Source organism: Alteromonas ponticola (assembly GCF_012911815.1).
Classification (GTDB): Bacteria; Pseudomonadota; Gammaproteobacteria; order Enterobacterales; family Alteromonadaceae; genus Alteromonas; species Alteromonas ponticola.
On sequence record NZ_JAATNW010000002.1, the window covers coordinates 1 to 57,671 of the forward strand.

Consider the following 57,671-nt stretch of genomic DNA (forward strand, 5'->3'; position numbering starts at 1 on the left):
GTCCCAGTGTGGCTGATCTTCCTCTCAGAACAGCTAGAGATCGTCGCCTTGGTGAGCCTTTACCTCACCAACTAGCTAATCTCACTTGGGCCTCTCTTTGCGCCGGAGCCTAAGCCCCGTTTGGTCCGAAAACATTATGCGGTATTAGCAGTCGTTTCCAACTGTTATCCCCCTCGCAAAGGCAAGTTCCCAAGCATTACTCACCCGTCCGCCACTCGTCAGCGATGTGCAAGCACATCCTGCTACCGTTCGACTTGCATGTGTTAGGCCTGCCGCCAGCGTTCAATCTGAGCCATGATCAAACTCTTCAATTAAAATCGAAAAACTATATATATGAATCGTCGGTTGACACTCTTAACGAGTGCCCACACAGATTGTCTTGTTATAAATTGTTAAAGAGCAATTTTGTCAATCGGACTTGCCGATTGGCACGCTTTTCAGCTTTTCAAAAAATATTTTGCAAAGCAAAATATTTTCTGGTCTCACTGACTACCCGCTGGTCTCAGTGAGTGCTTCAGTTCTTTGAAGCTTTAGAAGACCTATATAAGGTTTTCCTAATTTCGCTCAAGACCTTGTCTCAAGCGGGATGCGTATGATACTTTGCATCCATTTTTTGTCAACCATTTTTTGAAAGTTTTTTAAATTTTCTGCTTTGGTTGCTCCCTCAGACAAGCAACTTTTGTTTGGTCTCTGTCTGAGGAGGCGCGCATTTTACGCAGATAAATGTGAACGTCAACTCTTTTTCAGAAAATCTTTTAATTATCTTTTATGTCGTTCGTGTTTGAGGCTTTCATCGTTGCATCAGCGTTATCTGATTCAGTTTCAACGTCAGCGGCTTTATCAGATTCCTTGAAGTCTGCATCTTCTTCATGATCTCCAACCACATCTTCGAGTGTGACCTTATCAACCGTTCTAAAGGTATTGATTGGACCGGCTAACGCATACAACGCAAACACAATAAACAATACTAAAGCGGGTTCGGTTGCAACAATAACAAATACAAACATCACTATAAGGATGGCAACGAAAGGTACTTTGCCGTGCCAATTCACTTCTTTGAATGAATTGTACTTAAAGTTGCTGACCATTAATAAACCAGCAAGACTGGTAACGATTGCAACAATAAACCCGTAATCGTCACCGTTAACCTCGTACTCGACTCCGACCCACACCAGTCCAGCTACCAGTGCTGCTGCGGCAGGGCTTGCTAAACCCTGAAAAAACCGTTTATCAGCAATTCCCACCTGCGTGTTAAATCTGGCGAGGCGCAACGCGGCACCTGCTACATATATAAAGGCAGCCAGCCAACCTAATTTACCTAGGTCACTAAGACCCCAGTTGTATGCGACCAATGCGGGTGCAACACCAAATGAGACCATATCAGCCATGGAATCATACTCTGCACCGAAATCACTCTGTGTATTGGTGATCCGCGCAACTCGTCCGTCTAAGCCATCAAAGATCATGGCGACGAAGATGGCAATAGCGGCAGCTTCAAACCGCCCATTCATCGACGAAACAACAGCAAAAAAGCCGGAGAAAAGTCCGGCAGTAGTCAGCAGGTTGGGTAAAAGGTAAATTCCCTTACGTTTATTGTCAGGCATAAAACCTCAGTTTCGAAAAATTTGCGCCATTATTTCATAAGCTACTGGTTTAAAACAGCAGTCAGACTAAAAAGCTATTCAAGTATTAAACTCAATACACTTATAAGCGCTGACATACGATACGGATTGATGAATTTGATAAAATTTGACCAACTCAGTTTTAGCTTTTGCTCAAATGAGACAGGCAATTACTATTAAAATGAAAAGAATTAATGAGTTACATCATTATTTGATCGGCGAGGAAAAATTCATGAAGTCTGGCAAATTAGCTTTAGTGTTGTGCTCCCTATGTTTTGGACAAGCTGTATTCGCGGAGGATACAACCTGGAACTTTGCTGATGTAGCTGACACAGGTAACTATTATGGAAATCAAATCAACGTTTCCCAAAGTGGCCAGAATTTAACGGTATCAGCATGGGCTGACAGCGGCGTTACCTGGGGTAACGATGGATACGGACGACTCAATGGCACCATAGAATCTGCGCGTGTCGACGCAAACTCATGGGGCCTGCTCAACTATAATAGACTGCACGACTATTATCATGATGGTAAAAAGGCCGACGGTCACATGATAGACAACAGCCTTGGTACAGACATGCTGTTGTTTTCATTTGACGAGGCAGTGTCCGTTACCAACTTAAATCTTGGATGGGCCCAGGATAGTAATAAACGTGGCTATTCAGATATATCTATAGCAGCCTTTAGCGAACTTCCGTCGCTGAATGGCAGTAACTGGAGTGATGTCGTTAACAGCACAACACTGACCTTTTCTTCAACCTTCGCTAACGTATCAACCGGGGGTTACGATCTCTCCAGCATTGCCACTGAAGCGAGATATTGGCTGATCGGTGCATACAATTCAGTTTTTGGAACTGCTGACAAAGCCGGCAAAGGAAACGACGGGTTTAAGTTGCTAGCGTTGACTACGCATGCGAAGCAACCGACTAGTGATGTACCCGCTCCTGCAACTGGTGCCCTTATGGCAGCGGTGTGTGCATTAGTTATATATCGAAGACGAAAGCAATAATATTTCCTCGTGGTTCTTTTATACCCCACGCAAGCAGGTCTGCGTTCTGTGGGGTATCTTCACCAAAACAACGCTACCTTAACTGACATCCTTTTATCGTTGACAATTTTTACACCGCAATTACGCTACCAAAGCTCTATTAGCAGAATCTTAGAACATTTTTTTTCCTCAAGTTCCGATTTTATAAGACATTTAATTAAAATTTTTTAATTAAATCTTAATTGGCACACGAATAAAGCTGTCAGTTTTCTTTACATATATTCGTGAAATATTTACAGCCAACAAACGCAACCATTTGTAAAACATAAATTTAAAATGAATGGCACAATATATGCTTATAAATTACTTGCATGGTTAAGGAGCAGGATATGAAATTGGGTAAAGGCTTTTTTGCAGTAATTACATTGTGTTTAGGTTGTGCACAAAATGCATTCGCAGACGATACAACTTGGAATTTTAGAACTTCTGGACAAAGTTATGGTTCGGGAAATTATCACGGTAACAATATTTCGCAAACACAAGGCGGATTATCTGTTTCAGTAACAGCATGGGCAGATACAGGATTTAACTGGGGGTCTTATACCTTTACAGATAAAGTTGAGACTGCGACAGTGGCATCTAACTCAAATGGGTTATTAAATTACAACAGGGCGTATACCTATGGTCACGACGGACATGCTGTTGATAACGAAACCCGCACCGACATGCTGCTCTTCTCCTTTAGTGAAGCAGTTTCTCTTACCAGTTTAGATCTCGGCTGGACAAGGGATGGTAGCAGTCATGACCATGCTGACCTATCTATTGCTGCATTTAGTGAACTTCCAACGTTTAGCGGAAATAGTTGGAACGACATTGTAAGCGACTCACTTAACGTTTATTCAGGCAGTTTCGGAAACGTAACCAAAGGTGGCTATAGCCTCACAGGTATTGCTGCAGAAGCCAAATATTGGCTGATCGGTGCCTACAACTCAGTGTTTGGCCTTGCCGATGGTGCAGGTACAAGCCACATCGACCAATTCAAAATTGCTGCACTGACCACCCATTCGCGTGAGCCTGATGGGGATGTCCCTACCCCAGCAACTGGCGTACTGATGGCACTTGTACTGGCCGCATTTGCCTATCGTAGACGCTCAGCGTAATTCATAAATATTCATAGTTAGCAAAGCCCCGTCTCCACGGGGCTTTTTTATTTCAAGTAACTTTATTACACTCTTTAAATTATATTGAGGCTTTCATTAGGAGTTGACGTGAAAAAGGCCCTTTCTATTGTATGGCTGTCTACCATGTTATTGGTAAATAGTGTCCACGCTACGGTGGCAGAATCTTATGACAAAGCATTACAGGCCTTTTCTGAGGGGGAGGTGCAAGACGCTTACATTCTTCTTAAAAACGTCTTACAGCAAGACCCTTCACATTTACCATCAAAGCTACTCATGGGACGTATTTTACTGATTGACGGACATATCCGGGATGCGATCATTGAATTTGAGGAGGTACTGGATGCCGGGGCGGATGAAAATCTCGTTTTAGCGCCACTTTCTCGTGCGTATTTGTTTTCAGGAAATTACGATAAAATCTATGAAATGTTGCGCAATCAAAACATTCAGGGTGAAACCAAACTCGCTGTCATCCTGATTGCAGGTAACGCGCATGTGCGTGAGAACGACAGGGACGAAGCTATCGCGCTGTATGAGAAGCATTTGCCACAATTCAGCACCTCTGTTCCTCTATTAACCAGCCTGGCTACTCTTTACATTGATAATGACCGTTTAATAGAAGCGGAAAACCTGCTGACACAGGCACAACAGATTCAGGCGCGCGATCCGGACATGCTATTAGTTCAGGCAAAATTAAAAGAAAAACGAGAACAGTTTGATAGCGGCATGGCGCTTTACCGACAGGCCTATGCTATTGCTCCGGACAATCCCTCGGTTATGCGCGCTTTAGCCAGTGCGCTAGCTCAGCGAGGGGAATATGCAGAAGCAAGTAAGTTGGTCACTGAAATCGAAAAACAGACGCCTGGAGATATCCAAAATAAACTGTTAAAAGCCAGAATTCTGGCGTTAACTGAAAATCAATTGGAAGCGGATAAAATTTTAACTGAACTGAGTGAGCAACTCAGTCTTCTCACTGACCAGCAACTAAACCAAAAACTAGAGTTAAGCCTGATTGCGGGTGTGGTTGCTTATATAAATGGAAATTTTGATTTAGCCAGTACTTCACTCTCACGTTATTTGTCAGACAGAGATGCAACGCCTGAGTTGTTAGGCATGTTAATCGATTCGTTGCTCAGAGTGGGTTACGTAAAAGATGCATTAAATATTCTGAAAAAGCACGAAAGCGTAGTGGTAAAAAATGTTCACGTGGCAAGTCTGGCGTGTGAGTTATATCTGACTATTCGCAGAAGGTTCAAGTGCGAACAATTGTTGCCTGCGATAGAAGCAAATTTTCCCGACACACCAGAACTGGCAATTTTGCGAGCAAAAATGTTGCTAAGTAAGGGTGAGCGTGAGCAAGCATTGGCATTACTTGACAGCAAATTGGCGGATTCTGAAAGAGAAGAAGTATTGCAATTGAAGACGGTCCTGTTAAGTCAGCAAGATTCGTTTGAGAGTGCACTTACCTATGCACAAAAACTTACTGAACGCGAACCCGATAACACCGGATATCAGGTGCTTTTGGCTGAGGTGCTTATCCGTCTGGGACAAGTTGACCAAGCCAGTGAAATTATTGATGCGGTGCTAAAAACCAACCCCACCATGATTGGCGCAGTGATTGGTAAGGCGCGCATAGATTTTGCCAATGGCAACGTTGAACGTGCCAATGCAGGGATCAGAAAGGCATTGGACATTGACAAAAACAACGTCTCTGCCCTTTTATTAGCCGGCCAACTGAACATACTTCAGAAACAATTTGAACAGGCGATTGAATATTTAGTCTCAGCCAAGGCGATCAGTAAAAATGACGTGCGTCCTCGAGAGCTGCTTGTCTCTGTATATCAACAGCAAAAAGATTACCGAAACGCGCTAAGCGAGATAAATCAGCTGTTGGCCATCGAGCGCCTCTCCGCTACTTATACCCTCAGAAAAGCTGAAATACTGATTGAGCTAGGCAGAAAGTCTGACGCGCAGAAACAACTGGATATCGTATTTGCTCACTGGGCAACACAGCCTCAGCAACTAATTCAACTAAGTAAGTACCAAGTCTCTGCAGATGATCTACCAGGAGCAGAGAAATCCCTACAAGCCGCCGTTGAACATAGTAAAGATGAGATTATTCCATATCTGGAGCTGGCCAGATTTTACATCCAGCAAAATGAGCTAGCCAAGGCTGAGTCGCAGGTAAATAAAGCTGTTGAAATCTTTGGTAACACACCAAACACTGCGTTAATTCAAGGTGAACTTAACCAGGAAAAGGGGCAGTTTGCACAGGCGTTTGCATTCTACAAGTCCGCACACCAAACCAATCCCAATTTTAGTCTGGCGATGATCCGCATGTATGAAATGGCACAGCAGGGCCACCAGCGGGATGATACCACCGCGTATTTGAGTGAATTTATTCAGCATCAGCCGCAAAACTATTTTGCCCAACATTTGCTCGCTGATATTTACTACATGGATAGAAACTTTGCCGAAGCAGCGCCGCTATATGAGGCGCTGTTGAAAGTAGATGGCTTAGCCAATCGACATTTTGTGCTGAATAACCTTGCCAATATTTATGCAGGAAAAGATCTAAAACGCGCACATGATTTCATTGATAGGGCATTGGAAGTCACCCCCGACTCAGCATCATTGATAGATACTAAGGGCTGGTTGCTTGCACTATCTGGTGAACATAAAGCAGCGCTGGATAAACTTCGACAATCCTATACGCTTAATTCCTCTAGCCCAACGCTTCATTACCATCTGGCTTACACGCTGGCTAAACTTGGTCGAAATGACGAAGCGCTTACGGTTTTTGCGGATAACAAGACCTTCGAGAAAACCTTCCCGGAAAAGGAAAAAGCCAAAGCGCTGCAAGAGTCTTTACAATAAAACTCTATTTGTCTAACTGATTCACCCGGCATGATTTAACCATGCATGCAGCGGCTAGTGCCGCTGCACATCAGACTGACACAACCAACCTATCGTTATTTGCATCAATTCTAATGGTGGTATCGGGTAGCATGTCTCCTGACAACAACTTTTGGGCGAGCGGATTTTCAATTTGCGTCTGAATTGCTCTTTTTAATGGTCTGGCTCCAAATACTGGATCAAATCCCGCTTCCGCAAGTTTATCCATGGCCTGAGCCGAGAGCTCAAGTTTAAAGCCTTTATCAGCCAGTCGTTGACGTAGTGACGCCAACTGAATTTTCGCAATGGCTTTGATTTGTTCTTTACCCAGAGGATGAAAAACGACAATGTCGTCGACGCGGTTAATAAATTCTGGCCTGAAATGCTGACTGACAACGTTCATAACCGCCGCTTTCATTTCTTCGTACTGACTGTCATCACTCTTATCCTGGATGACATCCGAGCCTAAGTTCGAAGTCATGATTACCACAGTATTCTTAAAGTCGACGGTACGGCCCTGACCATCGGTCAAGCGACCATCATCAAGTACTTGCAGTAAGATGTTGAAGACATCTGGATGTGCCTTCTCTACTTCGTCCAACAGGATCACCGAGTATGGTTTTCGTCTCACTGCCTCGGTCAGATAGCCGCCTTCTTCGTACCCCACGTAGCCCGGAGGCGCGCCAACCAGTCTGGCCACCGAATGCTTTTCCATAAACTCGGACATGTCGATTCTGACCATTGCTTCCTCAGTGTCAAACATAAACCCAGCCAATGCTTTACACAGTTCGGTTTTCCCTACCCCTGTCGGCCCAAGGAACAAAAACGATCCTATCGGTCTATCAGGATCAGCCAGTCCGGCCCTGGAGCGCCGAATCGCATTGGACACCGCGGTAACGGCTTCGCCTTGCCCGACTACCCGCTTATGTAGCACTTCCTCCATGCGCAATAGCTTTTCGCGCTCCCCTTCAAGCATTTTCGCTACTGGAATTCCGGTCCATCTGGAAAGTACATAGGCGATTTCTGCATCAGTGACTTTATTTTTTAAAAGACTGGTTTCCCGAGTCTCGTTTTCAGCTGCTTTTTCCAGTTTCATTTCCAATTCGGGAATGCGGCCGTATTGCAATTCTGACATCCGACTTAAATCAGACGCCCGCCGCGCAATCTCCAGATCAAGTTTAGCTTGTTCCAATTCAGACTTAATGGTTTGCGTGCCTTGCATGGCCTCTTTTTCTTCTTTCCAGACGGTCTCCAGCTCGGCGTACTTATTTTCCGCCTGTTCTCGCTCCAACTCAATTATTTCAAGGCGCTTATGGCTGGCTTCATCGGTTTCCTTAGCCAGCGCCTGTTCTTCCAGTTTTAACTGAATAATCCGACGTTCCAAACGGTCCATCTCTTCAGGTTTTGAGTCAATTTGCAATCGGATACTTGAGGCTGCTTCATCGATTAAATCAATTGCTTTATCGGGAAGCTGACGATCACTGATGTAACGATGAGATAAGCTGGCAGCGGCTACAATCGCAGGATCGGTAATATCGACTGAATGGTGTAATTCATACCGCTCTTTTAATCCACGTAAAATTGCAATGGTGTCTTCTACTGAGGGCTCGTTGACAAGCACTTTTTGAAAGCGTCGTTCCAGTGCCGCATCTTTTTCGATAAACTGACGGTACTCATTTAACGTAGTCGCGCCAACGCAATGTAGTTCACCTCGGGCCAAAGCAGGCTTAAGCATGTTGCCTGCATCCATAGCACCCTCACCTTTCCCTGCTCCCACCATCGTATGCAACTCATCGATAAACAGGATCACACGGCCTTCTTCTTTAGATAACTCGTTCAAGACCGCTTTAAGTCGTTCTTCAAATTCACCACGGTATTTAGCGCCCGCTACCAATGCGCCCATGTCTAATGCTAAGACCCGTTTATTTTTTAAACCCTCTGGTACTTCACCGTTGATAATTCGTTGGGCCAGACCTTCCACAATCGCCGTCTTACCCACACCCGGCTCCCCGATTAATACAGGATTATTTTTGGTGCGACGTTGCAGTACTTGAACGGTACGACGAATCTCTTCATCACGGCCAATAACAGGGTCGAGTTTGCCCTGTTCAGCCCGCTCGGTTAAGTCTGTGGTAAATTTCTCAAGTGCCTGGCGGACATCTTCTGCGTTAGGATCGGTAACTTTTTGGCCTCCCCGCATGCTGTCGATGGCGCTTTCGATTTTTTCTCTGGTGGCCCCTAACTCTTTTAAAATTTCTCCGAGGCGACCTTTATCCTGAAGTGCTGCTAACACAAAGATTTCCGAGGTAATGTATTCGTCTTTGCGTTGCTGAGCAATTTTGTCACACAAATTCAGCAACATTCCGCTGTCTTTGCTAAGCTGAATGTCACCCCCAATTCCTTCTACCCGAGGAATTCGTTCTATGGCCTGACTCAACGCTGAACGAAAGCCATTCACATTCAATTTTGCCTGATCCAGTAGTGGCCTGACAGAGCCCCCTTGCTGATTCAGCATAGCGGTCATTAAATGGACAGGCTCAATAAATTGATGATCACGCCCTAATGCCAACGATTGGGCATCTGAAATTGCAAGCTGAAATTTGCTGGTAAATCTGTCAAGTCTCATAGCAGATCTCTGTTAATTTACGACAATTAATTTATGGGTATTCAGAATGTTGCTTTCAAGAGAGTAGTCGAAAATTACGTATTACGACTCAGCATTTGTTAATGCCAATTACCGAAACCATGCGGCCCGTTGCCTGATGTCCTTGATGCTGCGAACGACGATGAGAAAAAAACAGCGATTCGTTTTCGTAAGTACATAGCGAAGACAGGGTGACATTTGTAAGACCGAGTGAATGCAACTGGCAGCGTGCAATTTCAGGCAAATCAATGTAAGCCTTTTCTAATGATCTTGCTTCAATGGTATGTGGCCATTGAGTGAATTGGCCGGAAAAATCAGCATCAACCTCAAAACAGTTTTTACATATAGCTGGGCCTATCCAGGCCAGACAGTCTTTAGGGTTCGAATCCATTGAGTGAAGTGTGTTTTTAATAATACCATTGGTCAAACCCTGCCACCCCGCATGAATAGCAGCGACTTCGGTGCCCGACGAGTTGGTGATGAGTATTGGAACGCAGTCTGCCGTCATGATCGCACACCAGTATCTGCGACTTGTGCTGATTGATGCATCTGCAGTGTCGGAAAGGTATGGCAAGGTCACACAAACATTACTGTGAGTTTGATTTAACCAGCACAAGCGATTTGAAAAAGGTAACAGCGATCTGTTGTGCAAAACCCTGTCAGGGTCATCGTCAACGTGTAAGGCAATATTATTTTCGGAGTAGGGTTCACCGTGAACTGCAAAGCCGCTGTTATTTAACCGGGTGGAAACATAGGCCGTGATGTTATCCGGCCTATCCCATTCAGGTGAAAACCACGCGTAATTAATAGTCATCTAACGGATTTATTTTGGTGTCCTCGCGCACAGTGTTAATTAATGCAACCATGTCTTGCGGAAGGGGCGCCTGCCACGTCATCCACTCCTCAGTTTCTGGATGGTGCAAAGAGAGTTGTGCAGCATGCAGAGCCTGGCGTTTAAAATTACGCAGTGTATTAACAAATTCTTCAGAGGCTCCTTTCGGCAATCTTGGGCGTCCACCGTAGGTGATATCGCCTACCAGGGGATGTTTGATATGCGCCATATGTACACGAATTTGGTGGGTACGTCCGGTTTCCAATTTCAGTCTCACGTGGGTATGTGCGCGGAATTTTTCAATCACGCGATAATGAGTTACTGCTGGTTTGCCAGTTTCGCGCACAGCCATATGCGTCCGCTTTGTTGCATGCCTGCCAATCGGCGCATCGACTAAACCACCCGCTACCATAGTACCCAACGCCAAGGCCTCGTATTCTCTGCTCATCGTACGTTGTTGTAACTGTTCGACCAGATGTGTTTGCGCAGTGACTGTTTTAGCCACCACCATCAAGCCGGTCGTGTCTTTATCAAGACGATGCACAATCCCCGCCCTGGGCACTTTATCGATATTGGGTACATGCGCTAACAACGCATTAAGCAAGGTTCCATCCTGATTACCAGCGCCAGGATGAACAACCATATCAGCCGGTTTATTAATGATTAAGATGTGCTCATCTTCATAAACGATATCCAGCTTGATGTCCTGTGGCTTACTGGTCAACTGAACTTCAAGTTCTGCATTAAGTTCGATTAATTCGTGACCATTTACCTTTTGCCGAGGAGTATTGATAACTTCACCATCAACAACCAGTTTTCCTGCCTGTATCCAGCTTTTTAACTTCGAACGAGAATATTCCGGGAACAAATCCGCAACAACCTGATCTAATCTCTGTCCGAAGTGGCGAGATTCTGCTTCAGCCTGAAGGGAAATGATGTTTACATCGGTATGGTTTTGACTCATAACACCTGAGTATTTGCTAAAACCATTATTATAACAAGATTTGTTTCAGATCGCGGCAAACTTTATTGCTTTTATGTGGTGCTTTAAAGTCTGATTGCGTTAGAATGCTCTCAATCAAATATGTCGCAATAGACATAATTAAATAAAATAGCAGGAATGTAATACGCTATGAGATCGATACGATTTATTATGCCCGTGCTATTGGGCGCGGCAATTAGCTTATCTGGGTGCAGTTCATCCACAGACGAAGAAAAGCTGGCAATGGCTAACATGGGTGCGCAGCAGCTTTATGAAAGAGCGAAACAAAGCATGGCAGCCGGAAATTTTAGTAATGCTGCAGAGACATTAAGCACACTTGATTCGCGTTACCCTTTCGGACCATTATCGCATCAGGTCCAGTTAGATTTGATTTACAGCTACTATAAGGCAAGTAAAACGGACGAGACTCTCGCCACGATTGACCGTTTTTTACGCTTGAATCCGAACCATTCAGACGTTGATTATGTTCGTTACATGCGCGGACTAACCAATATGGATGCAGAAAATAATCTGTTTCAGGATTTAATGGGGATTGACCGCGCTGATCGAGATCCGGAAAAATCACGTGAAGCATTTAATGATTTTAGAAAATTAATTGAAGAGCACCCTGACAGCAAATACGCTGCGGATGCGCAAAAACGCATGGTTTTTATTAAAGATCGTCTGGCACGTTATGAAATTGCTATTGCACGTTTTTATATGCGCAGACAGGCCTATGTAGCTGCAGCGAACCGCGGACGTTATGTGATTGAGCATTACCCAAACTCAGATCAAGTCCAGCAGGCATTAGAAATTATGGTTTCAAGCTACACCGAACTGGGATTGGAAGAACTAAAGCAAAATGCAATGAAAACCTTGAAACTTAATTATCCTGATAGTGATTTCATCAGTTAATTATAGTTAAAAGTAAAGGTGGCTGGAGGGGTTGAGTAAGTTTGTCAATCCCGTTGAAAATACCACCGGCTTCTCAAGTACGGTAAAAACCAAACACCCCTGCTCTGCATTGCAAACTGGGGTCTTGGAGGCCTCCTCCTTAATTGCTACGAAGTCCCCTTTTTTGTGTACTTTTCTCCCTTCGGAGAGTTCACCATCAATAATTAACCAATACGCTTTTCCCACGTACTGGTGTTCCGGAATGTGCCCGCCTTTCTCCAGATACATAAAACTAGCCTGCCAGCTACTATTAAAATCGATGGCTGTTTGCCACGTTTTGCCGGCTAGATAGGACCAACCTCCCGCCTTGAGTGCATATTTTCTCAAAGTTCGAGGTAGCTGAAAGCGCATACCGTCGAGATGGATGTATTGACTATGTTGAGAGTATGGAAGAGAGGATTGAGTAAAGTACGCACTTGAGGAAGTAATCCCCTCAAACATTGAATCAAGTTTGTGCTGACGCAATACAGGCTCATTCAAATGAAACACCTTTGCCGCCAACAATTCGGTTTTTTGCTGAAGCTCGTCCCTGCACCACTCGCACATATCAACGTGTGCAGAAACCAATACTGATTCTTCAGGTGACAACGCCCCTTCTGCGAACAAAGTTAATTGTTCGCCAGTGGGGTGAAAATTAATCATCGTCGTTAAGCATACCTTTCAAACGTTGTAACGCTAAGCGAGTACGGGATTTCACCGTCCCAAGTGGAATTACAAGTTCATCTGCCACTTCCTGCTGTGATTTACCATCAATGTAAATGGCTTCAATCACTGCCTGCTGTTTAGGTGGAAGAGATTCAAACATAAAACCAATCTGTTCCAGCGTAATTTGTTCATCCAGCGATGCTTCTTTAAGATCTGCTGTTTGTTCACATAAGACTGGCCACAGGTCATCTGAGCACACATCTTCTTTACGGTTCTGCAATTTACGCAACATATCGAAACGGATGTTTCGTGCAATGGTGAATATCCAGGTGGATGGCGAGCCTTTTTCCGCGTTAAACAAGTGGGCCTTTTGCCAGACGTTAGACATAGTGTCTTGCACAAGCTCCATCGCCAGCGCCTCATTGCCCATTTGCTTAAGTGCGTAGGAGCGCAGACGGGGTGCAAAATAACTAAAAACTCGGCCAAATGAGGCTTTACATCGAGTCTCGGCTACTGCAACGATATAATCAGACATCTCGCTTGCACAATCTCTCGGTTTAATGACACTGTTGCTTTGTTCCAAAGGAATTCCAACTAACATATAGGTTCATCCGCGTTTTCTGAAATGATTGTCAGATCCTAAGCACAAAGATTTAAAGTGTTATCCCACCACAAGTGACCTCAACTCACGACACTCGGGTAACCTCATCTGCCATCACTGCGTGCAATGCAGATAAATAACTTAACAACGGTTTTGCGTCTTTTTGTACTAAAAACTGTTGTTTTTTTTCTGCGTCAATTGGTAGTAACTCTAACCACCTAAACAAAACCCAATTTGCTTCATGGTATTTAAGCTCATCATATTGTTGAGCTAAATCCTTAAATTGCGCAAAAACTTCCTTTAAATATTCGTCCATAGGAGCGATCTGTTGAGCAGGTTGCTGTGAATGCCAAATCTGAACTTTTTCGCAATTTGCAAATTGTAGCCCGTCAGATTCAGTCACCACATCGGTCACCTCAACACAATAGTGTCCAGCAACCTTTATGCCAAGTAGACCATCCGGTAACGTATTAAAGTCAACCACACGGACAGCGGTACCTATAGGAAGAACGCGCTCATCTCCAGCTTGGCTAACACGTGCATTATGCATGCAAATTACAAACATCGAATCTGTCGCGCACGCATGCTTAACCATACGCATGTAGCGGGGCTCAAAGATACGCAACGACATTCTACCACCCGGTAAAATGTGCGCAGACAAGGGAAAAATTGGCAGCTTTTCCGCTTTCATTAACACCGTAAAAGATTTGCAGAATTTGCCTAGCTACGCTATCGACTAATATTTGGATCGTTATAGTAACCCTTGTTTAATAAGGGCTGGCAAAGTGATCTGGTTAAATAGAAACTATGTATTGAAAACTAAATAAATTTTTATCAATTCATGAATCCCGTTGACGCATTTTGTAAACATTTTGAGCAGTTCCACCGAAGTTCCCCCTCTGACTTGCGAAAATTCTACACAGAAGATGTAGAGTTTATAGACCCGGTAAATCACCTGCATGGTTTAAACAATTTAGCCACTTACCTGTCAGCACTTCGCGACAAGGTTGAGGAATGTACATTTTGCATCCACTCCATCAGTGAAAGCGTAGATAGTGATATAAAAGTGTGTTTTGTAAGCTGGACCATGATGATGAAATTATCCTCATTACCTACTAAGCCAATTGAAGTAGAGGGCGTTTCACACTTAAAAGTGAAGGCTGACGGAATTTTCTTTCACCGCGATTACTTTGATGTAGGTCAGCTGGTCTACGAAAATATTCCATTATTAAAGTGGGTCATCAAAGCCATTAAATCTAGATTAAGGGAAGCGTAATGTCACACTTACCTAAGCAACAACAACGTTTACTTGTTACTGGTGCCACGTCAGGAATAGGGTTGGAATTGGTCAAACAGGCTGTTCAACAGGGCTGGTCAGTTACTGCATGCGGTCGAAATCAGGAAAAATTACAAACTTTAGAAACCTCGTTAGGGGTGAAGACGCTTCAATTTGATGTAAGTAAGGAAGAGGAAACGGCCCAGATATTAGCCGACGTTGACTGGGATATTGCCGTACTCAATGCGGGTACCTGTGAGTATGTCGATATAGATCAGTTTGAACCAGCGATGTTTCAGCGGGTATTTAGTGCAAATTTCTTTGGTGTGGTGAATTGTGTAGCAGCCCTGCTTCCCACTGGTAAACCAGGCAAGTCTTTTGTCATCGTAGATAGCATGGCCCGCTTGTTTCCCTTTACCCGGGCAGAAGCCTACGGCGCGAGTAAAGCCGCGCTGCACTACTTCTCACAAAGCCTGAAGGTTGATTTAGACGCAAAAAACATCAAGGTGCAAACCGTATCGCCTGGTTTTGTTGAAACCCCCCTCACTGACAAAAACGACTTTGAGATGCCGATGATTATTTCGGTAGAAAAAGCCGCGAAAGCATTGCTTAAAGGTATCGAAGATAAAAAAGACGAGATCACGTTCCCTACCCGCTTTAGTGTGATAATGAAGACATTGAATATGCTACCGTCATCTTTACAACATTTTCTTGCAAAAAAAATGCGCAGTAATATGTGAGTTCACCAATGACAAAACGAAGAATTGCCGTAGTTGGCACAGGTATCGCTGGTCTTACTTCAGCGTATCTTTTGAGCCGGCGCAATGATGTCACCGTTTTTGAAGCGAATGATTACATTGGAGGACATACCGCCACCAAAACAGTTTCAGTAGATAAGCAACAGTATCAAATTGATACCGGCTTCATCGTCTATAACGATTGGACGTATCCTAACTTCATTCGTCTACTGGAAAGATTAGATGTGCGCAGCCAACCTACCGAAATGAGTTTTTCCGTCCATTGTGAAACCAGCAAGCTTGAATACAATGGCAATAATCTCAATTCACTGTTTGCGCAGCGTCGCAATCTTTTTAAGCCTCGTTTCTGGAGGCTGGTAAAAGATATCGTTGCTTTCAATAAGGCATGTAAGCAACTTATTGCCAATAAAGAAGACGTCAGCGGTCGTACGTTATCTTCGTTAATTGAAGAGTTGAAACTAAGCCCGTTATTCTCCACGCATTATATTCTTCCTATGTGCGCGGCAATCTGGTCGTCCAGTCTGGCACAGGCAGAGAAATTTCCGCTGCAGTTTTTCCTGCAGTTTTTCAATAATCACGGATTACTCAACATCAATCACCGCCCCCAGTGGCGCACCATTGCTGGCGGCTCTTCTCAGTATATTGAACCGTTAATAAAGCCTTTTGCAGACAACATAAAATTATCCACCGCCATAGCGCAGGTGGAGACCACAAATGAGGGCGTTATTCTGATTGATGATGCGAGAAACCAATATCAGTTCGATGATGTTGTTTTAGCATGTCACAGTGACCAGGCTCTTTCCATGTTGAAAAATAACAATGCTGCTTATCAGGACATATTAGGCAGTATGCAATATGCAAATAACGATGTGGTATTGCATACTGACACCAGCTTATTGCCAGATAGAAAACTAGCCTGGGCAAGTTGGAACTACCGCCTTAAACAGAATGAAAATCGGGTTAGTTCAGCGCCTGCATCAGTGACTTACAACATGAATATTTTGCAGCGTTTAGATACAAGTAAAACATTTTGCGTGACGCTTAATGATAGTGCTTCGATCAAGCCAGAAACGATCTTGGGCAGTTACTGCTATTCACATCCGCAGTTTAGTCAAAAGATGATCCAAGCGCAGCTTCGTAAAGAAGAAATATGCGGAAAACAAAATATTTATTTCTGCGGAGCATACTGGTACAACGGTTTCCATGAAGATGGTGTCAGAAGCGCGTTAGACGTGTGTAAGAAGTTTGGGGAAGACATGTAATGCAAAGCGCAATTTATCATGGAAACGTTTTTCATCAACGATTCCGCCCCACCCGACACGCCTTTAACTACAGTATGTTCCTGTTCTGGCTAAAGCTAGATGAAATTGATCAAATTTGCTCAAGCGTGAAGTATATTTCTACCTCCCGACTTTCACTTGTTCAGTTCAGACGACAGGACTATCTGGGTGATGCTGAAGAATCACTGGCGGTGGCCGTTCGTAAAAAAATGTCAACGTTGCACGGGTCGCCGTTAGTCGGCGATGTTTTTTTGCTTGGTCAATTACGTACACTGGGTTTTTATTTCAGCCCAGTAAACTTCTATTTTTTGCGCAATATTCATGGCACTTTCACTCATATGTTAGCTGAAGTCAGCAATACGCCGTGGCATGAAACACACTGTTATTTGGTCGATTTAGACAAACAGGAAGACAGCCCAAAAGCATTTCATGTTTCTCCGTTCAACCCCATGGATATGGTTTACAAATGGCGAGTATCAGCGCCAGATGAAAAACTGTCTATTGCACTGGATTGTCATCAACAGAAGAAAGACTTCACGGCTGGATTAACGCTACAGCGTCAGCCTTTGACAACGCAAAACCTTAGAAAATGTTTGTTTAAAATACCTGGTATGTCGATTAAAACCGTCGTTGGAATCTACTACCAGGCACTAAAATTATGGCTGAAGGGTACCCCTTTTTACCCTTATGCTTCAGAAAAACATGGGGCTACACATGGCGACAAGTGAAAATATCATTACTTCCACACAAACACTGACGCTCGCGCAAAAAACGTATCGGCGGATATTTTTTAAAGCGCTCAGCCAGATAAAGTTTGGCAAAATTACGATAGAGGAACGAGGAGAAGAAGTTGTCAGCTTCGGTCAACCAGATCGCGGCTTACACGCCCATGTAAATATACTGTGTCCTACTGCCTATCGACATTTGCTGCTGGGAGGCAGTGTGGCGTCAGGTGAAACTTACATGAACGGATTATGGACCACACGAGATTTAACTGCGGTCATACGCATTTTTGCCCGAAACTTACCCATGCTTGATCAGTGGGAACAAAAGTTCAGATGGCTCACTATGCCGTATTGGAAAATCCAGCATTTCCTTAACCGAAACTCGCTCGGTCAGGCGAAGCGCAACATTGAAGCGCACTATGATCTGGGTAACAGGCTTTATCGAACTTTCCTTGATGACAGTATGATGTACTCATCTGCTATTTATCCAGATCCCAACGCATCGCTTGCTGAAGCACAGCAACATAAGTTACATACTATCTGTGAAAAACTTCAGTTAAACGAAGACGATCATCTGTTGGAAATCGGCACGGGCTGGGGCGGTTTAGCTATCTATGCGGCAAAGCATTTTGGTGCAAAAGTGACCACAACGACGATTTCCGAAGAGCAGCATGCCTATGCAGCCAATTGGATTGAAAAAGAAGGCCTTAATCACAAGATTACCTTGTTGAAACAGGACTACCGAGATTTAACAGGTACCTATACCAAGTTAGTATCGGTGGAAATGATTGAGGCAGTAGGTCATCGATATCTGGATACTTTTATTAATAAATGCAATTCTCTACTTAAGGGTGATGCACTTATGCTGTTGCAATGCATCACAATCGACGACAGACGATTTGAAAATTACGCAAACAGCGTAGACTTTATCCAGAAATACATTTTCCCTGGAGGGTTCTTACCCTCGATTGAGGTACTGAATACGCACTTTAAGCGCAGCAGCAACCTGGTCATCCGGGACTTGCATGATATAGGTTTAGATTACGCCAAAACGCTGAACGATTGGTATCACCGTTTTATCCAATCGAAGGATGAGTTGACTCAGGCCGGTTATGATGAGCAGTTTCATCGCTTGTGGACGTACTACCTAAAGTATTGTGAAGGCGGCTTTTTAGAAAGAACGATCAGTACCGTGCAAATCGTGCTATCGAAGCCCGGTTTTCACCAGGCTATTAAGCGAGTGTAATCACTCGCCCTCTTCAATAACGGATATGGGCTTAGACAGCATAGGCTTACCCTGATTAATATTGATTTCGACACGTCGGTTGCGTGCTCTCTCAAGTGGGGTACTTGCCTCATCAATCAGCGGTTCTGTGCTGGCTTTTCCGACAACGCGCATACGCGCTTCATCAAACCCCGGTGCACGGCGAACTTCTTCTGCCACCGCAACGGCGCGTTGAGCGGATAAGTCCCAGTTCGAGCGGTATAGCTCGTTAGAGATATTCTGCCCATCGCTGTGTCCGGAAATTTCTATTTCGCCTGGTACATCGGCAAGGATCAATCCTATTTTCCGTAGGATTGGAATAAACTGAGGTTGTAAAAATGCTGAACCTGCTGAAAACGACCCATTCTCACGAATACGAATCGTAATTTGTTGCCCCAGCGACTCCATTTCAATTGACCCGTCCAGGATTTGCTTTTGCAGCTGTTGCGCCACCTTTTTCATGAGTTCGTTAGATTGGTCTTTACTTTCGCTTTGCTGAGCTGATGAAGACTGATCTGTCGCGGTTTGCTGAGACTGACCACCACGCTGAGTACCCCGTTGTTTCTGACGGCCTCCAGCGTTGTCTTCGTCACCCGCTTGAAATTCCAGCATTTGCTGGGTCATTTCGATTGTCTGTTGCTGAATATTTTCTATTGGCGTAGGGTCTGGACGCCCCGGACGAAATTCCATCGCGATAACACTGGTACCTTTGGGAATATCTTTCACTTCAATTTTATTCTGCACCCCGAATGCAAACTTCATTGAGCCCGCTATCTGTTTAAACTTAAGCACATCCATTTCTGAGAAAGCCAGAAGCAAAACGAAAAAGCACATTAACAGAGACATCAGATCAGCAAATGTCCCCATCCACGGGGGCAGTCCCTCAGGAGGACATTTTGGACATTCTTTCTCTTCAGCCATGCTCGGTTACTCTTCTTCCACGCCAACACCACGCTTGCTGGCGGCAAGGTAGTTTTTCAAAATTCCTTCAATAACACGCGGGTTCTGGCCATCGGCAATACCGACAATTCCGTCAAGGATGAGGCTTTGATTTAGCTTTTCTTCCAGTGCCCGATTATTCAGCTTTTTTGCAATCGGAATACACACCACGTTGGCAAGAAAAGCGCCATACAGTGTTGTTAGCAGAGCCACAGCCATGGCAGGCCCTATTGCTTTTGGGTCATCCATATTGGATAACATCGCGACCAGACCGATAAGCGTGCCGATCATGCCCATCGCCGGTGCAACATCGCCCATGCCCTTGAAAATTGAAATACCAAAATCGTGTCGCTCGCTGGTCATCATCACATCCTTATACAACGTAGCGCGAACCACATCGATATCGTGACCATCTACCAACATGTCGACGCCTTTCTGCATGAATGGGTTACCGATTTCAGCCTCTTCAAGAGCCAGGAATCCCCCTTTTCGGGCCGCGTCAGCCATTTCGACAATTTTTTCAATCAGCTCTTCAGGTGTGTCAATTTTGAACATGAAGGCTTTTCCGGCAACCTTACCTGCGCCGAAAAACTGCCCTAAGGTGAATTGGGAAAGGGTAACAAATAAGGTTCCGCCAAACACGATTAATACGGAAGGGACATCGGCAAACATGCCTAAATCTCCACCCATCACCATGGCCATGACGACGAAGCCGATGGCACCTAATATGCCTATGACGGTTGCTAAATCCACCTAATCCTTCCTCATTTTTCGTGCAAACAATAATTTGGTACTGACTGAACGTATAGATTTACTAAACAAAAAAGTCGTTCGAAACAAACTTTGCCAGCTATTCTATCGGCAATATAGAGAATTTCTATAACCTAATTAATGATTTCTGGGGAATTTTCACTCGCGTCAACCAAATTAGCATAAAATCAAGCGTTGGCAGGGTGAGCATGACAAACCATTTGACCCACAGATGCCCCTCGTTTATTGTGCGCGTTCCCGATATTATCAATGACGGATGACGCAACGTGGCTGAAAAGAAAAACCCGCCTTCATTTGAAGAGACGCTCGCACAACTGGACTCCATTGTAAATGAGATGGAATCAGGAGATTTGCCTTTGCAGGATGCGTTAGAAAAATTTGAACAGGGCATCAAGTTGTCCAGAATGAGTCAAAAAGCATTGGAAGAAGCGGAACAAAAAGTTCACATCCTACTGAATGAACAGCAACAGGAAACGCTACAGAAATTCACCCCAGACGACACTGATGCTTAATCTGTTGCGCAGCAATAACGAAACAGTAGAAGTAAGATAAGTAATAAGTAACAAGTAAAAAGTACGTGTCCTAATTTATGATATTCACCGAATTACATTCTCAAGTCCGTTATAAAACTGACCATGGCCTGCGCAATATCATCGATATTTTGCCCAATCATGCTGCCTCGCTAAAATCAGCAATGCATTACGCATTGCTTGCGGGAGGAAAGCGAACCCGGCCTCTGCTGGTGTACTTAATGGGTGAAACGATAGCGGCAGAGGAAGCCGATATGCTGACTATCAGTATGGCAATTGAATGTATCCATGCGTATTCATTAGTACACGACGATTTGCCAGCCATGGATGATGATGATTTAAGAAGAGGTAAACCCACCTGCCATATGGCGTATGATGAGGCTACCGCGATATTGGCCGGTGATGCATTGCAATCACTAGCGTTCACGTTACTGGCTGACCATCCTATGTCGTCTTTTGGAAATGAAAACCGGATTAAACTGGTTTCAATCTTAGCCAAATCAGCTGGCTACCTAGGCATGTGTGGAGGCCAGGCGATTGATCTTCAATCGACCGGACGCGCTATCTCATTGGCTGAACTTACGCAACTTCATCAGCTAAAAACGGGTGCCCTGTTGTGTGCATGCGCAGAAATGGTTACCACTGTTTCGCCAGGCTTATCACATATACATGCCAATGCATTTGTTGATTACGCACGACTCATCGGACTCATCTTCCAAATTCAGGACGATATTTTAGACGTCGAAGGCCACTCTGATGTCATTGGCAAACCGCAAGGTTCAGATCTTGAACAGGGTAAAAATACCTTTCCTGCTCTGCTTGGTCTACACTCTGCCAAAGAAGAATTAGCTAAACTTCATCAACAAGCACTTCAAGCATTGGCTGGTTTGCCTTACAATACTGAAGCTCTTTCCGCGTTTACCGATTTTGTGGTCAAACGGGACCACTAAAATTCAAAAAGTACAGAACAATTCCATGACGCTAGATTTGACTCAATACCCTCTTCTCGCGCTTGCGCAAACGCCAGCCGAACTGAGAAAACTTTCTCAGGAAAAACTTCCCGAATTAGCCGATGAGTTGCGTCAGTTCCTGCTGGCTTCGGTGAGTCAAACCAGCGGGCATTTCGCGTCCGGTTTAGGCACCGTCGAGCTGACTGTCGCGCTCCATTATGTCTACAACACGCCGTTTGACCGCTTAATATGGGATGTGGGTCATCAAGCCTATCCACATAAAATTCTCACTGGCCGGGCTGACAGAATGTCTACCATCCGTCAAAAAAATGGATTGCATCCATTTCCATGGCCTGCTGAAAGTGAATTTGATACGTTCGCCGTCGGACATTCCTCGACCTCGATCAGTGCTGCACTGGGTATGGCGGTTGCAGCAGAAAAAGAAGGTCAGAATCGTAAAGTGGTTGCGGTTATCGGTGATGGTGCGATGACGGCAGGTATGGCATTTGAAGCCATGAATCATGCAGGCGATATCAAAAAAGACATGGTCGTTGTGCTCAATGATAATGAAATGTCGATCTCAGAAAACGTAGGCGCTCTGAACAGCCACCTCGCTCGATTACTAACGGGTAATTTGTTTAACAAAATTCGAGATGGTGGTAAAAAACTGTTAAGTAACGTACCACCCATCAAGGAGTTTGCCAGCCGGGCTGAAGAGCACCTAAAAGGTATGGTAGTCCCGGGCACCATCTTTGAGGAGTTGGGCTTTAACTATATCGGCCCGATTGATGGGCATGATGTCAATGCTGTTGTGGATACGTTACGTAATATGCGTAAATTCAAGGGTCCTCAACTGTTGCACGTGGTTACCCGCAAAGGTAAAGGCTACCCAGTGGCAGAGCAGGATCCTATTAAGTTCCATGCGGTCCCTAAGTTCAATCCTGCAGAAAATGCACTGCCCAAGACGGCTGCGTCAGCGCCTACCTTTTCTGCCATCTTTGGCAGTTGGTTGTGTGATATGGCGGAGCAGGACCCTAAGCTAATGGCGATAACTCCAGCCATGCGCGAAGGCAGCGGTATGGTGCAATTCTCACAGCGATTCCCACAGCAGTATTTTGATGCTGCCATTGCAGAACAACACGCGGTGACCTTTGCGGCGGGTCTGGCACGAGAAGGCCAGAATGCTGTCGTTGCGATTTACTCCACTTTTTTACAGCGTGCGTACGATCAACTGATTCATGATGTAGCCCTGCAAAATTTGCCCGTGCTCTTCGCCATTGATCGAGCGGGCATCGTAGGTGCTGATGGGCCTACCCATCAGGGTGCATTCGATATTGCCTTTCTACGCTGCATTCCTAACATGATTGTGATGGTTCCCAGTGATGAAAATGAGTGCAGACAAATGCTTTATACGGGTCATTTAGCCGATAAACCGGCGGCGGTACGTTATCCTCGCGGTGCTGGCAAAAAGGTGTCGGTTAGTAGTCAGATGACGGCGCTCACTATCGGCCAGTCAGCGATGGTGCGTCGAGGCCATAAAGTAGCAATTCTCAATTTCGGAACCCTGTTGCCGTTTGCAGAAGACGCCGCAGAATCACTCGACGCTACCCTGGTCGATATGCGCTTTGTAAAGCCACTGGATGAAGATGCTGTGACGAAAGCCACTGAGCATCACGATTTGATCGTGACGCTGGAGGATGGCTGCATCATGGGCGGTGCGGGTAGCGCTGTCTCCGAATTCATTCATCAGCAGAGCCTGGCAACGAAAGTGCTGCATATAGGGTTACCTGACGCATTTATCTTACAGGGCACCCAACAGGAAATGTATGCTGAGCTGGGACTGGATAGCAATGGGATTATCGCTAAAATCACCCAGGCGCTATCGAGCCAATAAGCTTGAGGCGCTGAGTTTCAAAAAATGGAATTTACCTGTCAGGCTTAACCAAAAGTGGAGCTCGAAACATACTAATGAAGCGGACCTGATGGCCGACTCACACTTTCTTTTATCAGTAGCCTTTGACACCACTTAGAATACAGCAGGCCATATCCAGTTTATGGCCTGTAAACTCAAACAAGCCATCGCACCGGCAATCAAATCGTCCAACATAATGCCTGTACCGCCGTGTAATCGCTTATCGATTATGTCTATTGGCCAGGGCTTAAGGATATCGAAAAGTCGAAATAAGACGAAGCCCACCACGATATTGGGCAGCGTTAATGGAATAAATAGAAACGTTACAAACATTCCCGCTACTTCGTCCCACACGATAGAGCCGTGATCGTGAACCTGCATGTCGTTTGCAGTTTTACCACAAATATATATGCCGACAAAACTCACTAAAAACGTGAGTGATGAAAACTGCCATATATCCAGCTCAAGACAAAGAAACAATAACGGTATCGCGGCCAGCGACCCAAACGTACCAGGCATCATTGGAATAAGGCCGCTGCCGAATCCCAACGCAAAGAAGTGAACTGGATTTAGTAGAGAAACGCGCTGACGATATTCAGGCTGCATCGTCTCTACTACATATTTCCTTAAAACTCATGCAAATATCCACCCTTCTCAGGCACCGCAAAGGGAACATCATTAAGTTTTAATTCTAATTTATTCGCTTGCCCGGTTATCTGACCAATACAGGTTGCTTTAACATTTGTACTGGAGAGGGAGGTTTCTAAAATACCCTTGTGTTCTTCATTGACAGTAAATAACAATTCATAATCATCACCTGCGGTCAATGCATACTGAATAGCCTGTTCACGCCCTACACAAGACACCAAAGCCTCTGATAAGGGTAACTTGTCAACATGCACCATGGCACCACACTTGGATGCTCGCAAGATATGCTGTAAATCGGCCACTAAACCATCGGAAACATCGATACAGGCATTGGCAATCCGTCGAATTGCGGTTCCAGCAGCGACTCTGGGGCTAGGAAAAAGGTGCTTGTTAACTAAAAAATCACGTTGCGTGAAATCAGCGTTCAACTTACCTTGCAGTATATCCAGACCAGCCCCCGCATCTCCGAGTGAGCCTGTAGCATAAATCCAGTCTCCGGGTTTTGCTGCACTACGCGTCAGCGCGTTGTTCGGGGGAATGAATCCCTGAGCCGTGATAGTTAGCGAGAGCGGCCCTTTTACCGTATCACCACCAATGAGTTGAACCGAATAATACTGAGTAAGTTCGTACAAACCGGCGGCAAATTCTTCGAGCCAGGCATCATTGAATTCAGGCAAAGAAAGGGAAAGAGAGATCCACGCAGGTTCTGCGCCCATCGCCGCCAAATCACTTAAATTTACTGCTACTGCTTTATAGGCCACTGAGCGTGCGGGCGTATCTTCAAGAAAGTGAACCCCCGAAATCAGGGTATCAGTGGTGATGGCAAGTTGCTGGTTTGGCGCTAATGATGTGACAGCACAGTCATCACCGATACCGATGATGACGTCTTTGCGCTGATGCCCTCCATCGGCAAAATAGCGCCCAATTAAATCAAATTCTTTCACAGGGAATAACCGCGTATGTTTTTTTTGGTTAGAATACGCCCACAAGCACGACTGTGATCAGTTGCGCTCATGCTCACGTAATTTACGGACTGCTTTATCAAGTGCGCCGTTAATAAACTTGTGGCTTTCTTCTGCACCAAAGTCTTTTGCCAGTTCAATCGCCTCATTAATAATAACGCGATAAGGTACGTCCATGCGATGAACCAGCTCGTAGGTTGCCAGACGAAGTACCGCTTTCTCTACAGGATCCAGCTCTTCAGGCAAGCGGCCTAGATAGGGACGGATGGCAAGATCAAGTTCATCAGCATGTGCCACGACACCGCGTAGCAGTGCCTGAAAGTATGCCATATCGACTTTTTGCATATCGTTACTTGTAGCTAATGCAAGTTCAACTTGCTCAACTGGATTCTTGCTCATTTGCCATGAATAGATGCCTTGCAAGGCAATTTCACGGGCTTTATGTCGTGCAGAAACTTTCACTCAATTCGCCTTAAAGATCGTTTATAGAAGCCAGTACATTTACCATTTCAAGCGCACTTAGCGCGGCTTCAGATCCTTTGTTACCCGCTTTCGTTCCAGCGCGTTCAATTGCCTGCTCGATAGAATCTGTGGTGATTACACCAAAGGCTACCGGTACGCCTGATTCCATCGCAACCTGAGCCAGGCCCTTGTTACATTCACCTGCGACAAAATCGAAATGAGGGGTACCACCACGAATGACAGCGCCCAACGCAATGATTGCGTCAAACTGACCTTTTTCAGCCAGCTTTTTTGCCGCTACAGGTAACTCGTAAGCGCCAGGCACGCGCACCAGCGTGATATCATCATCGCCCACCTCGCCTTGCCGCTCTAGCGTATCCAGCGCACCTTCAAGTAGGCTTTCAACAATAAAACTATTAAAGCGTGAAACAACGATTGCGAATTTTTTGCCAGTGGCTCTGAAGTTGCCTTCGATTACCTGCATGATTTCATTCCTATAAAAAAACGGCGCGCAGTATAGCACAGTTTATCGGCAGAGATACGAAATGATCCCTAAGTTTAATCGTGGATATATTCTACAACTTCCAGACCAAATCCGGACAATGCGTGATATTTAATTGGCTTACTTAATAACCGCATTTTCTTAACACCCAGTGTAGCAAGGATTTGGCTACCCACTCCAACTGTACGGGACGAACCTTTCCACTCTGCTCCGGCATCCTGCTCACCGCGATCGACCGCAGCAAAACGCTTAACCTGACTTTCCAGATTTTCTTCTTTCCCTAACACCACCAGAATGCCACCCTCATCGCCAATTCGCGTCATGGCCTGCGGCAGTGTCATCGAACGGTTGATTGCACGCGTGGAACCCAGCAAGTCGCTCAGAGTGTTGTGTAAATGAACTCTCACCAACGTCGGCTCGTCTTCACTAATCGGCCCTTTTTTCAACGCAAAATGAATCTGGTTGTCAATGACGTCTTTAAATGTGTGAAGCTCGAACTCACCATATGCTGTGGGCAGTTTACATTCTGCGACCTTCTCAATGGTGGTTTCATTTAAATTGCGATACTCAATCAGATCGGCAATCGTACCAATCTTTAAATTATGTTTTTGCGCAAACTTTTCTAATTCTGGTCGACGGGCCATGGTGCCGTCTTCATTTAGAATTTCAACAATAACAGCTGCGGGCTCACACCCTGCCAGTCGCGCTAAATCGACGCCCGCTTCAGTGTGCCCTGCTCGGTTTAAAACGCCGCCCTCTTTGGCGATAAGCGGGAAAATATGGCCTGGTTGCACGATATCGGTTGATTCTGCACGAGGGTGAACTGCTGCCAGAATGGTGGTAGCACGATCCGCTGCGGAAATTCCCGTTGAAACCCCACGTGCCGCTTCAATGGACACGGTAAAATTGGTGGTAAACTGAGCTTCATTTTTGTCGACCATCAGCGGTAACTTCAGACGTTTGCACCGTTCTGTGGTCATAGGCAAGCAGACTAATCCACGTGCATGCGTGACCATGAAGTTGATCGCTTCTGCATTAACGTATTCAGCAGCCATGATAAGATCGCCTTCGTTTTCCCGATCTTCGTCATCCATCAGGATAACCATCTTACCCTGTCTGATATCATCTATTATTTCTGCGGTTGTATTTAAAGCCATAAATTTACTTTTCGTTATCTTCTATCTTTGTAATGTGTAGGGTACTTTTTACTTTTCACTTTTCACTTTTTACTTTTTACTTTTTACTTTTTATTACTTGTTACTTCTTCAAGAAGCCATGTTCAGCGAGGAAGGTCATACTGATCCCCTCCTCCTTCGGTTGCGCCGCCTTCTCACCAAGCAGTAAGCGCTCCAGGTAGCGCGCGACCAAGTCCACTTCCAGATTCACTTTCGAGCCGACGCGATACTCGCCAATTACCGTTTCTTTGAGGGTATGCGGGATTATCCAAAGCATAAACTCCGCGCCATTAACCTCATTCACCGTTAAGCTGACGCCATCAACAGTAATACTGCCTTTGTGCGCAATATATTTAGCCAACTCATCAGGTGCTTTTACCCATATTTCAATATAGTCTTTGTGCTCATTTATTTTGCTGACATGGCCCACACCATCAACGTGGCCGGATACAATATGCCCACCAAAACGGTCCATCGGTCGCATTGCCAGTTCAAGATTAACGCGAGACCCTGCTTTGTATTCAGCAAATCCGGTATGTTTGATGGTTTCAGCGGATACATCAGCCTGATAACTGATGTCATCAAAATTAACCACCGTGAGACATACGCCGTTGGTTGCGATGCTATCGCCCAATTTAACATCGGTCATTTGCAGTCCGGCTGACTTTACCGTCAAACGGATATCTGAACCTTTATTTTCCAACGCACTAATGGTTCCAAGTGCCTGAATTATTCCAGTAAACATATTCTTCGCTTTAGTCGTGAAGTTAATTAAGCTTTTACGCTGAACGTCATTTTGGTATCACTGCCCACTTGCCGCGATTGTGCTAGCGTCAGCGAATATGCCTGACTCAAGTCACTGAAATCAGGCAAGGTCATCATCGAAACCGCTTTATCTCCCAAAATGAGGGGCGCCTGGTATACAATCAGCTCATCCACCAGACCCGCTTGCAGTAGCGCGCCCGCTAAGCCGGGACCCGCTTCCACCCAAACATGGTTCATTTGTCGCTTGCCCAGCTCATTAACTAATGTTGCCAGACAGACTTTTTCGTTGTAGGCCGGTAGGCGCATTATTTCATTGCCATCGAGCTGTAACGCTTGATTGGTGGTCGCAATGACAGTTGTGTGGCTGTCATTCAGTAGCTGCGAATCTACCGGTATTACGCCCTTAGAATCTATCACCACACGCACAGGCTGTCGCACGTTTGGCAAGGGATATTGTTGAATTTTGGCTTCTTCCGGGCGCACCAGCAAGCTTGGATCGTCATTAATTACGGTACCCGACCCGGTCAGCACCGCGCAGCTTTGGGCGCGATGACGATGTACATCACTTCTGGCTTCGGGCCCGGTAATCCACTGGCTTTTGCCATTGGCAAGCGCAACCTTGCCGTCCAGACTTACGGCGAGTTTTACAGTAATAAAAGGCTTGCCTTGCACCATCCGCTTTATGAAGCCTTTATTAAGTTCTGCCGCCTGAGCGGCCATTACATCCGATACAACTTCAATACCTGCCTGCTGTAGTTTTGCAATGCCATTGCCACTAACCAGCGGGTTGGGATCGGTCATGGCGATGACCACTTTTTTTATGCCGGCGTTTATCAACGCATCTGCGCAGGGCGGGGTTTTACCAAAATGGCTGCAAGGCTCTAACGTAACGTAAGCGGTGGCCCCGTGCGCCTTTTCTGCTGCCTGTTCGAGCGCATGTACTTCGGCGTGCGGCGCACCTGCTTTGAGATGATAGCCACTGCCAACACACGCTTGTTTATCATCGACAATAACACAACCTACGTTAGGATTTGGGGAAGTGGTAAATCTGCCCTTGCGCGCCAGATTGATCGCTTGCCCCATCCAGAAATAGTCTTGCGAAAGGGTGGAATCAGCAGCGAGTTTCATGATACTAGTCATTCAGCTTGGCAATTTCTTCACCAAACTCTTTAATATCTTCAAACGAACGATACACCGAGGCGAACCTGACGTACGCCACCTTATCCAGTTCTTTAAGTGCATTCATGATCAGGTTACCTAAAAACTGACTGGAAACCTCTCGCTCCCCGGTCGCTCTAAGCTGCGATTTAATTGATAAAATACATTGTTCGACTTTCTCCGTGCTGACCGGGCGCTTTTCCAGTGCACGTTGCAAACCCGCACGTAGCTTATCTTCGTTGAAGGGTTCCCGTGAACCATCACGTTTTATCACTCTTGGCATGACCAGCTCTGCATTTTCAAACGTAGTGAAACGTTCATGGCAATCGAGACATTCGCGACGACGTCGAACCTGCTGACCTTCGGCCACCAGTCTGGAATCGATTACTTTGGTTTCTTGAGCAGAACAGAATGGGCAAAACATAATGGATCTCGAAAAATGCTACCTCAGCTTGAGGTAGCATCTAATTAATAATTCAGGCTAAGCGTAAACAGGGTGCGCTTTACACAGCTTAACAACATCTTGCTTAATGCGCTCAATCACAGATTCATCACCCATGTTATCCAACACATCGCACATCCAGTTAGCCACCTGCTTTGATTCTTCTTCTTTAAAACCTCGACGGGTGATCGCTGGACTTCCAATGCGCAAGCCACTGGTCACGAAAGGTGATCGTGGATCGTTAGGTACAGAGTTCTTGTTAACTGTGATGTTCGCACGTCCCAGCGCAGCATCTGCATCTTTACCAGTGATATCTTTATCAATCAGGTCAAGTAAGAACAGATGGTTCTGCGTCCCATTGGAAACAATTTTATAACCACGTTGCTGCATGACCTCGACCATGGATTTGGCATTTTTCACAACCTGCTGCTGATACTCTTTAAACTCAGGTTGTAGCGCTTCTTTAAATGCCACCGCTTTGGCCGCAATAACATGGCATAAGGGTCCGCCTTGATTGCCAGGAAACACAGAGCTGTTTAACTTCTTATAAATTGTCTCATCACCACATGCAGACAGGATCAAGCCACTACGCGGACCTGCTAATGTTTTGTGTGTGGTAGTAGTAACAACGTGCGCGTGGGGTAACGGGTTAGGATAAACCCCTGCCGCAATCAAACCTGCCACGTGCGCCATGTCAACCAACAAGTAGGCACCCACGCTGTCGGCAATTTCGCGAAAACGCTGCCAGTTAACGACCCCCGAATAGGCAGAGAAGCCACCGATGATCATTTTTGGCTTGTGCTCATTCGCCAGCGCCTGAACCTGCTCGTAATCGATTTCGCCAGTGGCATGGTCCAGGCCATACTGCACAGCATTGTACGTTTTACCGGAAAAATTGACATGAGAGCCATGAGTTAAATGGCCGCCTTCAGAGAGGCTCATGCCCAATACCGTGTCACCTGCATCCAGCAATGCCATAAATGCCGCAGAGTTGGCTTGCGAGCCTGAGTGCGGCTGCACATTTGCGTATTCGGCACCAAATAATTGTTTTGCTCGGTCAATTGCCAGTTGCTCAACCACATCCACGTGCTCGCAACCGCCATAATAACGTTTGCCAGGATAACCTTCGGCATACTTGTTTGTCAGTTGTGAACCCTGCGCTTCCATTACACGAGGACTGCAATAGTTTTCTGATGCGATAAGCTCGATATGATGTTCCTGACGCTCATTTTCTTTAGCAATGGCGTCTGCCAATTCAGGATCGAAATCAGCAATAGTCAGTTCACGACGTAACATGACGACTCCTTAATACGTTAGAAGGCATAAATTGAACGCCTATTCTATTCATTTTACCCCGCATGTATACCGATTTGTGGTCGAATCAGGGGATCCGTTGCGAATTGCTTATGAGTTTTCACGATAAGCTATTTATCTGTCTCTGGATTACGTTGGCTTTCCAGCTTTTTAACGCGGTCAAACAGCGTATCAATCTGGCGCATTCTGACTGTCGTCTTGCGCCAATCGCGATTCGCCATGGCTGGCTGCCCCGAGGAGTATACGCCAGGTTCGGTGATATCACTGACCACCATCGAGAATCCCGTGATCTGCACATTGTCGCAGATAGAAATATGGCCATTAATGCCAACACCACCGCCGATCACAACCCCTTTGCCCACCAATACACTTCCCGCCAGCGCACTCGTGCCACAAATACAGCTATTGTCACCCACGATACAGTTATGACCAATATGCACTTGATCATCAATGATTACATTCTGTCCAATCACAGTATTTTCCAGCGCACCCCGGTCAATAGTCACCGATGCCCCTATCTGGGTGTCATCGCCAATCTCAACCGAACCAGTTTGCGGTATGGCTAACCATTTACCTTTATCGTTGGCATAACCAAAACCATCTGCGCCAATCACTGTTTGACTATGCACAACCACGCGCTCTCCCAGCGTGACACTATGGTAAAGGGTGACATTAGGGTGTAGAACGCCTTCTGCTCCAATACTGACAGCTTCTCCTACTACCGTATTCGCCCCAATAACCACGTTATCACCAATAACGGCGTGCTTGCCGATAACTACATTAGGACCCATCGCAACATTCGCACCAATGGTGGCACTTTCATCGATATGGGCAGAAGCATGAATGTTGGTAGCGAGTTTGGGCGTAGTATCAAAAACCTGTGCAATTTTAGCGAAAGCGGCATGGGGATTTGGGTGCACAATGGCGGGTAAGTCTGCCACATCGATAAATTTTTCCGGAAGAATAACCGCCCCGGCATTGGTGGTTGCCAGCTGTGATTTATATTTTACGTTGGTTAAAAACGAGATGTCTCTGGCAGTCGCTCCCTCTAATGTTCCGACTCCAAAAATCATAACGTCAGCGTGCCCTTTTACTTGCCCACCGGCAATATCGGCAAGTTCAGATAATGAATAACTTTTTTTGGTCTGAGACATCAAGCAACTTCCTTCTGTTTATTAAGTGCCATATGGTACTGCAATTCCCTTCAGTCGTCCCGTTTTGTTACTAAAAAACGACGCTTCATCAGGGTTAAGGTTAAAATTTAACCAGTTGGTCAGGTTAATCGGGGATCCCTCTGGAAGCTAACCGGTATAACCTATTACAATGCACCTTTATTTTGGCAAGGACACCTTATGTCACAATACGTTTATTCAATGCACCGGGTCGGGAAAATTGTTCCGCCTAATCGACATATTCTTAAAGATATATCACTGAGTTTCTTTCCTGGCGCCAAAATTGGCGTATTAGGCTTAAACGGCGCGGGTAAATCTACCCTGCTCCGCATCATGGCTGGCGTGGATACTGATATTGAGGGTGAAGCACGTGCCCAACCCGGTATCAATATAGGCTACCTGCCGCAGGAACCTAAACTGGACGAATCGAAAGATGTGCGCGGAAATATTGAAGAGGCGGTTGCTGATGTAGCCCATGCACTGAAGCGTCTTGATGAGGTTTATGCTGCTTATGCCGAGGCCGATGCCGACTTTGACGCGCTGGCAAAAGAGCAAGGTGAACTGGAAGCCATTATTCAAGCGAAAGATGGCCATAATCTGGAAAACGCATTAGAACGCGCAGCCGATGCATTGCGTCTGCCGCCATGGGATGCAGACGTCAGTAAGCTTTCAGGGGGTGAGCGACGTCGCGTTGCTTTATGTCGCCTGCTTTTGGAAAAGCCGGATATGTTGCTGTTGGACGAACCAACCAACCATTTGGATGCCGAGTCTGTCGCCTGGTTGGAGCGATTTTTACATGACTACGAAGGCACAGTCGTGGCCATTACCCACGACCGTTATTTTCTGGATAACGTTGCAGGCTGGATTTTAGAACTTGACCGTGGGCATGGTATTCCCTGGGAAGGCAACTATTCTTCCTGGCTGGAGCAAAAAGAAAAACGACTTGAGCAGGAAGAAAAAACCGAAACTGCGCGTCAGAAATCGATCAAGCAGGAACTTGAATGGGTTCGCACTAATCCCAAGGGGCGTCAGGCCAAAAGCAAAGCGCGGATGTCGCGTTTTGAAGAAATGTCTACGGGTGACTATCAGAAGCGTAATGAAACCAATGAGTTATTTATTCCGCCAGGTGAACGATTGGGCGATAAAGTCATTGACATTGAAGGCTTGAAAAAATCGTACGGTGATCGCGTGCTTATTGATGATATGACCTTTTCAGTGCCAAAAGGCGCTATAGTCGGCATTATAGGTCCAAACGGTGCCGGTAAATCGACCTTGTTTAGAATGCTCACCGATCAGGAGCAACCCGATGCCGGTAGTATCGACGTAGGTGAAACAGTGCAAATCGCTAGTGTCGACCAGTTCCGCGACCATATGAACGGCAAAAATACCGTTTGGAAAGAAATATCTGATGATCAGGATATTATTCGCATCGGCAATTTCGAAATTAATAGTCGCGCCTATTGCAGTCGTTTTAACTTCAAGGGTACTGACCAGCAGAAATTTATCAAAGACTTGTCAGGGGGAGAGCGCAATCGTGTCCACCTGGCGAAACTGCTTAAGGCTGGCGGCAATGTACTGTTACTGGATGAGCCCACCAACGACCTGGACGTGGAAACATTACGTGCGTTGGAAAATGCGTTATTAGAATTTCCTGGCTGCGCCATGGTTATTTCGCACGACCGCTGGTTCCTCGACCGCGTTGCCACGCATATCTTAGATTATCGCGATGAAGGTAAAATCAATTTCTTCGAAGGTAACTACAACGACTATGAAAGCTGGCTTAAAGCAACTTATGGGCAGGATGTAGTTGAGCCTCACCGCTTGAAATACAAGCGCATGAGTAAGTAGCGAATGAGACTATTCGCCGCGTTTAAATAAGAAAGAACGCCGAGACGTGCCTACGTCCCGGCGTTTTTTTATTCGTTACCCGAGGTTTGATGCCTGACCATTTCTTCCAACGCCACACCAGGGTCCTCTTCGCCGCAGACAGAAGAGTCTTCAGGACTGGAGGCTTCCGCATCCTGATCAGATAATATGTCGTGTTCCTCTTCAGCTGTTGGCGACTGTTTTTTTGAACTCATAACCACCCCATTAACTCTAATGTAAAAATTAGTACGTGTGAGTACCTAATTAGGTTGATTTTCAATTATCTGTTGTAATACAAATGACAGTGGATGGAAAAATCGGGTAAGCAAATGACAGATAAACGTCAATATCAACGAATTACGCTGGGGGCATCAGGAAGTCTCAGTCATCAAAATGTAAGTGTACCCGTTGAAGTAATGGATATTTCATTGCAGGGTTTACGCTTGAAAGTTAACGAAAAAACGATAGAAGCGTTACCTTTCGATAGCCATGAACCTTACATTATTAAGTTCCACGCTAACAACGACAGTCCACCAATATGTGCACATCTGCAGCAACTTTATCGCTTTAATCATCCTCGAATTGGAGACACGTTGATTGGCTGCAAGCTGGATCATATTGATATTGAAGATCTCGCTGCCCTGAGACGATTAATTCAATTAAACAGTGAAGATAATCGACTCAGCGAACAAGATCTGGATGCGCTGATAGAGGGTATCCTTACTAAACCCTAGAGTGGCATTACATAATTGCTTCTAGCGCATCTGTGAGCTGTGCAGCGGCAATAACGGTCATTCCAGCAATTGGCTGTTTCGGTGCATTGGCTTTTGGCACAATCGCACGTTTAAAGCCATGCTTAGCCGCTTCACTGATCCGCTCTGTACCATTAGGCACGGGTCGAATCTCCCCGGCAAGACCAACTTCCCCAAAAATGATCATGTCACGCGGCAACGGACGATTACGAAAACTTGAAATAATCGCCAGCAGCAAGGCAAGATCGGCACTGGTTTCGGCCACCTTAACCCCACCAACAACGTTAACAAACACATCCTGATCGTTCATTTGTACATCACCGTGGCGGTGTAATACGGCGAGCAACATCGATAACCGGTTTTGCTCAAGCCCTACCGCAACCCGCCTGGGGTTGGCCATTTGGGAATAGTCTACCAGCGCCTGAATTTCGACCAGCAAAGGACGCGTGCCTTCCCAGACCACCATGACGCTGGAGCCGGGCGACTGATTTTCTCCCCGACTCAAAAATATCGCAGAAGGATTATTCACTTCTCTCAGACCTTTTTCGGTCATACCGAAAACGCCAAGTTCATTGACCGCCCCGAAGCGGTTTTTATTGCTTCGCAAGGTGCGAAAGCGTCCGTCACTTTCGCCCTCCAGCATCATTGAGCAGTCAATACAGTGTTCCAGTACTTTCGGCCCTGCCAGATTACCATCCTTAGTGACATGCCCTACGATGAACATGGCGATATGGTGCTGCTTGGCAAAGCGCGTCAGGTAAGCAGCCGACTCTCTGACTTGCGAGACACTGCCGGGTGCTGACTGGACATCGCTGACGTGCATGACCTGAATTGAGTCAATTACCATGATGGCAGGATTATGCGCCCTGGCCAGCTCACAAATGGTCTCAACATTGGTTTCTGCCAGCATCATTAATTTATCATCCGGCAAAGCTAGCCGTTTCGCACGCATTGCAACTTGTTGCAATGATTCCTCACCGGTGACATAAAGCGCGCTTTTTTCTTTCGCCAGATGACACATCACCTGAAGTAACAAGGTACTTTTACCCGCCCCCGGCGAACCGCCTATCAATATGGCGGAACCTGGCACAATGCCCCCCCCCAATACGCGGTCCAGTTCGCGAAAGCCGGAGGCAAAGCGGGGCAAGGCTTCAAGGTCAATGGTATTTAATAACTCGACCTTTGCCTGGGTTTGTCCTGCATAGCCAGACGTGGCACCACGCACGGCAGTTTTTGCGGAACTCACAACAAATTCGCTGATCGTGTTCCACGCTTTACATTCATTGCACTGGCCCTGCCAGCGAGGGAACTCTGCACCACACTCGGTGCATACGTAAGCGGTTTTGCGTTTTGCCATAAACGGGTTTTCAGTTTGTGAATTTCGGAGTATTCTACATGTTTGGGATTATCGGTGTACACTGGACAGTCGATAGGCGATTGATAAGTGAACTTTTTTCACCCAGTAATGAATAGATCAATATCAGATAAATCGTTGTTTTGCCGATAAGAGTTTATCTTTAATAATAATTACTAAAGTAAGTGGTATCTTATGAGTCAAGACCTGCAACAGTACGCAGATATAATCGAACAACTTAAGCCGATGGTGAACAGCCCTCAGTTCGATCAGGTGTTGCAGGAACTTACTTCTTCTCTTCCCCGAGAAAAGCGCTTCATCATCAAAATGGAACTAAAGCGACTGGCACGAAAGTGTGTCCGTTCTATTGATCTCAGAGGTCAGGTCTCGGGCGAGTGTCAGCTCTACGAACACGGCGGAATTAAGCATTATCTGGATGATGTTGCGATTGAAACTTTCGAACGTCACCTGAGGGTATTTGGTGAGTATTGTTTTGGCGTGTATGAAGCCGTCCAACAGACCGACAATAACTTCAAAGTGATGCGAGGACGGGCTGAGTCAGGTGAAATTGCCGACGCTTCAAACGATAGCGAAAATAGACTGGCGTCCTCAATGGAGCGATACAATGTGCCGGTGGTAAACCTGCTCACTTATGCGCAACGCCAGCACGAACGGATGAATTACGCAGTCGCTATCGAAGTAGTAAAGGAAGATTTCACTCAGTACCGGGGCAACAGTGTTGATATCTCAGCGGATGGTATACGGGTAAAGTTGAGTAAAGAAACCCAATTAGTTAAGGGCGATCGCGTAAGCGTCCATTTTCGCGGACTTGAAGAGGAGTTTGCGTTAGATAAGAGAAACGGAATAGTTTACAACGTCCTCACTACTGCGAAAAAAAAGGACAACGTTTATGTGGCCTTACGACGGGCGAAAGAGTTTCCCAATGCAGCCTTTGATAAGTTTTTAGAGAATTTTATTCACGGTAACAAACGCCGTTATAAAGTGAATTTAAACAATACCATTGAAGCGGTACAGAACAAGTCACTAGAGCAATACTTTTCGCCGCGTAGCCCCGCACTACCGGTTTTTCTGGATGTTGTTGAAAATAGAATTATTCCCCGTTTTGCCATGCTCAATGAAGTTAATCGGGAAATTATCGATTACTGGAGTGACGAGCAAGATGCGCTAAAACTCGGTTATCTGATTAACAGCAGCCGACTGGAAAATTTGCTGCAAAAACCAAAAAATCAGCGCGAAATGTTCGTGTATAGCTTCACTCATTTACAGAACGATAAAGTTTACTATTATTCTGCCTCAACCGGTGAATTGGCAGCAAAAGACGTGCTGAAAAATGCGTTCCTGGGTTTTGGTTCCCGCAAAGCCAGTTGGCGGGTGTTTAAGTTATCATTGTGCGATATGTCTCCAGACCAGGCTCATGCACCTCTCTCTATCCCTGATAGTGTCGGCACCAAAATTAAGAAACAGAATAATCCGCCGTCTGCTCGGTTAATGTCACGGTTGAAAAATCTTCGCCATATTGTTCACGTTACGGATGTAACCTCAGAAGATGGTCAACAGGTTTACAACAAATACAAATTCAATCGCAATAGTTTAAGTCATCTCCGCGTGTTTGGGCACGCGCGTAATAAACCCATGGCGGAAATAAAAGGGTTTCGCTATCGATTTCACGAGCAGCGTCTGGAATCCAGATTTTTGTTGCGCTCAAATATTCGTTTGAGAAGCAAAATTGATGAACAGGAACTCACCGGGGTTAGCGAAGATATTTCAGTACATGGACTGAGAATTGAACTTAATGAAGAGTTTTCCGGTGAAATTGAGCATCAGGTAGAAATAGGTTTTCCTAAATTGCAGGAAAAGACAGCTAAGCATAACGTCATGGCGCTGCAATATCAGGTAGTGCATTACAACCTTGAGAAGAATATCCTGCATTTAAAAGCCGTCCCCGGTGAACCCGGTCAGGGCGCGCGTGCGTTTTTTGACGAATTGATTAAGAGCAACCGTTCATCACTTAAAAGTTATCCTGAAGAAGAAGAGGTTCCTGGAATTGGTCATGCACTGCGGTGTATAAACGCACGTAATGCCCCCTCTTTCGCATTTGTATTAAGCAAAGAGGGCGTGCGCTACGAGCCTGAGGGTGCCATCATCGGACATCAGGACAATCGCATTACCCAGTTAGCCTGTCACTTTGCAGAAAAAGACCAGGTTAATCTTGAGTTTATGTTTCGGGATCGCAAACTGGATTCGCCCTTCGTGCAGCAAGGGGTAAAGCAGGTAAGAGTAGAAAATAAACCCGTGCGACGAGAGCTTTTCATAGCATTTGACTCATCGCACAAAGAAAGCCGTATGGCCATCATTCCGCGTTTTGATAATCGCTTTGTCTCAGAGGAGATGAAGGAGAAATTTGTCCATGAAGCGCTTAATCGAGGCCAGTTTATCGCGATGAACGTGATGTTAGTCACCACCGGCAAACCAGACATGGAAATGCTGCAATCGGAATTCAACTATGTCAGTGTGTATGCCATCCACCGCGCCAAAGAGTTGGAAGAGAAGATGTGGAGTATCGTCGCCTGCTCGCACCTGGTCGACATAACTGATGAAGTGTTAATGCGTTACAACGTCGATCCGCAGGAAATTCAACGTAATCGTGCGTTGACACCGCAAATGAAAATTGGTGCAAGCGGAATCAAAGCATTACTTGAGCCTGAACGGGCTTAGCAGAACTGCTCACGCTGTATTTAGCAGCGTGAGCGACGTTAGCAGGAGTTCCATGTATTACGTTGACGTTTATGCGCTGAAAAAATACAGTAACGTTTGTAAGCCACCGAATCGAATTGCAGCGTCGGCCTGCTGTTCAACTATCGGTTTGGCATGAAAAGCGACACCCAACGCCGCAGCCTTCATCATAAGTAAATCATTTGCGCCATCGCCCATGGCAACAGTTTGTGCTGGTGGGATCTGCCATTGTTCAGCAAAATCGGTTACCGCGAACGCTTTAGCTTGCGCATCAACAATCTCACCTGTCACTTTTCCATTTAATTGTGCATTCTCACTTGCTAACACATTGGCTTTGACGGCATCGAATCCCAAACGCTGTTGCAGATAGTCGGCATAATAAGTGAAGCCCCCTGATGCCAGTACTATTTTCCAGCCCTTCGCTTTTAAGGTGTCTACAAGCGTGGTCAACCCCGGCATTAGTGGAATGCTGTTTTTAATCGTTTCCAGCTTAGCTTCCTCAACGCCTTTAAGACATTCCACGCGGGCAATTAAGGACGCTTTAAAATCCAGTTCGCCCCGCATAGCTTGCTCTGTTACCGCAGAGACTTTTTCTCCTACCCCTGCCAGTTTGGCAATTTCATCGATACATTCGATTTGAATGACGGTACTATCCATATCCATCACCAGTAAGCCCGGCTGCTGCAAGCTGGGTTGCTGGCGCTGAATGACCATGTCCACCCGATGATTGCTGGCGATGTCGGATAATGTGTCTGCAAGCTGGATTGAATTAATAATCTTTACATCAGCTTTTACAACACATTCACCAAAGCGCTCCGACAGGGAATGAAACTGAAACCGGTCAATGGTTAAACAGTTCGCCAGGGACTGCTGCACGTTGAACAGAATATCCAGGGTCAGGGCTTGCCCGATGATGGTCAGTATTTCGGTTTCATTGTTTTCATCAGCAGCCAGTACGAGATCACAATTTGAATGATTAAACTTCCATCCACGCGGATAAGTGTGTTTAAGTTGAAGCAACGATGCGTAACTATATGCATTTAAAGACAACGTTATACCCTGTCAGCAGAATTTTATAGTCGTTCATCCTACCTAAAGCCGGGACATCAGAAAACTCTCATCTGGTAATTACAGTTAATTTAATTGTAATATGCCAGTTAATTTAGTTCTTAGTGGACAGGTAGTTATATGACGATGGAACTCTCGGGGCAATCTTCTCCCGGGCATACCCTGACATCAAGTGTCGACGCCGCTGACAGACGTAATTTGCCCGCGGTTCGTCATAGTGGCTATAAAACCTTGAAACGTATTATCCATACGTTCAGCCTTTGTGCAGTCATCGCTTTACTTGTTTACTTTTTTTACCTGTATCAGCAGCACACGCGACAATGGGCAGAGTTTGAAGCAGGTCAAACAGGTACGTTGCTGGTTCACCAATATTCTATGCTGTTATCGCCTATTGTCGTCGAGAACAACAAAGAAGAATTAGCACGAGTGTTAGGTACACTCAATCATCACCCCGCCCTTATCAGCGCTGATGTATATGACCCGCGCGGTTTGTTACTCAGTTCTGAGGACAATAATCTACTGCTTTTAAAACAAGTAAACGCCGATGCCGAAAACTGGGTTGTGCATGTCGAAGATATTCGTAACGACACTGAACAGACTATCGGCTATTTGCGGCTAATTTTTGACGCACAGCGACTGCTGGAAATGTCGATCAGCTATGAAAAACGTCGATTAGAAATGATGTACCTGATGATGGTCGTAACGTTTCTCAGTGGCATTTATCTGGCGAGAAGCTTTTATAAAATAAGACCGATTTTAAGGCGACGTCTGTATCCGGATAATCAGTCTGCCTCATTTCCGTCCAAATTGAATAAACGCAAATAATTGGCCGTAGTTTTTGCGACGATGAGATTTTCATCAACACCCTTTAACGCTGTTAATACACTGACCACATCAGTAATAAAGGCAGGTTCGTTTCGCTGCCCCTGCCGTCCGTTCATAGGCATGTCGGGTGAGTCGGTTTCCAGCACTAAATGTTCAAGCGCGATTGATGAAACAGTTTGGCGGGTTTTACGCGCGCGGGGATAGGTGATAGTACCGCCTATTCCAAGCAAAAAGCCCATTTCAATATACTGCTGAGCGACTTGCTCACTGCCGGAAAAGGCATGAATGATCCCGCCGTGCTTGAAATTGCTACGTTTGAGCCCTTCAATCAATAAATGGTGCGTTTTGCGATGGTGCAGGATAACAGGCTTGTCGTACTGTTGCGCCAGTTCCAGCTGTGCTAAAAAAACTGACTGTTGTTTCTGCATCGGCGTTTCAACGGTCGCGTCTAATCCAATTTCACCAATGGCGACACAGGTACTACGATGACAATCGACCCAGTTTTCAAGCTTGTGGATGTCGTTGTCCTGCACGTCCGCAAGAAAATAAGGATGCAACCCAAAGGCCAGGTCACACTGAGGAAAGGATTGCTGGATATCAAGCTGACGGCGCCAGCCTTCGCGAGTCGTGCCAGGAATGAGAAAGCGCTCGACACCCGCAGCGCTGCTTTGCTTGAGTACGCCGCCCAAATCGGCTTCAAATTCAGCGAGATCCAGATGACAGTGGCTATCTATCATCACAAACCCTTTACGGCATCAACCGCTGTATTTGCCATTCACCGGATTCTGCCAAATTGTATTCGAAACGGTCATGCAAACGATTTTCGCCACCTTGCCAAAATTCAATCTGGTGTGGAACGACGCGAAAGCCGCCCCAGAAATCGGGTACCGGGATCTCACCGCTGGTAAATTTGGCTTTCAACTGACTGAATTGGGTCATCAGCAGTTCGCGCTTTGCAATCGGTTTACTTTGCTGTGAGGCCAATGCAGCAAGCTGGCTGTCTTTTGGGCGGGATAAAAAATAGCGGGCGTTTTCAGCCATACTCATTTTATGCGCGGTGCCACAAATACGAACCTGCCGCTCCATGAAAAACCAGGGGAAGTGAAGCGACACTTTAGGATTTTCAGCCAGTTCCTGCGCTTTTCGGCTGCCATAATTGGTATAAAAGACAAACCCGTCCGCAGTAACATCTTTTAATAATACAATACGCTGTGAAGGTTGTCCGTCAGCAGACACTGTCGCCACTGTCATTGCGGTGGGATCGGGAATACCGGCCTCAATCGTATCTTTTAACCAGCGTTCAAATAATGCAAAGGGCTCAGCAGTTAGTTGTGACTCATCAAGTGTGCGTAAACCATATTGCCGCCGGATATCTGAAATTGCCATCACTGCCCCCAGAAAGCGTAGTTATTAGTAAGTCAGTCGTCATTACCGTAGCCCAGTGAACGAAGCGCCCGTTCATCGTCGGCCCAGCCCTGCTTAACCTTGACCCAGAGCTCTAGAAATACCTTGGCCTCAAACAGGTTTTCCATATCTTTTCGCGCCTGTTCACCGATAGTCTTGATGTGCTGACCACCTTTGCCTATCACCATGCGCTTTTGCGACTCGCGCTCAACCAGAATCAAACCATTGATACGAAATACGCCATTATCAGCCAGCTTAAATTGCTCAATTTCTACTGTTGTAGAATAGGGAAGTTCATCACCAGTAAACCGCATCAATTTCTCACGAATGATTTCAGCTGCCATAAACCGACTGGAACGGTCGGTGATATAATCTTCAGGAAAATAAAACTCGCTTAATGGCAGTGTCTTTTGCACCAGTTCACGCAACGTATTGACCTGCCTGCCGAGCTTGGCACTAACCGGCACAATATTGTCAAAGTTGTGCTTCTGCGCCAGCACCTGAAGCTGCTCCATCAACTCGGACTTGTCTTTTACTTTATCGGTTTTATTAACAACCAAAAAGCAAGGCAAGCCCGACTGTTGGACTTTCTTGAGCACCATGTTGTCTTCGTCAGTCCAGCGCGTGCCTTCAACCACCATCAATATCAACCCCACTTCTGCAAGTGATGAAGTGGCTGCACGATTCATATAACGATTTATCGCACGTTTCTCATCACTATGAAGCCCAGGCGTGTCCACATAGATGGTCTGATGATCACCTTCCGTATCAATTCCTAATATTCTGTGGCGAGTAGTTTGCGGCTTGCGCGAAGTGATACTGACTTTCTGACCGAGTAAGTGATTAAGTAAGGTCGATTTACCCACGTTGGGGCGGCCGACGATAGCAACTAAACCACAATGGGTGGTGATATCTTCAGGTGTCATTTAGCAATTTCTCTAGGGTAACTTTGGCGGCTTCTTGCTCTGCTTTGCGTCTGCTCTCGCCCTGCGCTGATACGGGTTGGTCCAGGCCTATGGCAAGACAGCTTACTTCAAATGTCTGCGCATGATCTTTACCAGAAATGTTGGTCACTTCGTACGTCGGCAAAGGTAATTTGCGCGACTGTAAATATTCTTGCAAACGCGTTTTACTGTCCTTGGGATGGGCGTTGGGATCAAGCTTCTCGATACGTTCCTGCCATAACTTAAGAATGACTTCCTGCACCGTTTCCATACCGGCTTCTAAATAAATCGCGCCCAATATCGCTTCAACAGCATCAGCCAGGATAGAGCCGCGTCTGGAGCCACCGCTTTTCATTTCGCCTGGCCCCAGTTTAATAAGCTCACCCATTTTCGCTTCCCGCGCCAGCTCAGCTAAGGTGTCACCCTTCACCAGCGTTGAACGCATACGGGTTAATTTTCCTTCAGGCACTTTGGGGAATTTTTTGAACAGGGCTTCACCGATAACCATGCCCAAAACGGCGTCGCCAAGAAATTCGAGCCTTTCGTTATGTAATTTCGCCGCGCTGCGGTGAGTAAGAGCACGTTCCAGCATCGAGACGTCGTTGAATGTGTATCCCAACACTTTACTTAGATGGGCGTACTTATCAATGCCTTGCATCAGTCAATTCCACCAACACGGCTAAACCGAACTCCGGTTGGGATCCAGGACGGTAACCAGCTGTCTGGCGCGCGTTCAAACTCAAAGCTGATCCAGATTGCCACAGCTTCGCCCACCAGGTTTTCGTCTGGAACGAACCCCCAGAAACGGCTGTCACGACTATTGTCACGATTGTCGCCAAGCACGAAATACTGTCCCTCAGGCACGCGCCACTCATTGCTACGAGTGCCGGGCTGGGTGTAAAAGTGTGACGGATGCACATCGCGCATAGGATGGCGAAGTATATCGTGCGCTACATCACCCAGTTGTTCAGTGTAACGTAGCAACGGCGCCATATCCTGTACGAATTCGCCTCGTGATTTAAACTCAACATCTACCGGGCGTAACTTGCCACAGTTTTGTGTAGACGCGCCTTCACAGGCAGGCTTAATATAGACTTGTTTGTTGCGGTACACCACAGTGTCACCGGGTAACCCCACCACCCGTTTAATATAATCGATATTGGGTTCTTCTGGATATTTGAAAACAACGACATCGCCCCGCTCAGGGGTTCCGGTTTCAATCATTTTTTTGCGAAAGACCGGATCTTTAATACCATACGCGTACTTTTCAACCAGTATGAAATCCCCAACCAGTAACGTTGGCATCATCGAACCAGAAGGGATTTGAAAAGGCTCATACAGAAACGAGCGCAAGATCAGCACGAACGCAATGATGGGAAAAATCTGCTGGGCGGTGTCAACAATATACGGTAGTTCAGCCTTTTCCTCTGCATTAGCTGTCGAGCCTGCAATCGAAGCTCCCGTTGCAGTTGCTTTAGCTTTGCGCTTACTGGCAAAAAATAATGAATCTAACAACCAGATCAAGCCTGATGCGACGGTTAGAAAAACCAGAAATAAGGAAAAGTAATTCGCCATTATTTATTCACCTTCAATACTGCAAGGAACGCATCCTGCGGTAATTCTACGTTGCCTACCTGCTTCATACGCTTCTTACCTTCTTTTTGCTTTTGCAGTAGTTTTTTCTTACGACTGACGTCACCACCATAACACTTGGCAATAACGTTCTTACGCAATTGTTTGACTGTGCTTCGGGCAATGACGTGGTTACCAATTGCGGCTTGAATGGCAATATCAAACATTTGTCTGGGTATGAGTTCACGCAGCTTTTCAACCATGTCGCGACCGCGCGACTGTGAGTTTTCACGGTGAGTGATCAACGCCAGCGCATCCACCCGCTCACCATTGATCAAGATGTCCACCCGCACCATGTCAGAGGCCTGAAATTTCTTGAAGTTATAATCCAGTGATGCAAAGCCACGGCTGGTTGATTTTAAGCGGTCGAAGAAGTCCAGTACCACTTCAGCCATCGGCAGTTCGTAGGTGACTGCCACCTGTTTACCGTGGTAGGTCATATTGGTCTGCATACCGCGTTTCTCTACACACAGGGTAATGACGTTACCCAGATATTCCTGTGGCACCAGTATATGTGCTTCAACGATGGGCTCGTGGATTTCTTCAATATCATTCACAGCAGGCAGCTTGGACGGGTTATCAACCTGAACTGTTTCCCCCTTAGTAGTAACAACCTGGTAAATTACCGTTGGCGCTGTCGTAATCAGGTCAAGATCGTATTCGCGCTCCAGTCTTTCCTGAATAATTTCCATGTGCAACATGCCAAGAAAACCAATGCGGAAGCCAAAGCCCAATGCTGCCGAACTTTCCGGTTCAAAGAACAACGATGCATCATTCAAGCTCAATTTTTGCAGGGCATCACGAAAGTCTTCGTAATCATCTGAACTGATAGGAAAAACCCCTGCGTAAACCTGAGGTTTGACCTTTTTAAATCCCGGTAGCATTTTTTCTGCTGGTCGGCGCGCGTTGGTGATGGTATCGCCCACTGGCGCACCCAGAATATCTTTGATGCCGGCAATAACAAAACCCACTTCACCTGCACGCAAAATACCGGTTTCCAGAGCTTTAGGAGTGAATACCCCTACTTTGTCGACTTGATGTACCTGACCATTCGACATAATTTGAATGCGTTCCTTAACGTTCAGCTCACCTTCCATGATGCGAACCAATGAGACCACACCCTGATAATTATCAAACCAGGAATCAACGATAAGCGCGCGCAGCGGTTTTTCGCGATCCCCTTGCGGCGGGGGTATTTGCTTGACGATGACCTCAAGCACATCTTCAATACCTACACCAGTTTTTGCAGAACATCGCACAGCATCAATGGCATCGATACCGACAATATCCTCGATTTCTTCGGCCACTCTTTCCGGTTCAGCCTGCGGCAAATCGATCTTGTTTAAGATCGGCACCACTTCCATATTCATATCAATTGCGGTGTAACAATTTGCCAGCGTCTGCGCTTCTACGCCCTGCCCTGCATCTACTACCAGTAATGCCCCTTCGCAAGCGGCCAGTGAGCGCGAAACCTCATAGGTAAAGTCGACGTGTCCGGGAGTATCAATGAAGTTCAATTGATAGGTCTCACCATCCTTCGCGGTGTAATTCAAGGTCACGCTTTGTGCTTTAATTGTGATACCACGTTCACGTTCCAAATCCATTGAATCGAGTACCTGCTCCGCCATCTCCCGTTCGGATAATCCGCCACAATGCTGGATTAACCGATCTGACAACGTTGATTTACCATGATCGATGTGGGCAATAATACTGAAATTACGAATGTGCGACTGTTGCATAAAGCTAGAAATCACCTACAAAAGTTATTGAAAACTATCCTTTCACTTCTTACTCCTGAGAGATAAACCGTGATCAAAGGATGACGACACCAGCCGAATAAATCGATGGTGACACCCATTAAAAAAAGTCTGCGGATTTTACCTATTTATGAGGTGAAAAGCGAATAATACCCGCACCTGCGCTGCGAGAATGGGTACTATGCTGCAAATCGGTGTTAATACCTGTAAATAAGGCACTGCATAGAAGCCTCTTAAACACCTACGTTATATTGAACAGGTATCAGCTAAAATCGGAGGATGACAATATGACCGGCTGATACTTAGTGGAATCTTTTGACTTTAACCAGCGTGACGTTTGTACGAAGCCAACCAAAGTTACACTGGCACTGGCAAGCAATACCCACAGTTCACTGATCAAACCCAACGAGGGTAGTAATGAGCTAAAAACCAATGCACTGACCAAAAACACCCCTAAAGGTAAAAGATAAAGCCATGCTGAAGCGGCAAGAATACCTACCTCAGGGACACCTACTTTTACCACATCACCTACCTTGACGGCCATCGGCGTTTTAATCGTAAGCTGCTGCGCCCTGGGCGCCAGTGCTCTGGATACGACTCCGGTGCCACAATCGTCGCTGGCCTGGCAACCGTTACAGGTAGTTTTAATCGCGGCTTCCACCGTCACCCATTCGTCATTTACTGCGATCACGGTCGCATTTTCCACAATCATTTTCTACCATCACCCATTATTATCAGGTTGGTTCATGCTCAGTGAGGTAGCGATCGCATTGGCCGTGTTTAATGGGATTTCTCCCACAACAGTTACCTGCGCCTGACCGTCTGTCAACGTGAGAAAAGTATTTACTTCGTGTCGTAACACCATGTCTGCACCAATCGCATCATCTGCCATTTGTACATAAACTGAGACATCTACCAGCCCATCGCTGAACATTTTATATTCTACGATCTGTCCGGTGAGTGCCAGCCGTCGTATATCACGTTTTACTTCTTTCATTCCCCTCGGCATATAATCGACTTCCCAGTTGTGTTTTCTGGGTTGTGAAGGCGTTATCACCATTGGCTGTGGCAGGGTGGCCTGATTGACTCTGGCAAAGTATGCGTGCGGTTCTTTATGAATGTTTAGTGAAGTCACCTGAATCTGCTCAAGCAAATTACCATTGAGATCAAGCATGTTAAATTTCAATAACATACCACTGGCTTCATCCAACCATAGCTGGTAGCTAAAGCGGCTGTTATCCAGACTGACAATACGAATTTGTTGCGCTGGCCTGCCTGAAACCCGTGCCCGGCCAACTTTAATAAACTTGTATGATTTGGTCAGTGCCAGCGGATTGTAAAGAAGCTGGCTGGGGATAGGGCCATTAATTGATTCCGAATACAGGCTGTAAGGCGCAACATCAGGCTCAAACACACTTACCACATTATCCACGCGGATCAACTCTCTGCCTGGGCCGTTTTGTAAATTCAGCTGCTCTACTGTTGTGCCATTCTCCAGCACGCCATGACGCCACAGGTAAGGAATGGTTTCGCTACCCGCCCGACTTAAAATAAATGATACCTGATAGTTCAGTTCACGGGTAGCTTCAGTCAAGCGCGCGAGCCATTGTTTGGCGCTCAGGGTATTAGGCTCGTTACTCTCTTCTATTTCATCCTGTGCTGAAGGGTTAGCCTCATCATCACTGCTCGCGGTAACTTCAGTGTCTGCGTTTTCAGCAGCGTTGTCCTGCTGAGCAAATACATTCGACGAAAAGAGAAACAAACAGAAAATCAAAAGAAAGGCTGGCTGGTTAAATAAAACAGCCAGCTTGATGGAAGCTGGCCTGGTCAAACTACAAAATATACTCATTAAACTAAATACTAATGTTAGTTATCAATTCCCTGCTGTTCTTCTGCAGCAGCGCTTTGTTCTTCAGCCTGTTTGAGTTTAACCTGCTGCTCGTGATCTGCAATTAACGCGTTAATCTTACGCTTTTTCTCAAGCATTACCGCCATATCATCTCGCGGTATTGTCCGGGTCTGCTCTAAACTAACTGGTGCTAATCCACCTTGAGGACCGACCGTAGCAAACGTCGAGAAAGGTTCAGTTTGCGTAGGTTGATTACTGTACTGCACCCCAACGATAACTGCTGCAGCAACTGATGCTGCCACCGCAAACTGACCCGCTTGTTTAGCGAAAGGAACCACATTGCCCACCAATGGGATGCACTCCCACCGCGAACGCGGTGCCATTACCGTCGGTTCATCTGCCAATGCCGCGGCGACGCGGGCGGTCAAATCCAGCTGTGGCGCAACCGTTGCTTCTTTACGCAAGCCGCTACGGATCACATGGTAGCGTTGCCACTTTGCCTGAAGCGCAGGATCGTGCTTTATTGCATCGATGATCTCAGTCTGATTGAGCTCACCATCCATAAAAGCAGACAATTTTTCTTGCTGTTCGGTCATACATTTTTCCTGATCAAAGTTGATCAATTACCACGTTTACACTGATGTTAGGTTACCGGACTTTTAAAAAGTTCAATTTTCTAACAACGGTTGTATTACTTTATCGATCGCTTCCCTTGCTCTGAATATTCTTGAACGCACCGTTCCCACCGGACATTCCATCACACTGGCGATTTCTTCGTAACTCAAGCCTTCAATTTCGCGAAGTGTAATTGCCATACGTAAGTCTTCAGGCAATTTCTCCACCGCGCTAAACAAAGTGGCTTCAATTTCATCTGACAGCAGGCTTCGCTCAGGTGTCGACTGTTCTTTTAACGCATCACTACCTTCGTAATAGTCAGCTTCCTCTGCATCGACATCGCTCGCAGGAGGTTTTCGCCCCTGAGCAACTAAATAATTTTTCGCGCTGTTTACCGCTATACGATAAAGCCAGGTGTAAAATGCACTTTCACCGCGAAAATTGGGTAGTGCCTTATACGCCTTTATAAACGCATCCTGAGTAACATCCGCCACGTCACCGGTATTTTTCACATACCGTGACACCAAATGCATTACTTTATGCTGGTACCTTGTTACTAAAAGATTGAACGCGTTTTTATCTCCGCGCTGAACCTTTTCAACTAATTGTTGATCGGTTATTTGCTCGCTCATTCGAGCCAATTCTCCTTAACATCTACTTCTATACAGCTCATGCAAGCAATCAAGTAGACTTTGTGAATACGGAAAAGTTCGCAACTTTTTTAATTTTTGATCGAGAACCGAAGCTTACCCATTGTTTTTTGCGCTTCATCCATTAGACTTGCCGAACACTGTGGACGTTATTACCGCTAAAATACATGAATTCAACAACTTCTTCACTACCTTCTTCAAATCAAGCGATAGAACATCAGTGTGATGCGCTGATCATTGGTAGTGGTGCTGCCGGATTGAGCCTTGCGCTAAAGTTAGCTGATCACTGCCAGGTTATCGTATTAAGCAAAAGTGATCGCAACGAAGGCTCAACGCGCTATGCGCAAGGCGGTATTGCAGCAGTATTTGATGAGGCTGATTCGATTGAATCCCATGTAGCCGACACCCTAGACGCCGGAGCAGGCCTGTGCGATAAAGACGTGGTTACTTTCACTGCGAAAGAGGCAAAGAATGTCCTGGAGTGGCTGATAAATTTTGGCGTTCCCTTTGATACAGAAGAAAATAAAAGTGGAGAGAAGAAATACCATTTAACCCGCGAAGGCGGCCATAGCCACCGCCGGATACTTCATGCGGCCGATGCAACCGGCGAAGCCATTCAGACCACGCTAAACGATGCTGTCGCGGCGCACCCGAACATTCATTTTTTTGAACGTTATAATGCAATTGATTTAATTGCGTCGAAAAACACGGCAAAACATTGTAAGGGCGTGTACGTCTGGAACCGAAAGCGCGAACAGGTAGAAGTTATTCGCAGTCACTTTATCACATTAGCCACCGGCGGTGGCAGCAAGGTTTATCAGTACACTTCCAACCCTGACGTTTCCAGCGGAGATGGCATTGCGATGGCCTGGCGTGCCGGTTGTCGTGTTGCCAACATGGAATTTAATCAGTTTCATCCGACCTGCTTATATCACCCACAAGCCAGAAACTTTCTTATTTCAGAAGCATTACGCGGTGAAGGTGCACAATTGTGCCATGCAGACGGCACGCGCTTTATGCACAATTTCGACAAACGCGGCGATTTAGCACCGAGGGATATTGTGGCCCGCGCCATCGATTTTGAAATGAAACGTTTAGGTGCTGACTGTATGTATCTGGACATCAGCCATAAAAGTGCAGATTTTATTGTCAAACACTTTCCGAATATCTATCGTAAATGTCGCTCACTGGGCATTGATATTACTCGCGAGCCGATTCCTGTCGTGCCTGCCGCTCATTACAGCTGTGGCGGGGTCGTGACAGATCTGAATGCCCTTACCGATCTGGACAACGTTTATGCAATCGGTGAAGTGGCGTATACGGGGCTCCATGGCGCTAACCGAATGGCATCTAATTCATTGCTTGAGTGTGTGGTGTTTGCCAAAGCCGCAGCTGAACATATTCTTTCCCGTCTGCAGCACAAGACTACTGCCGAACCAATTGCGCCATGGGACGAAAGCCAGGTCAGTAACTCTGACGAAGAAGTCATTATTCAACATAACTGGCATGAACTGCGTCTATTTATGTGGGATTACGTGGGGATCGTGCGCACCAATAAGCGACTGGAACGCGCCTTGCGCCGCATTCAATTGTTGGAGCAAGAGATTCACGAGTATTATGCTCATTTTAAGGTGAGTAATAACCTGCTGGAGTTGCGAAATCTGGTGATGGTGGCCGAGCTTATTGTGCGCTGCGCCATGCAACGAAAAGAGAGTCGTGGCTTACATTTTAACGTTGACTATCCTGATACCCTTGCGCAGTCTTTACCTACTATTCTTACGCCATCAAAAAGCTTGATTCAGGAAGAGCCCGGAACCTTAAGTACGTAAGATGCTATCCTTATGTCCAGTAATCATGCCGTACAGAATAAAAAAAGCTCAGCCTCGGCTGAGCTTTTGAGATATTACAGGATAAACGATTGACCTGATTTAAGCGTAAACGTTGCCGAAAGGGTAACGGTATCGCCAGATAGCAGATCGACGTAGTCACCTTGTAGCGTCTCCGGTACCGAGAATGTGGTGTCAGCGCCAGGATTCAGGTTGACCAGCGTAAGTCGCGTCTGCTCTGCTTTCACGTTTTGAACCACCCATGCATCCTGATTGTCGACAGGGAAATAACGGATCTCATCGGGAAATTGCAGTGCACTTTGTTGATTGCGTATCTCGATCAGTTTTTTGTAATGGTTAAGCAGTGAGTCAGGATCAGCCGCCTGCGTAGCCACCGATGCATTTTTTTCTGTTCGTTGTGACTGCCAATAATTGCCCCACCACGGCTGGTGATTTTCAGCCCAGGGGAACCATTTTCCCTGATCAAGCCAGAATTCGCCCGTTGTGTTGAAACCGGCTGCATCATTATCTTCCCATTGCATGATGGCGCGGCGATACTGGTCGTCACCGGTGGCAAACTGTGACAAGCCAATTTCCTCTCCGTAATACAAATAAAGTGTGCCAGGTGTAGTCAGTAATAGAGTGGCCGCGAGCTTGGCTTTATCTTCATCTTCACCCAGTGTATGCATAAGACGATTTTGATCGTGGTTAGTCAAAAACGGCGAAAAGAACGACAATGGTGCCGTGGCCTTGCGACTTTTCAGGTTTTCCCACAAGGCGTCACGCGTATTATCAGATTCCCCCTCTTTTACTGAACCAAAATCCGCGCTGCGTTCACCACCAGAATTCAGGATACCACTGACCACATAGCCAAAGTCGAAGTCAAACGCTGAATCCAGCCCTTTGCCACCGTCATAGTACTTTCCGATAGTAGGCATGTCAGCCCACGCCTCTGCCACCAGCATTGCGTCCGGGTTGATGGATTTAACGTGCTGGGTAAATTGGGTCCAGTAGTCAATTGTGCCAGCTGTATCGGCCTGGTCGGCATCTTGCCCGTCTGCGCTTTCGTCTTCAACTGCGTATCTGACCGCATCAAGCCGGAAACCGTCCACACCTTTTTCTAACCAAAAGGTGGCGAGCTTGTTCATTTCTTCCACTACTTTGGGGTTGCGCAGGTTAACATCTGGCTGGCTGGCGCCAAACGCACCATAATAGTATTCTCCGCGCTGCTCATTCCAGTGCCACACTGCCTCAGGATTGTCTACGTCATCTTCCCAGGCTCTGCCCCAATGTTCAGGAATCTCCTTTTTCCAGATAAAATAGTCTTCGAACCCAGACTCTTTGGCCGCAGATTTTTTAAACCACTCATGGCCGTCAGAAATATGATTGATGACCAGATCGAGTATGACCTTGATACCATGCTTGTGCGATGCTTCGATAAATTCTTCGAAATCCTGCATGGTCCCGTAATCAGACTCAACCTGATAAAAATCCTGAAAATCGTAGCCATGATAGGAAGGAGCTTCGAAGACAGGGGTGAGCCAGATACCATTCACTCCCAACTCCTGCAGATAAGGAAGCTTTGCTGTCATTCCATCAAAATCGCCGCTGCCATCACCGTCCAGATCGTAAAAAGAACGGGGCCAGATTTCATAAAATATCGCGTTATCCCACCAATTCGGGTTTTGGTTTTTTAACTGAATGGTTTGAAAGGCGGTATCTGTTTCTGCATCGTTAGCTGGAACCCTGGGCTTACTTTGCTGCGAGCAGGACGCGACCAAAATGGACAATGCTAACAAAGAGGCTTTTTTCGGAAATGTTTTCATTATGAGCTCATCAATTATTTTTGTTAAACAGATGTTAGTTTAGTTAACGCTTATTCCCACCTATCGGTGAGTGAAAAGCAAGTCTATTGATGTTGAAAACGTATGCAATGCGTGAATTTTAAGCGCCGTTGTGCAAAGGTACTGTGCTACCAGCGCCGGTTATTAAGCTGTATCCAAAAAACGAGAGCAACGGATTCAGAGGTGCAACCTGCCCCTGATATGCGGTTCACTGCACTTACCATTTAATAGTGCAAACTGACTATCTGCGCTGTGCTGGCCTTGCATCAGCACACATTCTGCGGGTACTAATATGGGTTTTAAAAATTCGGCATGAAGTTCAACCGCCTCTGCAGCATGACGGTCATCGACCAGTTGACTGTAACACTTCGCCAAGCTCCACATGCCATGTGCAATCGCCTGCTTAAAGCCAAATAGTTTTGCACTGAAGGCCGATAAGTGAATAGGGTTGTAGTCGTACGACACTTTTGCATAGTCACGACCAATGCTATCTGCCACCTGCCACTGGGCAACGTGCTGATAGGTTTCCCAGAACGGCGGAAGATCGCCCTGCCCTTTATTTTTTTGCCTGCTTACGTGGGGTGCGTTAACGCGCATAAGGTATTCGCCTGTAGCCCGATAAATGCACTCGTCTCGTTGGTGTCCTTCAACAATCACTTCGATGACCCACCCTTTTGAATGGGTTTTTAACTGTCCGAGTTTTGCCGTAAGATTTACCATCACCTGAAGGTCAACCTGCGCACTTTGCCAGACCTGGTTACGGATATGCACCAATCCTAACAACGGAAAAGGATTGCGACGGTCCGCGAGACATTGCAACTGCAACGCAAAGGATTTCATCTGTAAGTAAAGTGGATGCAATCTGGTTGACGCTTTCCAGTCTACTAATGAGCAGTATCGCTGATAGTGGTCCGGGTCTATGAGTAACGCTTTGCTTAATTCGACCTTTTCAATTACCGGAGGTTTGAATTGAGTAAGACGTTGCTTGTCACCGCCTCGTATCATTGCACTGATTAGTTCTCTTATCATCCTTTATCCTGAGTTGCGTTGCGATGTCTTAATACGATCCGGCAGAGTCTTCGGTAATTTTGCTCGTCGCACTCACCTTTTAACAACCAGCGTGATTGTGCCGTTGTGCTGAAGCTGAGAAAGACCGCCAGGGGTGTCACACGTGACTTATCACTTAATATCTCTCTGCTACCTTCCACGGCTACCATGGCCTCCATGGTTTGTTGCCAGCTGCCATCCTCCCCTAATAAGTAGGTTTGCGAAGCCATACGCGGTTGTTGATACTGATGCCAGTAAAAAACAATACTTAATAGCCCTGCTATAATACTCAGGTACTCAACGGGCACCCATGAGTAGGTATTTTCAGACAGTGAATGCAGCACTGCCCATGCTGCAAACGTCGGTATCAACCACTGGTAATTGCGCCACGGTGAAGGCGAAATATCAACCCTGTACTTTGACGCGGTCAACAATGATTGACACCATCTCGGCCAGTTCAGGATCGCTGCACTTCTGGTGCCCCATAAACCAGGCAAACAGATCGGGATCGTCACTGGTCAGCAGACGTTCGAAAATAAGTTTTTGCTCATCTGTTAAATCATCAAAAGCCTCGTCCATAAAGGGTAAGAGCAATACATCTAATTCCAGCATTCCACGACGACAAGCCCATCGCATGCGTGCGACACGTTTTGCTTCTAACATTTTTCACATCACCATAGGTTCGATAGCAGGCACTATAGCATGCAGTGTCAGACCTGTTGACTGTCCTTTAATACTTTTTATCGCTTTTCCCTTGCTAAATGCGTTATCCACCCCATTATTTCACTACGTTTGTTTTTGCAGGATTATTCATGACCCAATGTGATCTAACTCAACTTGCCTCATTAGATGAGTTAGCTGATGAATTCAGTATTGAGCTCACGCAGCTTGGGATGATCAGCGTCAGCGGTGAGCAACGAAACGATTTCTTGCACAGCCAGTTAACTATCGATCTCAAACAGTTTTCAGCAGGAAAAGGCCGTTTCAGTGCACATTGCGACGCTAAGGGAAAAACCTGGTCCGTCATGCATGTAACTCGTTATGGTGAGCGGGTAATGCTGAGTCTGGCTGCATCAGCGTTGGCTGCCAGCCTGACCGAGTTAAAAAAATACGGTGTTTTTTCTAAAGTTGCGATTGAAGACGTCAGCCAGTCATTTACTCAGTTTGCCGCCCGCGGCGAGTCAGTCAATGCGTTTACAGCGACACACTTTGGTCTGGTTCCCACTGAAGAAGGACAGGTGATAGAAAATGAGTTGGGCATGGTCATGCGTGTTGCCAGGTTTTCCGATCTGCTGCATTTCAGTTTAACTGAAGCGGGTCGAGAACAATGGATGCAGTTTGCGAACGAAAGTAAACTCGCCTGCTATCCGCCTGCGGTTTATGACGCGTTAGCAGTTCAACATGGCATCCCCTGGGTTACAGAGGAAAACATAAGTCAGTTTGTACCTCAGATGATTAACCTGCAGGCGTTGGATGCCATTGACTTTAAAAAGGGCTGCTATATGGGTCAGGAAGTCATTGCCCGCACCCGTTATCTGGGTAAAAACAAGCGTGCTGCCATGATTTTCAAACTTGATGGCAGTCACAAAGTTAATCCTGCTGACCCCATTGAGTTACAATTAGGTGAGAACTGGCGCAAAGGTGGCGTTGTCGTGCGCAGCGCTGCATTGCCTGACGAAACATGGCTGCTTGCCGTTGTCGCAAATGATACTGAACACACAGCTAAGTTCAGGTTGAATGCCAACGCAAACATTACGTTTTCACCACAAGCGTTACCTTACCCTATCACAGATGACAGCGATAAGATGGTTAAACGCTGATCAGTGACTCTTTATCTTTTAATCTTACATTTTTAAACGACAGGAAATATTATGACAATAGCCTCTGGAAACGTAGTCACCCTTCACTATCAGGTTTCATCTGATGATGGCACGGTACTGGACTCGTCCAAGGATAAAAACCCGTTAACCGTATTATTGGGCCAGCGCTTTTTAATTGAAGGGCTTGAAGAAGCCCTGATGGGAAAAAACGAAGGCGATAAATTCAATGTCCACATCGAGCCAGAAAAAGGCTACGGTAAGCGTTCTGAACAATTAGTGCAGAAAGTACCACTTAATATGTTTGAAGGCGTTGACGTTGAAGTGGGTATGTCTTTTCGCGCCACCACCGAGCAAGGCGAGCAGTCTGTCATGATTGTAGAAAAAGGTGATGATTACGCTGTAGTAGACGGTAATCATCCACTCGCCGATGTGCCACTTAATTTTGACGTGGAAGTGGTCAAGATTCGCGAAGCGACTGAAGAAGAAAAAGCGCATGGACACGCCCATGGCGAAGATGGCTGCGGCCATTCGCATTAGACAATGGGGGGCTGCGCGCTTAGAGCAGCCCATCATTTATCCGACGTTAATTCCGGCCACACACATTTTTCATGTCTTACATTACGCTAACCGCTGATAGGCGTTTGTAAATTCCGGGACATTTGCGGATGCACCAATACCCTCATCATTAAGTGATTGCCGAACCTGATTAACACTTGCTGTGTCAACAAAATGAGTTGACGCATGGAATTTAAGATGATTTTCGTCATACACTAGCCCAAGCCGGGAGAACAAATCTGGCAATACGGCCTCTGGTTTAGACACCATCTCTTCGTAGCTGATTACCCCCAGTTCTGCGGGCGAATTTTCCAGCCAGCTGCGAATCAGCGTTTCTTCATTTTCAATCATCTGCTTAATGCTGTCAGGCGACCATGACCACCCCAGCCCCTGGCTGAAATAGGTTCTAAAAATCGACCACGCAGTATCAATTTCATTTCGCTTGATCCAGATCACTTCAGCTTCAGGAAAGATCTTCTGAATTAGTGGTAAATAGCGACCGTTGCTCAAACTCTTATCAGTAAAATAAGGTTTGTTGCCATTACGTTCACTGACTATTCTAAAATACTCGTTTCTAACCTGAGTGCTGACTTGCTCGGCAAGAATGTGCGAAACATCTTGCGCGTTAGAGATGAGCCGGCCCTGTAAAAATGGTTTGATTGCCATCTCCAACGCATTCACTTCACCAAGGGGCTTAACATTGGTATTCACCGCTAAAATTTGTTCCAACAGCGTGGTTCCAGAACGCGGGAGACCGACAATA

General features: G+C 46.1%; 56 protein-coding genes and 1 rRNA gene (1 of these 57 running past the window's edge). 19 read left to right on the forward strand and 38 right to left on the reverse strand.

Features of this window, described 5'->3' with window-relative positions:
* Positions 1-314, reverse strand: a 16S ribosomal RNA gene (locus HCJ96_RS02500); the annotation flags it as partial.
* 441 nt (positions 315-755) lie between these two features.
* A complete protein-coding gene (pssA, locus tag HCJ96_RS02505) occupies positions 756-1,604 on the reverse strand; it encodes a CDP-diacylglycerol--serine O-phosphatidyltransferase (protein ID WP_169209474.1) in 849 nt (282 codons plus the stop codon).
* 250 nt (positions 1,605-1,854) lie between these two features.
* Here pssA and xdp1 (HCJ96_RS02510) point away from each other — a divergent pair, with 250 nt between their 5' ends.
* From xdp1 (HCJ96_RS02510) to prsT, 3 genes are all read left to right on the forward strand, one after another.
* Positions 1,855-2,631 (forward strand): exosortase-dependent surface protein XDP1, encoded by a 777-nt coding sequence (gene xdp1 / locus HCJ96_RS02510; RefSeq protein ID WP_169209475.1) that lies wholly within the window; start codon positions 1,855-1,857, stop codon positions 2,629-2,631.
* A gap of 368 nt (positions 2,632-2,999) precedes the next feature.
* Complete coding sequence (xdp1, locus tag HCJ96_RS02515; RefSeq protein ID WP_169209476.1) at positions 3,000-3,770, forward strand: exosortase-dependent surface protein XDP1; 771 nt, start codon at positions 3,000-3,002, stop codon at positions 3,768-3,770.
* 108 nt (positions 3,771-3,878) lie between these two features.
* Positions 3,879-6,665 carry an XrtA/PEP-CTERM system TPR-repeat protein PrsT gene (gene prsT, locus HCJ96_RS02520; RefSeq protein ID WP_169209477.1) on the forward strand — a complete coding sequence of 929 codons (2,787 nt, stop codon included), beginning with the start codon at positions 3,879-3,881 and terminating at the stop codon, positions 6,663-6,665.
* A 70-nt stretch (positions 6,666-6,735) separates the two neighbouring features.
* Here prsT and clpB read toward each other — a convergent pair whose 3' ends face one another.
* The 3 genes from clpB to rluD all read right to left on the reverse strand — a co-directional run bounded on the left by clpB (position 6,736) and on the right by rluD (position 11,123).
* The gene (gene clpB / locus HCJ96_RS02525) at positions 6,736-9,309 is read right to left on the reverse strand and encodes an ATP-dependent chaperone ClpB (RefSeq protein ID WP_169209478.1); all 2,574 of its coding nucleotides are present in this window, start codon (positions 9,307-9,309) and stop codon (positions 6,736-6,738) included.
* Between the two features lie 88 nt (positions 9,310-9,397).
* A complete protein-coding gene (gene pgeF, locus HCJ96_RS02530) occupies positions 9,398-10,141 on the reverse strand; it encodes a peptidoglycan editing factor PgeF (protein WP_169209479.1) in 744 nt (247 codons plus the stop codon).
* Entirely contained in the window at positions 10,131-11,123 is a 993-nt protein-coding gene (gene rluD, locus HCJ96_RS02535) for a 23S rRNA pseudouridine(1911/1915/1917) synthase RluD (RefSeq protein ID WP_169209480.1), read from the reverse strand. Before rluD ends, pgeF begins: the two co-directional genes overlap by 11 nt.
* Positions 11,124-11,291: 168 nt before the next feature.
* Here rluD and HCJ96_RS02540 point away from each other — a divergent pair, with 168 nt between their 5' ends.
* Positions 11,292-12,056, forward strand: coding sequence for an outer membrane protein assembly factor BamD (locus tag HCJ96_RS02540; RefSeq protein ID WP_169209481.1), 765 nt, complete (start codon positions 11,292-11,294; stop codon positions 12,054-12,056).
* A gap of 6 nt (positions 12,057-12,062) precedes the next feature.
* Here HCJ96_RS02540 and HCJ96_RS02545 read toward each other — a convergent pair whose 3' ends face one another.
* The 3 genes from HCJ96_RS02545 to HCJ96_RS02555 form a co-directional block, all read right to left on the reverse strand.
* Positions 12,063-12,737 (reverse strand): ChrR family anti-sigma-E factor, encoded by a 675-nt coding sequence (locus HCJ96_RS02545; RefSeq protein WP_169209482.1) that lies wholly within the window; start codon positions 12,735-12,737, stop codon positions 12,063-12,065.
* Entirely contained in the window at positions 12,730-13,341 is a 612-nt protein-coding gene (locus HCJ96_RS02550; RefSeq protein ID WP_169209483.1) for a sigma-70 family RNA polymerase sigma factor, read from the reverse strand. Before HCJ96_RS02550 ends, HCJ96_RS02545 begins: the two co-directional genes overlap by 8 nt.
* Before the next feature lie 85 nt (positions 13,342-13,426).
* Positions 13,427-14,032, reverse strand: coding sequence for an LON peptidase substrate-binding domain-containing protein (locus HCJ96_RS02555; protein WP_169209484.1), 606 nt, complete (start codon positions 14,030-14,032; stop codon positions 13,427-13,429).
* Positions 14,033-14,182: 150 nt separating this feature from the next.
* On the opposite strand from HCJ96_RS02555, the gene HCJ96_RS02560 reads away from it, so the two are divergent.
* Genes HCJ96_RS02560 through HCJ96_RS02580 form a run of 5 tightly spaced genes read left to right on the forward strand, consistent with a single transcriptional unit; the run spans position 14,183 to position 18,626 of the window.
* The gene (locus tag HCJ96_RS02560; protein WP_169209485.1) at positions 14,183-14,617 is read left to right on the forward strand and encodes a nuclear transport factor 2 family protein; all 435 of its coding nucleotides are present in this window, start codon (positions 14,183-14,185) and stop codon (positions 14,615-14,617) included.
* Complete coding sequence (locus tag HCJ96_RS02565; protein WP_169209486.1) at positions 14,617-15,357, forward strand: SDR family NAD(P)-dependent oxidoreductase; 741 nt, start codon at positions 14,617-14,619, stop codon at positions 15,355-15,357. Before HCJ96_RS02560 ends, HCJ96_RS02565 begins: the two co-directional genes overlap by 1 nt.
* Positions 15,358-15,365: 8 nt before the next feature.
* Positions 15,366-16,637: an NAD(P)/FAD-dependent oxidoreductase gene (locus HCJ96_RS02570; protein ID WP_169209487.1), complete on the forward strand. Its 1,272-nt coding sequence runs from the start codon at positions 15,366-15,368 to the stop codon at positions 16,635-16,637.
* On the forward strand, positions 16,637-17,383 hold the full coding sequence (locus HCJ96_RS02575) for a DUF1365 domain-containing protein (RefSeq protein WP_169209488.1): 747 nt from the start codon (positions 16,637-16,639) through the stop codon (positions 17,381-17,383). Before HCJ96_RS02570 ends, HCJ96_RS02575 begins: the two co-directional genes overlap by 1 nt.
* The gene (locus HCJ96_RS02580; protein ID WP_169209489.1) at positions 17,370-18,626 is read left to right on the forward strand and encodes an SAM-dependent methyltransferase; all 1,257 of its coding nucleotides are present in this window, start codon (positions 17,370-17,372) and stop codon (positions 18,624-18,626) included. Before HCJ96_RS02575 ends, HCJ96_RS02580 begins: the two co-directional genes overlap by 14 nt.
* Here HCJ96_RS02580 and HCJ96_RS02585 read toward each other — a convergent pair whose 3' ends face one another.
* Both HCJ96_RS02585 and pomA read right to left on the reverse strand, forming a co-directional pair.
* A complete protein-coding gene (locus HCJ96_RS02585) occupies positions 18,627-19,565 on the reverse strand; it encodes a flagellar motor protein MotB (RefSeq protein ID WP_169209490.1) in 939 nt (312 codons plus the stop codon).
* Positions 19,566-19,571: 6 nt separating this feature from the next.
* Positions 19,572-20,336, reverse strand: coding sequence for a flagellar motor protein PomA (gene pomA / locus HCJ96_RS02590; protein WP_169209491.1), 765 nt, complete (start codon positions 20,334-20,336; stop codon positions 19,572-19,574).
* A 284-nt stretch (positions 20,337-20,620) separates the two neighbouring features.
* Here pomA and xseB point away from each other — a divergent pair, with 284 nt between their 5' ends.
* From xseB to dxs, 3 genes are all read left to right on the forward strand, one after another.
* Positions 20,621-20,866 (forward strand): exodeoxyribonuclease VII small subunit, encoded by a 246-nt coding sequence (gene xseB / locus HCJ96_RS02595; protein WP_169209492.1) that lies wholly within the window; start codon positions 20,621-20,623, stop codon positions 20,864-20,866.
* 77 nt (positions 20,867-20,943) lie between these two features.
* Positions 20,944-21,834, forward strand: coding sequence for a farnesyl diphosphate synthase (locus HCJ96_RS02600; protein ID WP_169209493.1), 891 nt, complete (start codon positions 20,944-20,946; stop codon positions 21,832-21,834).
* A 25-nt stretch (positions 21,835-21,859) separates the two neighbouring features.
* Positions 21,860-23,728, forward strand: a complete 1,869-nt coding sequence (dxs, locus tag HCJ96_RS02605; RefSeq protein ID WP_169209494.1) for a 1-deoxy-D-xylulose-5-phosphate synthase — start codon at positions 21,860-21,862, stop codon at positions 23,726-23,728.
* 132 nt (positions 23,729-23,860) lie between these two features.
* On the opposite strand, the gene HCJ96_RS02610 is transcribed toward dxs, so the two are convergent.
* The 10 genes from HCJ96_RS02610 to lpxD form a co-directional block, all read right to left on the reverse strand.
* The gene (locus HCJ96_RS02610) at positions 23,861-24,352 is read right to left on the reverse strand and encodes a phosphatidylglycerophosphatase A family protein (protein WP_169209495.1); all 492 of its coding nucleotides are present in this window, start codon (positions 24,350-24,352) and stop codon (positions 23,861-23,863) included.
* A gap of 20 nt (positions 24,353-24,372) precedes the next feature.
* Positions 24,373-25,338 carry a thiamine-phosphate kinase gene (gene thiL / locus HCJ96_RS02615; RefSeq protein ID WP_169209496.1) on the reverse strand — a complete coding sequence of 322 codons (966 nt, stop codon included), beginning with the start codon at positions 25,336-25,338 and terminating at the stop codon, positions 24,373-24,375.
* Between the two features lie 57 nt (positions 25,339-25,395).
* The gene (gene nusB / locus HCJ96_RS02620) at positions 25,396-25,818 is read right to left on the reverse strand and encodes a transcription antitermination factor NusB (protein WP_169209497.1); all 423 of its coding nucleotides are present in this window, start codon (positions 25,816-25,818) and stop codon (positions 25,396-25,398) included.
* Between the two features lie 10 nt (positions 25,819-25,828).
* The gene (gene ribH / locus HCJ96_RS02625; protein ID WP_169209498.1) at positions 25,829-26,302 is read right to left on the reverse strand and encodes a 6,7-dimethyl-8-ribityllumazine synthase; all 474 of its coding nucleotides are present in this window, start codon (positions 26,300-26,302) and stop codon (positions 25,829-25,831) included.
* Between the two features lie 74 nt (positions 26,303-26,376).
* Positions 26,377-27,477 (reverse strand): bifunctional 3,4-dihydroxy-2-butanone-4-phosphate synthase/GTP cyclohydrolase II, encoded by a 1,101-nt coding sequence (gene ribBA, locus HCJ96_RS02630; RefSeq protein WP_169209499.1) that lies wholly within the window; start codon positions 27,475-27,477, stop codon positions 26,377-26,379.
* A 100-nt stretch (positions 27,478-27,577) separates the two neighbouring features.
* Positions 27,578-28,240, reverse strand: a complete 663-nt coding sequence (locus HCJ96_RS02635; RefSeq protein WP_169209500.1) for a riboflavin synthase — start codon at positions 28,238-28,240, stop codon at positions 27,578-27,580.
* A 26-nt stretch (positions 28,241-28,266) separates the two neighbouring features.
* Positions 28,267-29,400, reverse strand: a complete 1,134-nt coding sequence (gene ribD / locus HCJ96_RS02640; RefSeq protein ID WP_169209501.1) for a bifunctional diaminohydroxyphosphoribosylaminopyrimidine deaminase/5-amino-6-(5-phosphoribosylamino)uracil reductase RibD — start codon at positions 29,398-29,400, stop codon at positions 28,267-28,269.
* Positions 29,393-29,842 carry a transcriptional regulator NrdR gene (gene nrdR, locus HCJ96_RS02645; RefSeq protein ID WP_169209502.1) on the reverse strand — a complete coding sequence of 150 codons (450 nt, stop codon included), beginning with the start codon at positions 29,840-29,842 and terminating at the stop codon, positions 29,393-29,395. Before nrdR ends, ribD begins: the two co-directional genes overlap by 8 nt.
* A gap of 57 nt (positions 29,843-29,899) precedes the next feature.
* Positions 29,900-31,156, reverse strand: a complete 1,257-nt coding sequence (gene glyA, locus HCJ96_RS02650; protein WP_169209503.1) for a serine hydroxymethyltransferase — start codon at positions 31,154-31,156, stop codon at positions 29,900-29,902.
* 128 nt (positions 31,157-31,284) lie between these two features.
* Complete coding sequence (lpxD, locus tag HCJ96_RS02655; RefSeq protein WP_169209504.1) at positions 31,285-32,328, reverse strand: UDP-3-O-(3-hydroxymyristoyl)glucosamine N-acyltransferase; 1,044 nt, start codon at positions 32,326-32,328, stop codon at positions 31,285-31,287.
* Between the two features lie 198 nt (positions 32,329-32,526).
* On the opposite strand from lpxD, the gene ettA reads away from it, so the two are divergent.
* The gene (ettA, locus tag HCJ96_RS02660; RefSeq protein WP_169209505.1) at positions 32,527-34,194 is read left to right on the forward strand and encodes an energy-dependent translational throttle protein EttA; all 1,668 of its coding nucleotides are present in this window, start codon (positions 32,527-32,529) and stop codon (positions 34,192-34,194) included.
* A 68-nt stretch (positions 34,195-34,262) separates the two neighbouring features.
* Here ettA and HCJ96_RS02665 read toward each other — a convergent pair whose 3' ends face one another.
* Positions 34,263-34,427, reverse strand: coding sequence for a hypothetical protein (locus tag HCJ96_RS02665; RefSeq protein ID WP_169209506.1), 165 nt, complete (start codon positions 34,425-34,427; stop codon positions 34,263-34,265).
* Positions 34,428-34,541: 114 nt separating this feature from the next.
* On the opposite strand from HCJ96_RS02665, the gene HCJ96_RS02670 reads away from it, so the two are divergent.
* Entirely contained in the window at positions 34,542-34,946 is a 405-nt protein-coding gene (locus tag HCJ96_RS02670) for a PilZ domain-containing protein (RefSeq protein WP_169209507.1), read from the forward strand.
* 7 nt (positions 34,947-34,953) lie between these two features.
* Here the strand turns inward: HCJ96_RS02670 and radA are convergent, their stop codons facing one another.
* A complete protein-coding gene (gene radA, locus HCJ96_RS02675; RefSeq protein WP_169209508.1) occupies positions 34,954-36,321 on the reverse strand; it encodes a DNA repair protein RadA in 1,368 nt (455 codons plus the stop codon).
* A 192-nt stretch (positions 36,322-36,513) separates the two neighbouring features.
* Between radA and HCJ96_RS02680 the strand changes: the two genes are divergently transcribed.
* Complete coding sequence (locus tag HCJ96_RS02680) at positions 36,514-39,054, forward strand: PilZ domain-containing protein (protein WP_169209509.1); 2,541 nt, start codon at positions 36,514-36,516, stop codon at positions 39,052-39,054.
* A 69-nt stretch (positions 39,055-39,123) separates the two neighbouring features.
* On the opposite strand, the gene serB is transcribed toward HCJ96_RS02680, so the two are convergent.
* The gene (serB, locus tag HCJ96_RS02685; RefSeq protein WP_246261105.1) at positions 39,124-40,122 is read right to left on the reverse strand and encodes a phosphoserine phosphatase SerB; all 999 of its coding nucleotides are present in this window, start codon (positions 40,120-40,122) and stop codon (positions 39,124-39,126) included.
* Positions 40,123-40,260: 138 nt separating this feature from the next.
* On the opposite strand from serB, the gene HCJ96_RS02690 reads away from it, so the two are divergent.
* Positions 40,261-40,965: an AhpA/YtjB family protein gene (locus tag HCJ96_RS02690; protein ID WP_169209510.1), complete on the forward strand. Its 705-nt coding sequence runs from the start codon at positions 40,261-40,263 to the stop codon at positions 40,963-40,965.
* On the opposite strand, the gene HCJ96_RS02695 is transcribed toward HCJ96_RS02690, so the two are convergent.
* The 10 genes from HCJ96_RS02695 to rpoE all read right to left on the reverse strand — a co-directional run bounded on the left by HCJ96_RS02695 (position 40,923) and on the right by rpoE (position 49,798).
* Positions 40,923-41,702, reverse strand: a complete 780-nt coding sequence (locus HCJ96_RS02695; RefSeq protein WP_169209511.1) for a TatD family hydrolase — start codon at positions 41,700-41,702, stop codon at positions 40,923-40,925. The two genes, HCJ96_RS02690 and HCJ96_RS02695, sit on opposite strands and share 43 nt — an antisense overlap.
* Before the next feature lie 10 nt (positions 41,703-41,712).
* Complete coding sequence (gene pdxH / locus HCJ96_RS02700) at positions 41,713-42,351, reverse strand: pyridoxamine 5'-phosphate oxidase (RefSeq protein WP_169209512.1); 639 nt, start codon at positions 42,349-42,351, stop codon at positions 41,713-41,715.
* A 32-nt stretch (positions 42,352-42,383) separates the two neighbouring features.
* On the reverse strand, positions 42,384-43,295 hold the full coding sequence (era, locus tag HCJ96_RS02705; RefSeq protein ID WP_169209513.1) for a GTPase Era: 912 nt from the start codon (positions 43,293-43,295) through the stop codon (positions 42,384-42,386).
* On the reverse strand, positions 43,285-43,971 hold the full coding sequence (rnc, locus tag HCJ96_RS02710; protein ID WP_169209514.1) for a ribonuclease III: 687 nt from the start codon (positions 43,969-43,971) through the stop codon (positions 43,285-43,287). Before rnc ends, era begins: the two co-directional genes overlap by 11 nt.
* The gene (gene lepB / locus HCJ96_RS02715; protein ID WP_169209515.1) at positions 43,971-44,888 is read right to left on the reverse strand and encodes a signal peptidase I; all 918 of its coding nucleotides are present in this window, start codon (positions 44,886-44,888) and stop codon (positions 43,971-43,973) included. Before lepB ends, rnc begins: the two co-directional genes overlap by 1 nt.
* Positions 44,888-46,684, reverse strand: a complete 1,797-nt coding sequence (gene lepA / locus HCJ96_RS02720) for a translation elongation factor 4 (RefSeq protein WP_169209516.1) — start codon at positions 46,682-46,684, stop codon at positions 44,888-44,890. The genes lepB and lepA overlap by 1 nt, the downstream gene beginning before the upstream one ends.
* A gap of 280 nt (positions 46,685-46,964) precedes the next feature.
* Positions 46,965-47,414, reverse strand: coding sequence for a SoxR reducing system RseC family protein (locus tag HCJ96_RS02725; protein ID WP_169209517.1), 450 nt, complete (start codon positions 47,412-47,414; stop codon positions 46,965-46,967).
* Positions 47,415-47,423: 9 nt separating this feature from the next.
* On the reverse strand, positions 47,424-48,551 hold the full coding sequence (locus HCJ96_RS02730) for a MucB/RseB C-terminal domain-containing protein (protein ID WP_169209518.1): 1,128 nt from the start codon (positions 48,549-48,551) through the stop codon (positions 47,424-47,426).
* Positions 48,552-48,568: 17 nt separating this feature from the next.
* Complete coding sequence (locus HCJ96_RS02735) at positions 48,569-49,147, reverse strand: sigma-E factor negative regulatory protein (protein WP_169209519.1); 579 nt, start codon at positions 49,145-49,147, stop codon at positions 48,569-48,571.
* Between the two features lie 72 nt (positions 49,148-49,219).
* The gene (gene rpoE / locus HCJ96_RS02740; RefSeq protein WP_169209520.1) at positions 49,220-49,798 is read right to left on the reverse strand and encodes an RNA polymerase sigma factor RpoE; all 579 of its coding nucleotides are present in this window, start codon (positions 49,796-49,798) and stop codon (positions 49,220-49,222) included.
* A gap of 185 nt (positions 49,799-49,983) precedes the next feature.
* On the opposite strand from rpoE, the gene nadB reads away from it, so the two are divergent.
* A complete protein-coding gene (gene nadB / locus HCJ96_RS02745) occupies positions 49,984-51,645 on the forward strand; it encodes an L-aspartate oxidase (protein WP_169209521.1) in 1,662 nt (553 codons plus the stop codon).
* A 74-nt stretch (positions 51,646-51,719) separates the two neighbouring features.
* Here nadB and HCJ96_RS02750 read toward each other — a convergent pair whose 3' ends face one another.
* From HCJ96_RS02750 to HCJ96_RS02765, 4 genes are all read right to left on the reverse strand, one after another.
* Complete coding sequence (locus HCJ96_RS02750) at positions 51,720-53,468, reverse strand: alpha-amylase family glycosyl hydrolase (protein ID WP_169209522.1); 1,749 nt, start codon at positions 53,466-53,468, stop codon at positions 51,720-51,722.
* Between the two features lie 195 nt (positions 53,469-53,663).
* Complete coding sequence (locus HCJ96_RS02755) at positions 53,664-54,515, reverse strand: MaoC family dehydratase (protein ID WP_169209523.1); 852 nt, start codon at positions 54,513-54,515, stop codon at positions 53,664-53,666.
* A complete protein-coding gene (locus tag HCJ96_RS02760; RefSeq protein ID WP_169209524.1) occupies positions 54,512-54,967 on the reverse strand; it encodes a protein YgfX in 456 nt (151 codons plus the stop codon). Before HCJ96_RS02760 ends, HCJ96_RS02755 begins: the two co-directional genes overlap by 4 nt.
* Positions 54,939-55,196 (reverse strand): FAD assembly factor SdhE, encoded by a 258-nt coding sequence (locus tag HCJ96_RS02765; RefSeq protein WP_169209525.1) that lies wholly within the window; start codon positions 55,194-55,196, stop codon positions 54,939-54,941. Before HCJ96_RS02765 ends, HCJ96_RS02760 begins: the two co-directional genes overlap by 29 nt.
* A gap of 149 nt (positions 55,197-55,345) precedes the next feature.
* On the opposite strand from HCJ96_RS02765, the gene ygfZ reads away from it, so the two are divergent.
* The gene (gene ygfZ / locus HCJ96_RS02770) at positions 55,346-56,353 is read left to right on the forward strand and encodes a CAF17-like 4Fe-4S cluster assembly/insertion protein YgfZ (protein ID WP_169209526.1); all 1,008 of its coding nucleotides are present in this window, start codon (positions 55,346-55,348) and stop codon (positions 56,351-56,353) included.
* A gap of 51 nt (positions 56,354-56,404) precedes the next feature.
* Positions 56,405-56,890: an FKBP-type peptidyl-prolyl cis-trans isomerase gene (locus HCJ96_RS02775; RefSeq protein WP_169209527.1), complete on the forward strand. Its 486-nt coding sequence runs from the start codon at positions 56,405-56,407 to the stop codon at positions 56,888-56,890.
* Positions 56,891-56,971: 81 nt separating this feature from the next.
* On the opposite strand, the gene HCJ96_RS02780 is transcribed toward HCJ96_RS02775, so the two are convergent.
* A protein-coding gene (locus tag HCJ96_RS02780; protein ID WP_169209528.1) for a tetratricopeptide repeat-containing sulfotransferase family protein crosses the window boundary here: on the reverse strand, positions 56,972-57,671 show its 3' portion. The gene runs 749 nt beyond the window's last position; only the last 700 of its 1,449 coding nucleotides appear in the window; the start codon falls outside the window, past its right edge; the stop codon is at positions 56,972-56,974.

What these genes read in the sequence shown, in the direction of transcription:
- pssA (WP_169209474.1), bottom strand. Translation starts at nt 1,604, where the DNA reads ATGCCTGACAATAAACGTAAGGGAATTTACCTTTTACCCAACCTGCTG.
- xdp1 (WP_169209475.1), top strand. Translation starts at nt 1,855, where the DNA reads ATGAAGTCTGGCAAATTAGCTTTAGTGTTGTGCTCCCTATGTTTTGGA.
- xdp1 (WP_169209476.1), top strand. Translation starts at nt 3,000, where the DNA reads ATGAAATTGGGTAAAGGCTTTTTTGCAGTAATTACATTGTGTTTAGGT.
- clpB (WP_169209478.1), bottom strand. Translation starts at nt 9,309, where the DNA reads ATGAGACTTGACAGATTTACCAGCAAATTTCAGCTTGCAATTTCAGAT.
- pgeF (WP_169209479.1), bottom strand. Translation starts at nt 10,141, where the DNA reads ATGACTATTAATTACGCGTGGTTTTCACCTGAATGGGATAGGCCGGAT.
- rluD (WP_169209480.1), bottom strand. Translation starts at nt 11,123, where the DNA reads ATGAGTCAAAACCATACCGATGTAAACATCATTTCCCTTCAGGCTGAA.
- HCJ96_RS02540 (WP_169209481.1), top strand. Translation starts at nt 11,292, where the DNA reads ATGAGATCGATACGATTTATTATGCCCGTGCTATTGGGCGCGGCAATT.
- HCJ96_RS02545 (WP_169209482.1), bottom strand. Translation starts at nt 12,737, where the DNA reads ATGATTAATTTTCACCCCACTGGCGAACAATTAACTTTGTTCGCAGAA.
- HCJ96_RS02550 (WP_169209483.1), bottom strand. Translation starts at nt 13,341, where the DNA reads ATGTTAGTTGGAATTCCTTTGGAACAAAGCAACAGTGTCATTAAACCG.
- HCJ96_RS02555 (WP_169209484.1), bottom strand. Translation starts at nt 14,032, where the DNA reads ATGAAAGCGGAAAAGCTGCCAATTTTTCCCTTGTCTGCGCACATTTTA.
- HCJ96_RS02560 (WP_169209485.1), top strand. Translation starts at nt 14,183, where the DNA reads ATGAATCCCGTTGACGCATTTTGTAAACATTTTGAGCAGTTCCACCGA.
- HCJ96_RS02565 (WP_169209486.1), top strand. Translation starts at nt 14,617, where the DNA reads ATGTCACACTTACCTAAGCAACAACAACGTTTACTTGTTACTGGTGCC.
- HCJ96_RS02570 (WP_169209487.1), top strand. Translation starts at nt 15,366, where the DNA reads ATGACAAAACGAAGAATTGCCGTAGTTGGCACAGGTATCGCTGGTCTT.
- HCJ96_RS02575 (WP_169209488.1), top strand. Translation starts at nt 16,637, where the DNA reads ATGCAAAGCGCAATTTATCATGGAAACGTTTTTCATCAACGATTCCGC.
- HCJ96_RS02580 (WP_169209489.1), top strand. Translation starts at nt 17,370, where the DNA reads ATGGCGACAAGTGAAAATATCATTACTTCCACACAAACACTGACGCTC.
- HCJ96_RS02585 (WP_169209490.1), bottom strand. Translation starts at nt 19,565, where the DNA reads ATGGCTGAAGAGAAAGAATGTCCAAAATGTCCTCCTGAGGGACTGCCC.
- HCJ96_RS02600 (WP_169209493.1), top strand. Translation starts at nt 20,944, where the DNA reads ATGATATTCACCGAATTACATTCTCAAGTCCGTTATAAAACTGACCAT.
- dxs (WP_169209494.1), top strand. Translation starts at nt 21,860, where the DNA reads ATGACGCTAGATTTGACTCAATACCCTCTTCTCGCGCTTGCGCAAACG.
- HCJ96_RS02610 (WP_169209495.1), bottom strand. Translation starts at nt 24,352, where the DNA reads ATGCAGCCTGAATATCGTCAGCGCGTTTCTCTACTAAATCCAGTTCAC.
- ribH (WP_169209498.1), bottom strand. Translation starts at nt 26,302, where the DNA reads ATGCAGGTAATCGAAGGCAACTTCAGAGCCACTGGCAAAAAATTCGCA.
- ribBA (WP_169209499.1), bottom strand. Translation starts at nt 27,477, where the DNA reads ATGGCTTTAAATACAACCGCAGAAATAATAGATGATATCAGACAGGGT.
- HCJ96_RS02635 (WP_169209500.1), bottom strand. Translation starts at nt 28,240, where the DNA reads ATGTTTACTGGAATAATTCAGGCACTTGGAACCATTAGTGCGTTGGAA.
- ribD (WP_169209501.1), bottom strand. Translation starts at nt 29,400, where the DNA reads ATGACTAGTATCATGAAACTCGCTGCTGATTCCACCCTTTCGCAAGAC.
- nrdR (WP_169209502.1), bottom strand. Translation starts at nt 29,842, where the DNA reads ATGTTTTGCCCATTCTGTTCTGCTCAAGAAACCAAAGTAATCGATTCC.
- glyA (WP_169209503.1), bottom strand. Translation starts at nt 31,156, where the DNA reads ATGTTACGTCGTGAACTGACTATTGCTGATTTCGATCCTGAATTGGCA.
- lpxD (WP_169209504.1), bottom strand. Translation starts at nt 32,328, where the DNA reads ATGTCTCAGACCAAAAAAAGTTATTCATTATCTGAACTTGCCGATATT.
- ettA (WP_169209505.1), top strand. Translation starts at nt 32,527, where the DNA reads ATGTCACAATACGTTTATTCAATGCACCGGGTCGGGAAAATTGTTCCG.
- HCJ96_RS02665 (WP_169209506.1), bottom strand. Translation starts at nt 34,427, where the DNA reads ATGAGTTCAAAAAAACAGTCGCCAACAGCTGAAGAGGAACACGACATA.
- HCJ96_RS02670 (WP_169209507.1), top strand. Translation starts at nt 34,542, where the DNA reads ATGACAGATAAACGTCAATATCAACGAATTACGCTGGGGGCATCAGGA.
- radA (WP_169209508.1), bottom strand. Translation starts at nt 36,321, where the DNA reads ATGGCAAAACGCAAAACCGCTTACGTATGCACCGAGTGTGGTGCAGAG.
- HCJ96_RS02680 (WP_169209509.1), top strand. Translation starts at nt 36,514, where the DNA reads ATGAGTCAAGACCTGCAACAGTACGCAGATATAATCGAACAACTTAAG.
- HCJ96_RS02690 (WP_169209510.1), top strand. Translation starts at nt 40,261, where the DNA reads ATGACGATGGAACTCTCGGGGCAATCTTCTCCCGGGCATACCCTGACA.
- HCJ96_RS02695 (WP_169209511.1), bottom strand. Translation starts at nt 41,702, where the DNA reads ATGATAGATAGCCACTGTCATCTGGATCTCGCTGAATTTGAAGCCGAT.
- pdxH (WP_169209512.1), bottom strand. Translation starts at nt 42,351, where the DNA reads ATGGCAATTTCAGATATCCGGCGGCAATATGGTTTACGCACACTTGAT.
- era (WP_169209513.1), bottom strand. Translation starts at nt 43,295, where the DNA reads ATGACACCTGAAGATATCACCACCCATTGTGGTTTAGTTGCTATCGTC.
- rnc (WP_169209514.1), bottom strand. Translation starts at nt 43,971, where the DNA reads ATGCAAGGCATTGATAAGTACGCCCATCTAAGTAAAGTGTTGGGATAC.
- lepB (WP_169209515.1), bottom strand. Translation starts at nt 44,888, where the DNA reads ATGGCGAATTACTTTTCCTTATTTCTGGTTTTTCTAACCGTCGCATCA.
- lepA (WP_169209516.1), bottom strand. Translation starts at nt 46,684, where the DNA reads ATGCAACAGTCGCACATTCGTAATTTCAGTATTATTGCCCACATCGAT.
- HCJ96_RS02725 (WP_169209517.1), bottom strand. Translation starts at nt 47,414, where the DNA reads ATGATTGTGGAAAATGCGACCGTGATCGCAGTAAATGACGAATGGGTG.
- HCJ96_RS02730 (WP_169209518.1), bottom strand. Translation starts at nt 48,551, where the DNA reads ATGAGTATATTTTGTAGTTTGACCAGGCCAGCTTCCATCAAGCTGGCT.
- HCJ96_RS02735 (WP_169209519.1), bottom strand. Translation starts at nt 49,147, where the DNA reads ATGACCGAACAGCAAGAAAAATTGTCTGCTTTTATGGATGGTGAGCTC.
- rpoE (WP_169209520.1), bottom strand. Translation starts at nt 49,798, where the DNA reads ATGAGCGAGCAAATAACCGATCAACAATTAGTTGAAAAGGTTCAGCGC.
- nadB (WP_169209521.1), top strand. Translation starts at nt 49,984, where the DNA reads ATGAATTCAACAACTTCTTCACTACCTTCTTCAAATCAAGCGATAGAA.
- HCJ96_RS02750 (WP_169209522.1), bottom strand. Translation starts at nt 53,468, where the DNA reads ATGAAAACATTTCCGAAAAAAGCCTCTTTGTTAGCATTGTCCATTTTG.
- HCJ96_RS02755 (WP_169209523.1), bottom strand. Translation starts at nt 54,515, where the DNA reads ATGATAAGAGAACTAATCAGTGCAATGATACGAGGCGGTGACAAGCAA.
- HCJ96_RS02765 (WP_169209525.1), bottom strand. Translation starts at nt 55,196, where the DNA reads ATGTTAGAAGCAAAACGTGTCGCACGCATGCGATGGGCTTGTCGTCGT.
- ygfZ (WP_169209526.1), top strand. Translation starts at nt 55,346, where the DNA reads ATGACCCAATGTGATCTAACTCAACTTGCCTCATTAGATGAGTTAGCT.
- HCJ96_RS02775 (WP_169209527.1), top strand. Translation starts at nt 56,405, where the DNA reads ATGACAATAGCCTCTGGAAACGTAGTCACCCTTCACTATCAGGTTTCA.